Raw genomic sequence first — 57,671 nt, forward strand, 5'->3', positions numbered from 1 at the left:
CGCAGCCAGGGGCTATGCACATTGGACCCTTTGGGCCACACCCGCTTTATTTCGATAAGTATTCGTTATTCAGTTGTTGTAAATTTGCCTTTTATACCAAAAAGATCGAATCTTTTAATGGCAGGCAGGCGCCCGCCCATTCGGCCCGGGCAGCTTCCGGGGGCAAGAAACATTCAATTTTTACCCGATTACTCAGCTATTTTAACCTGTACTGCTATCGTCTTTGTTTTTTTATGAATTTTATGATTCAATAAAAAACCGGGTTATATGCAAGTCCGAATTGTTTCTTTTTGTTTGATGGCCGCTTGCCTTATGGCGTTTTCTTTTAAGATAGTTAACCGCTGGCAGTCTTCCTTTGTAGTACAAAACAGCAACGGCACGCTTACTTATAGGGCAGATGACAAAGGGAATACACTTCCGGATTTTAGTAAAGTAGGGTACCGCACAGGCAATGTGCCCATTCCGGATATACCGGTTGTACAAACCATCAGCCCCGGTCCGGATGCAGAGGGCGCCATTCAAAAAGCCATCGATGCGCTTGCTCAAAAAGCACCGGGCAGTGATGGTTTCCGCGGGGCCATCCTGCTGAAAAAGGGCACCTATAATATACAAAAAAATATCCGGATCAATGCCAGCGGAATTGTGCTGAGGGGCCAGGGAAGCAAAACCCTGCTGGTTGCGGAAGGCACGGAAAAGCGCGCGCTCATTGATGTATCCGGGGTCGGCGACCCTAAGGAAGTTAAAGGCACCCGCACCCCCATTGCTGCCAGTTATATACCCGTGGGCAGCACTGCCATCCGGGTGATCTCCGCCGCTGCTTTTAAACCGGGCGACCCCGTAATGCTTCACTGGGCGGCCAAACAGCAGTGGATTGATGATTTAAAAATGAACCAGATTGAGGAACGGTCCGGCACCAGGCAATGGCGGACCGGGGAGTATGACTTTAAATTTCAAAGGATCATCACCCGTATCGAAGGCAACACCCTCTTTATCGACAACCCGGTAGTGATGGCGATGGAGAACAAGTATAATACTGCAGAAGTTTATAAATACAGTTTCCCGGGCAGGATCTCCAATGTTGGAATAGAAAATCTTTCCTGCGCATCGGCATATACCTCAGATACAGCAGAGGACCATTCATGGGATGCCGTGGCGCTCAATCGTATTGAGAACGGATGGGTGCGCAATATCAGCGCCCGATATTTTGCCTACTCCTGTGTAAACCTGGGCGCTTTGTCGCGGAATATTTCCGTGCTCAACAGCTCCTGTTCCGATCATAAATCGATCATCACCGGGGGGCGGCGTTATTCCTTTAATAACACGGGTCAAATGAACCTGTTTGTGAATTGTACGGCCCGGGACGGCCGTCATGACTATGTTACCGGAGCCCGGGTTTGCGGCCCCAATGTTTTTTACAACTGCACCGCCTCCCGTACCCATGCAGACATTGGCCCGCACCACCGGTGGGCCATGGGTACTTTATACGACAATATTATCACCGATGGGGAAATAAATATCCAGGACCGGGGCAACTGGGGCAGTGGCCATGGCTGGTCAGGGGTCAACCAGGTGCTATGGAATTGCAGCGCCAAAAGCGCTACTGTGCAAAGCCCCTGGGTAGCCGGAAAAAACTATTGTATAGGACTGCAGGGGCAAAAAAAACAAGGCCGGTTACGGGGCCGGCCCGATGGTGAATGGGAGGGCCAAAACAAACCGGGGCTCGAACCGGCCTCCCTGTATATGGCACAGCTTAAAGCCCGCGGGCTCCGGCGCTAACGCAACAATGCTGTGGCGCACCAAAGCAGGGGCGCCTGCCCATGCAGATCGCCGGTATTCCTTTTGCGATCCAGGTAATACTGGTGATCATTTTTCTTATTGGTTCCTTCGCAAACATCCGTAATATCTCCATCGGCATTGATGTACCGAATCAGGGCCAGCCAGGCTTTCCGCGCTGCAGGTCCGTATATTTTTGAGGGCAGCCATCCTTCTTTTACACCAGTAATGAAGGCAAACGCAAACATGCCCGTACAGGAGGTTTCCTTCCAGGAGGCCGGATCATTGATCAGCTGCCGCCACATACCGTCCTCCGCCTGATATTTGAGCAAGGTAGCCATCATTTTCTTATACCCTTCCATGATACGGGGCCTGTTGGGATTGTTCTTTGGAAGCGACCGTAACAATTCGCTCATACCGGCAGCCATCCAGCCATCGCCCCTTCCCCAGAAATAGGGTACATCCGGTGCATGATAAAAAAGGCCGTTAGGCTGTTGCAGTGAATCCAGGTAAAAGACCATTTCGTTGGCGGCCTTATCAATATATTTACGATCGCCGGTGGCGCGATAGGCCTGCGATTGAACAGCAGTGATCATAAACATATCATCGATCCACAGTCGTGTTTGCCAGCTCAGGCCCTTGTTATAAAAACGGTGCGATTCCGCTGTGACCCTTTTTCCCTCCGGAGGGCCCCATTGTTTATCGGCAAAATGTTTGCCCAATACCAGATAGCGCTCATCTTTTGTTTGCATATACAATTCAAACGGCACCGATCCAAATACGGTATAATCCACATGATCCGGTACGGGCACCAGGGTATCGCGACTTCCCAGCAGCGGTTCAAAACGCTTCGCCAACTGTTTTGTTAGCTCCTTATTACCGGTCACTTTTGCAAAAGTGAGCGCACCATACCAGGTGCAGCTTTCCGGGTAAGTGATCACCCTGGGCGGGTTTGGCCGGTTAAAATTGGTATGGGGGGTGGCAATAAACCGGTTGGCAATGATATTGCCGATCTCCACAGGACTGCTGCCCCCGGGCCAGTCTTTAAGATCATTGCCTGCATTTTTTAAAGACTGGGCATGTACCACACCGGCAAAAGGCGCGGCAGTCATTAACAGTAAAAAAGCGCTCCGCTTCATTTGAATATCTTTTTAATGATTATTGATTGTTTCGCCCGGCCAGTCATCGGTACGGAACGGCGATGCCGGCAACCCTGCTTTATTAACCAATACCGCATGAGGAAAATTGCTCCAGCCAAACCGTACGGCAACCGGCGCTGCAACTGCATCGCTCATCACCACCACCGATTTTCCTTCAATCTCAGCGGTGGCCGGAACAAACTGCCGGTTGGCGCCTGCAATAGTAAACCCGGTTAATACCCCCTTTTTTGCTATTAGCCCGCCATCCGCAAAGGAAAATGCGATCCGCATTTTATTTCCCTCCCGTTGGACCGACTGGTAAAGCGGACCAGAGTAAACGATCTTCTTTTTACCATAGGCATTTGCCAGGGCCCACAGGGCAAGCCGGTGACCCACTACCGCTTTATTCCGCGGATGTATGTCTAATGAGTCGCCGGCATCTGTAATCACCGCCATGCCCGTACCCGGCACCGTTTTATAGGTGAGCAACTGCGCTTCCCTGATCTCCGGGTTTTGCTGGTAATGCGGTGCAATCTGAACAAAATAAAAAGGGAATGCGGCATCCCATTCTTTTCTCCAGCTGCGGATCATTGCCGGGAACAGCCGGCGATACTGATAAGCCCTGCCGGCATTGGACTCGCCCTGATACCAGATTGCTCCTTTTAAAGTAAACGGTATAAGCGGGTGAATCATGGCATTGTAGAGTACGGTTGGCGACTTGGAGTTTTTCTCCGGATCCGCCGGGCGTGCGGGTTTTTTGCCCATCGCAGCCGAATCTTTTAACCAGCGGGCTTCTACCTGCCGGTAGCGGGTAAGATCTTCGTGATATGCGTTTACCGATGTTTCATAACGGTCGAGTATCGGCCGGAGCTCCGGATCTTTCTCCAGTACTTCTTTGCGGGTCCAGGATTCTGCGGGAGTGCCACCCCAGGAGGAATGAATTAATCCTACGGGCACGCCGGTTACCTCCCGTATCTCTTTGCCAAAATAGTACGCCACGGCCGAAAAAGCAGCCACCGTTTCCGGTGTGCAGGGCGCCCAGCCGCCTTGTACATCCTGTTGCGGTGTGGCGGCTACTGCCTGCAGCACGGTAAAGAGTCGCAAGCGGGGGTCTGATGCTTCTGCTACTTCCCTTTCATAATCGACAACTCCGGTTCTCCAGGCTTTTTGTTTGGCCAACGGAAATTCCATGTTGGATTGCCCGGAGCAGAGCCATACTTCACCCAGCAGCACATCTTTTACTTCTATTGTATCAGAGCCTTTAAAACGGATGGTATAGGGCCCGCCTGCCGCCACGGTCTTTACATGTGTAAGCCAGCGTCCTCCGGGGCCCGTAGTAACCGTTACCGGTTGCCGGCTCCAGCTGCATTGAATGGTGATGCGTTCTCCTGCATCGGCCCACCCCCAGAGGGCTACTGTTGTTTTTTGTTGTAGTACCATGTGATCAGCAATGACTGCAGGCAGCTTTACAGCAGCGTTTATGCTGTTGCCGGCAAATAAAAACGACAGACAAAAAATATACTTCCATTTCATGTATTATATCATTTAACATTTCGCTCCCAGGGAGCTTATAATATGCTTTTATATAACGATGTTGTTTAAACTTTCCGGACTATGGGCAAACAGGTTGCTCCGTCTTTTATAATATCGTTTATGCACAATCCTCAGTAGCTATCTCAGCGGCTCCGCAATTATCCCCTTCAATTTAAACAATTCTTTTCCCTGCCGGCCCGGGCTTACTGCGATGGTATACACACCAGTCTTCTTTGCGGAGAAAATTGTAACAGGATGCCGGATAAACATCAATGGGGCTGAATGATCAAATTCCGAAGTTCTTAAAGTCCGGAACATGTAGGTTTTTCCAGCCACTTCAAGCCGCCCTTCCTGTTTGGCGCTTTCCTGCGGGCACGCGTATTCCAGCATCAGTTTATAATCGCCCGGTTCGGTAACCCGCACGGTAAACAAAGCCGCATCAGCAGGCGATTGCTGGCCGGTAACACAGGTAGTATGCTTCCAGTCGCCAAAGTAATGGCTAAAGGTGAGTGATTCTATTTTAGCAGCGCCGCGTGTTTTTGCAAACACCGCATCTACAGGATTGGCTGCATACTGCGCCGAAACGGTAACAGGTGCCTCCGCATTATAAGCCGGTGGTGCGCCCTGGTACTCTACCACCAGCACTTCATCGGGTGTATGCGTGTCCGGCAGGGGAGCCATATTAACCACCAGGTCTCCCGCTTCCTGCCGAAAGGAAACGGCCTTTTTATTTGTCAGCGCATATACCCTGCTAACCTTATTGGGCAGCCCGGGCACCAGCAGCCGCCCGTTGGCAGGGCGCTGCCACACATGCAGGAAGATCCTGCCGCGTTTAGATGTGGTAACACCCCAGGGCTGCGCGGGTATCAGCCCATAGGTAGTGGCATAGATACTTTCTCCATTCTTTTGCAACCAGGCTCCTGTTTCTTTCAGGTATTTTACGGAGTAATACGGGATATTACCTTTACCATCCGGGCCTACATTCAGCATCAGGTTACCTCCTTTGGACGCCACATTGGAAAGCAGCCGGATAATTTCCTGCGATGATTTAAAATTCATATCATGTTCGATATATCCCCATGAATCATTATGCGTGTAGATGGATTCCCAGGCACCTTTAATGGGCGCCGGCGGCACTTCCGAATCGCCAAAATCCTTGTAATCGCCCAAGCCCTGCCCCACCCTGCTGCTGAACAGGCTTTGCGGCTGCAATACCCGCAGCTCATCAATAAAAGCCTGCGTTTGCTCTTTAGTCATTCCACCCGGGGTATCGAACCAAACAATACCCAGCGGGCCATAATTGGTCAGCAATTCTTTCAATTGAGGAATAGCCTTCTTCCGGTAATATTGCTGATAATCTTTTTTTGATTCATCAAAATCCCAGGTATTCCTTCCGCCATCCGGCTCGTTCCAATCCTGAAACTGTGAATAATAAAAACCAAACCGGATGCCGTTTTTCCGGGTCGCCGCAGCCAAGGCCTTCATGGGATCCTTTTTATAGGGAGTAGCGTCCACTATATCAAAGTCCGTTACTTTTGAATCAAACATCGAAAAGCCTTCATGGTGCTTTGCGGTAATCACCATGTACTTGATCCCCGCGTCCTTTGCCAGCTGTGCCCACTCGCCGGCATTAAAATTTACGGGGTTAAAGGAATGGGCTACGGCGCGGTATTCGTTAACAGGTATCCGGGCCTGGTGCATGATCCACTCACCGCTGCCATAGTAATTTTTACCCTTCCAGGTGCCGGCCAGCTGCGAGTACAGTCCCCAGTGGATAAACAAACCGAACTTTGCATCTTTAAACCATTGAATATTGGGGTGCTCTCCGGCAGCAGACGACTTGTCCCACATGTTCTCCATCCCCTGTTGTGCCACAGAGCCAAGAGCTACCCACCAGCTCAATATCATTAAAACAATCTTCATTTTTTTTATTATGACTTATTAAATACAGCTGCTTCTCCTACTCATTGGTCAAAAAGTATACGATCCTGACAGCATCGCCTTTGGACGCCGGGTTGTGCTGATCTGCGATCGAAATTTTTAGCTGGTGCTTCCCTTTTTTCAGACCATCGCCCAGCAGCAGGTACCAGGGCAAATGTAATCCGCTGCTCCATTGTGTATACAAATCCAGCCGCTGCTCCGGCCCGTTATCAATAGAATACCGGATCATACCGGCATCCGGACCGGAAACCACCGCAATACCTACTGCCGTACCCCGGAACGAAAGCGTTGCAGCAGCTCCCGGAGTTACCCCTTCCAGCACCGGAACGTTTACAAAGCCCGGCCTTGTACCCGCTTTGTCGGCCGGCACCCAGGAATCGGACCATACAAATCCTTTTTCAACAGCAGCGTCTTTTACGGGAATATATCGCCCCCCGGCATAGTTGAGCGGATCTAAAGGCGGGGGTATTTTTTTTGCCGTCAGCGCCCGGGGCTCTTTGCCCTTCAGCTGCATTTGCAGCAGTGTCTTTATCGTGTTAAAATACAGCTCCTGGCCAAAAGGCGAAGGATGCAGATTCTTGAAATCGCCGGCCCAGGTAAACTCCTGATGCTGTATTCGTTCAAACACTTCTTTTGCAAGGTTTATGAACGGTAAACCATAATAGCGGGCCAATGCATCGTGAAGCTTAATTTCAGCAGGCACTTTCCCCGCTTCATAGTCTGCAAGTTTAAACTCATCGGCAAAGCCCATCAGTACAATGTTCATATTGCGATTAGCCGTCAGCGCATGACGAATGATCCCTTCTAATGCGCGCTGCTGCTGTATTGCGGGCGTTCCGTTTACATAATCGTTTACTGCGGCTTCAATAAACAGCAGGTCGATGCGCCCTTTACTCAATACATCGTGCTGCAACCGGAACGCATGCGGCAAACTTCCCAGCGATGGAATGCCGGCATTCAAAAAACGAAAACGGGTGGCGGGATACTGTCCGGCAAGATACTGCTCCACCTTATTACGCCAGCCCGTCATATTGGTAATAGACCCGCCCAGGAAGGCTACCGTTACCTCCTCTTTATGATGGATGCGAAACCATAGGTTTTCTAGTTTCCCGTATGCATGAATAAAGGAATCTGCCGGCAGCGGCCGCAATGCAGGCAGTGCATTTTCATGAACACAACGCTGCCCGGGTTCCGGAACCCGGGCAGCGAGCAACAGCCCCGCCGTCAGCGCTAAAAACAGCAATCCCGTAACCATGCTTCCTTTAATCATCACACTCATGTTTTGCATTTTAACAAACTTCCTGCTAAAATACAAATTCCATGGCACCGGCGATCCTCAGATTTGGCTAACTATTCAACGCTATATTCCCCGGCGGTTTCGTTATTGGATCACCAATGGTCGTTTATGCGCGGTGGAGAAGGTATCTACCACATACTGGCTGGTACTATCGCCCATAAGATTGATCACTGCGCGCCTTGTGCCCGGTATGCTGTTATTAAGCATCCGGATATAGATCGTATCCTTTGTTTGTTTTGCCTGCGGAAACAGGATTGAAAATTTTCCGTCTACCGGTTGCAGCACATTACCCTGCTTGTCTACCACATTAAAATCCTGTCCCAGTACCGCCGGATTGGCAATACCGGATGTTTCTACCCGGTAATAGGCTCTTGCATCATAGCCCCGGGTAAAGCCGGAATAAAACTGTATAGGTAATTTGAGCAAGGCGGCCTGTGACCGGTTTACCCGCACAGTGTCATTCGTATTGGGGTAATACACCACGTAATAGTGATGCTCCAGTTCTGCGACTCCTTTGGGGTAGTCTTTTTTTTCGCAGGAGGCTCCTGCAATCATGAGCAGGAGTAATGCGTATATATAATTTACAGGTTTCATGGCTTATTTCCAATTGGGGTTTTGTATTACATTGTTCTTGCTCAGCGCAATTTCATTCAGCGGCACCGGATATAAATAATCCCGATCGGGCCGGAAGGTCCTGGAAGAAGCGGGTTCAACCACAAGAATCTTATCTGCATTCAGGTCTAAGGTATTGGGATTGGTGCCCGCCCATTCTGCCGCAAAAAATTTACCGCCCAGGAGCTCTTTGGGAAGCACGGTTTCTGCGGTTTTCCAGCGGATGAGGTCATCATAGCGAAACCCTTCCAAAGCCAGTTCTACCGCCCGCTCCCGGCGAATTTCTTCGCGCATGCTGAGGTTATTGGCCGCCACAAAAGCATTACTGAGCTTTACCGGCATTCCGGCCCTTGTTCTTAAAAGGTTGATGGTGTTGTTTAAGTCTTCGTCGCTGATAGCCCCGGCCAGTTCGTACTTTGCCTCCGCATAAATGAGCAATACTTCTGCGTAACGAATCAGCAGGCGATCAACCGTGGCTCTTTGCGAAAGGTCATCGGCATTGGTATAGCCCTTTTTTACGCCATAAGATGTTCTGCCGCCGATGCTGATAGAGGGAATCCAGGGACGGCCGTAGGAATTTTCGCCCATGGCAAACACCGTGGCCGTAAGGCGGGGGTCCCTGTTTTGCAAAACGGTATTATAAGAGGTTTCATTGCCTTCGGGCACAAAATAAGCCGACCGGTTAGCAGCCGGTGCATCATCGGTATTAAACGCCGGAAGCCCATCCGTATACAGGTACATACGGATCATGTTGCGGGTAATGGCATTGGCGCCATTGGCCAGGGCCCTTGAGTTGCTATGGGTAAGAATGGGGTTGGCTGCGCTTTCACCATAAACTTTTACAAAAATATTTTCCTTATTAGCGGGGCCGTCTGCCACTTCTTTAAACAGGTTTTCATAGCTGGCATACAGTCCGTGCCCCTGTCCCATTACTTTGGCAGCCGCATCTACAGCAGCCTGCAGGTGGTCCTGCCAGCCTTCCTGCCCGCGAAATTTCAAGCGGGTACCTTCATACAATGCGGCTCTTGCCTTTAATGCCCAGGCAGCGCTCTTTGTTACCCTTCCATATTCAGCGGAAGGAAGCGTTGCTGCTGCCGGCAGCCATGTAGCAGCAAAATCCAGATCTTCATATATTTGTTTAATAACCCCGGCCCGCGGTGTGCGGGGCATAAATAATTCCGGAGAATTATAACCAAGGGTTTTCAGCAGCAGGGGCACATCGCCATATTTTTGCAAAAGACTCAGGTAGGCGTATGCTCTGAAAAACCGGGCTTCTCCAAAATAGCGATTGCGGATCTCGTCTGATACATTGGCCCGCTGTCCTTTTTGAAGAATATTGTTGGCGGTAAATATTTCTTTATAGCGGTCGCTCCAATCGGTGCTGGTTGCCGGCACTTCCCGGGTTCCATTGCTGATGGTATTAATATTGATGGCTACGCTCTCATCCGACCGGGTATCGTTCCAATTGGGAGCCAGCTGCTGGTAAAGGCGGTTGGCCGCGTTCATCAGGTCCGTTTGTGTGTTCCAGAAACTTTCGTCTGTAAGGATGGACTCCGGTTTACGATCGATGGAACAGCCTGCCAGCGTAAGGCCGAGGAGCAGGGCCAGCAGGTAATTTCTTGTATCTTTTTTCATAAAATTTCATCAGATGTTTAGAATAATAAGTTGGTACCGAAGGACAGGGTGCGGTAAAACGGATAGGTAACGGCGCCCACCCCGTTCTTTACTTCGGGATCAAATACGCTCAATACCTTTGTTGTCTCCCAGAGGTCCTGCCCCGAAACATAGATGCGCATATCTTTTATGAAATGCTTTTTTACCGGCACCTTGTACCCGATCTGCAGGTTTTTCAGCCGCAGGTAATTCCCGTTCTGGGCCCATTTATCTGATGGCAGGTAATTGAAGAAAGCCGTTTGATACATTCTTGGGAAGGTAGCATCGGGATTGTCGGGTGTCCACCGGTCCATGTGAATGGTCCAGGGCATATTGGAGGTAGCCACAAACGGCGCCATGGTGTTGATGTCGATCAGGAATTTCCGTTTTAACACGCCCTGGAAGAATACGGAAAAGTCGAAGCTCTTCCAGTTTAATCCCAGATTAAATCCATAGGCATACCGGGCATCTGCCGTTCCCAGGTATACCAGGTCGCCATGATTTTCGGGCGTGGCACTTCCCACATTAATTTCGTTATCGCCGTTTACATCAACATAACGTACATCTCCTGCTCCCGATTTTACGGGAAAACCTCCGGGATGCTTGATTTTGGCCCTATAGGCGTCCGCTTCTTCCTGGCTCTGAAAATAGCCATTAGTCCGGTAGCCCCAAACGGTATTGAGCGGGTAGCCTTCCAGCAGGGGCGTAATACCGCCCTGTTCCGATGCGTTCGTGTTGATCACGTTCCGGCCCTCGTATTTCAGCAGCTTATTCTGATTATCGGAGAAATTCATCCCGATGTTATAATCCACGGCGCCAATACGGCTTCTCCATTTCAGCTCCAGTTCATATCCCCAGCTTTTCAGCTCGCCTACGTTAAAAGAAGGCAGATCAATGCCAATGAGACTGGGTAGGTTAAGGGAAGCCAGCATGTTTTTATTTTTCTTCACATAATAGTCGGCCGTGAGGGAGAGCTTGTTCCTGAACAATCCCATTTCCAGCCCGATATCGGATTGCTGTACGGTTTCCCAGGTTACGGAAGGCGACTCCAATACCGACTGGTAGATGTACTGGGTACGGGTATTGTTCATTACCAGGTTACTATTGGTGCCCAGGCCGTTTGTAAGCAAGGCCATATACGGGTACAATCCCAGCGGAGAGCCATTGCCCAGCTGCCCCCAGGAACCCCTTAGTTTTAATTCGCTTACAAAATCCAGGTTGTTCTTTACAAATTCTTCCTCCCCTATACGCCAGGCTCCGGAAAAGGAGGGAAACACTTGCCACCGGTTGGCTGGTGCCAGTCTTGAACTTCCGTCATAACGATAAGACGCTTCCAGCAGGTACCTGTTTTTAAAGCTGTAGTTAAGGCGTCCAAAGGCCGAAGCCATGGCCCAGGTGTCAATGGTTTGAAATGATTTAATAGTTAATGGGTCGCCATAATTCAGGCTAAACTCATCATTATTGATCATGTTTTGCGCGGAGGCATCTACCTGGTCGTTCCGGTACTCTTCATAGGAGGCGCCCTGCATCAGCGTGAGGTGGTGGCCTTCACCAAAATTGGTATTATAGGTAAGATAACTTTGCAGGTTGTTCTGATAGCCTCTTGATTTGGCTATTGCGATGGAATTGGGTACATTCAGGCTGAACCGTACCGTTTTCCGGCTTCTGCCATACCAGAGGATACTGCGGTTATGCGCTTCCGATGTATACGTACTCTGATTGCGCCAGCCGATCACATCCAGCGTTAATCCTTTTATTACATTCTTTACCTGGAAATTGAGCCGGCCTGTAAGATTTTCCAGGTTGGTTCTTCGCATGCCGGCATTCTTCTCAATATCGATTGGATTTACCTGAAGGTCGCCGTTGTACCGCTGCCCGGTAGTATCTTCATCGGGCGTATAAAGCCCCTGGCGGGTGCGGCTCCGGTAAATACGATCGATGATATTATCGGTACCATTGGAGTTTTCCTCCACTACATTGCTCACGTATCCCAGGTTAATCTTCATGCTCAGGTAGTGGCTGAGCTCCGCATTGATATTTGTTTTCAGATTGTAGCGGTAGTTATTATCCGGACCGTAACGCAGCACACCATCACGGGTATAAAAGCTTCCCATTACGATATAGTTCAGCTTTTCGGTACCTCCTCCAACAGAAAGCGCATGGTTCTGCATGTGGTTGATCTTATCCATCCCTTCTTTTATCCAATCGGTATTTCCAAAATACTCCCACCGGTCCGTTGCAGGGTTGGGCCGGTACCAGAAGTTGGGGTTGCGCAGCCACTCCCGTTGTTCATCATTAAATTCCGCCGAACCCGTGGCATTGCGGCGCGATTCATCGATGAGGGTTTGCTCATCCCAGGATGTCAGCCGCTCGGGCATGCGGGAACTAATATTGAGCCCATAATAACTATTGAGTGTGATCCTTGTTTTTCCGGCAGCCGCTTTTTTTGTGGTAATCAGGATAACGCCAGCAGCGGCCCTGGCCCCGTAAATGGCCGATGCGGAAGCATCTTTTAAAACTGATATCGATTCTACCTCATTGGGGTCTACCAGGTTAATATCCTGTTCCAACCCGTCTACCAGCACCAATGCATCCGCATTATTGGCAGATGTGGCTCCCCGTACCCTTATACCCAGTCCTTCGGCTCCGGGCTTACCGCTCGATCGCAAAACGGTAAGGCCCGGAACCACACCCTGCAGGGCTCCGGTAACATTTGGGGTGGGACGGTTTACCAGGTCTTTGCCTCCCACCTGGGCTACAGCGCCGCTTAAATTAACTTTCTTTTGCGTGCCATATCCTACCACTACCACTTCCGTAAGTTTTGATTCGTTTTTTTCCAGCGCAATGATCGCTGGCAGGCCGGCTGCGGGCAGCTCTCTGGTAGTGTAGCCTACACTGGAAAGTATCAAAACCGACCGGGCGTCTTTTACCTTAATGGCAAAACTGCCATCATCCAGCGTAACGGTACCATTGGTAGTTCCTTTTTCCACAATGTTTACTCCAGCCAGGGGTATTCCCGTTTCATCGGTTACCGTTCCTTTTAATTCGAGGTCGGCCTGCTCAGACTCGTTACCGATGATCACAATAAGCCCCTGGTTCATTCTTTTATAAGCGAAGGAAGTATGCCGCAATAGCTGCTGCATCAACTCATCGATGGTGGCGTTACGCGCCCAAATATCAACCCGCTGACTGCTCAGCGCCACGCTGTCGCTGTACACAAAGCGATAGTCATATTCCTGTTCGATCCCTTTTAAAACAGCGGTAATAGCCGTGTTGGTCTGCTTTAAGTTGATCCGATCCTGGGAAAAAGTATTGATAGCGATCGCCTGACTGGAAGTCAGCAGGACGATAAAGACGACAAGCTTCATTATCAACAGGTATTTGATAATTAATTGCACCCGATCGCACATGACAGGGCAATCTTTAATTTTCATATTTTTGTAATGATTAAAGTGATGGAATATTGCTGTCCAGGCAATGATTACTGTCCTTTTTCCGGCGGGAAATGTTGCAAGCATTTTCCGCCTTCTTTTTTTGATGTTACGTTTCTTTTCTCATACGGAATCGTTTTGAAGGATTATTTATAAAGCAATACGTTGTTTTTGTCAATTTCATATTTTACGCCGGCAGCGAGCTTAAATGTTTCCAGTATTTCGGGAAGGCTTTCATCCTGGAAAATACCGCTGAGCCTCCGGTGCAGAAGCACGGTATCGCGCACCCGTATCGTACACCCGTAATACCGCTCCAGCGATTTGACGATGGTCTCCAGCCGTTCCTGGCTAAAAACCAGCCGGTTCCTGAGCCAGCGGGTTTCGGGCGCCGCCGCTTCTATCGTGTCATAGTTCACTTTTACCACCGCAATTTCAGGAAGGTCTTTTTCCCGGGCAGCGGCCGGCACTTCATTGCGTACAATGACTTTCTCCATGGGTTTGAGCAGGATCTTGCCGGTTCCTTTTCGCCGGAAGGCGACCTCCACCACCCCTTCCATCAATGTTGCCTGTGCATTGGTTTCGTCCTTGTAAGACCGCACATTAAAAGCAGTACCTACTGCTCTTACATCCATCAGCTGCGTATGCACAATAAATGGATGTGCCTTATCCTTTGCCACTTCAAAATAAGCTTCCCCCGATAGGTATACCGACCTGGTTTTTGCTCCAAACTCATGATCGTATGTAAGGCGGCTATCCGCATTTACCCAAACCTTGCTGCCATCCGGCAGAATGAGATTGGTACGGGATCCTTTATTGGTTGCAATCACATTTGCCGCTTCCCGCGATTGCCGCGGCGGGCTCATTAAAACATAAAACAAACCACCCGCTATGAGTATAAAAAACACAGCTGCAGCCGCCATCCACCGTCCCGGGATCCGGGCAATAAGGCTCCGGCTCTGTTTTTCCGACTGACGGATCCGTTTCCTTAAACGTTCCAAACCGGCAGCTTCTTCTCCCCGCTCCCTGTTAAACAGCGGATCTGCGCCGGAAAGCAGCTTCAGCGATTGCAGGATCTGCGCATACGACTCGTCTGCAGCCAGAGCCTCATTGAGCTCCTTTTGCTCCAGCAGCGTTATTTCGCCGCTCTCTTTTTTTCTTATTAGTTCAACAAACCGTATCCGCTCCATAAAACTGCACTTATCTATAAAGAGTAAGTGGGAGCAAAAAACCCTTAGTGTTTTTTAAAAAAAATCTGAAAAATTTAATACAGGAGGCAGACCGCTGTTAAAATCAGGAGGTTTTTGAAATGCTCCCCGGTCCTTCGGAGGCTTCCAGGCATTCCACAATCCGGCTATAAGCCAGCCGCATGTGGGCTTCTACGGTTTTCACCGAAATTTCCAGCAGGCCCGCTACGTCCTTATACCGGAGACCATCTTCCTTGATCAGCCGGAAAACCAGGCGGCATTTATAGGGCAGCGCATTGATGGCCGTTTCCAGCAGCAGACGGGTTTCCTTGGTAAGCATATCCGTTTCGGGGCCTTCATGGGTTAGCCCAATAAGTTCTCCCTCCTCAGGCGAAAGCGGTGTTATCCGTTTCCGGGATTTGAGATAATGAACGGCATTATTTTTCAAGGCGTGGTAGAGATAATTAGCCGGATGACCAATCCCCGCCAGGTTTTTCCGGTTAGCCCAGATGCTCGCAAAAAGGTCCTGCACCAGGTCCAGCGCCACCTCCCTGTCTCCCACCAGCGCAGCGACATAAGCACGCATCCCCGGTAAAAAATGAAGATATAATTGTTCAAAAGATGCATAGTGATCCTGTTCTGCAACATCCGCAAGCCATCCTTTTATTTTATCATGCATCCAGGCAAACTTTTCCGGTAAAGGTCGATTTAATATTTTACCTGAACAAGAGCAAATTACGGGCTCTAATACCCTATATTTTTCAGTGTTTTTTGCCCCATGCGCTCCTGCAACTGGGCCAGGTATAGGCTCTCCGGGGCAACGGCAATCCCCTGCGAATCAAATACGCCTTCGCGGAGCAATGGCGCTTTATTAAAGGGCATCGCCCGCTGCTGCTTTGCCCCTGTTGATCCAATCACCCAATTATAGGCACCCGGAGGCTGCTGGTTCAGATAAGATTTTGCCCTGCAGTTCCATGCCACAGCCCAGCCGATGGCCCAGCCATGCCCCGATCCCATTTCACCGCGATTCATAAAATCAATGCCGCCCTCCGGCGCCTCGCAGGCATCCACCAGCAGGCCGGTAGCCCAACGCTGGTGCGGTTGTATCCAGCCATTTCCGGTAAACCGGCAATGCAATAGTACGATCGGCCCGCTTACTCTGGCCCCTGTTGCCAGGAAGAATACATTATCTCCCTGGATGGTGCACCGATTAAATAATAGCTGTGCACCATCGGCAGACAGATCCGCCGGTTTGGCCGCCCCAATAGTAGGCACCGTATGCCGGATATCAAGGCCTGTAACCGTAATCCGCTTGCCGCCAATGCCGATACTGTTTACCGTATTCCGGATCTCTACGTTGCGGATCCAGCCGTCTGTTAAGCCGCGTGTCCGGATAGCCGAATGATGTCCCTGGCTGATGGCAACCGATTGCTCCGGTGCATCAATCTCCAGGTACTCCAGGCCTGCGTTTTGCACTCCGCCGGTTTTCATAATCTTTTGCACAGTGGCACCCGGTATTGTAAAAGCCGCATCATAGCTATCCGTAAGAGGAACATCAACGATTATGCGGTTTCCATTTATGGCTTTGATGGTTCGTTCAACGGGCAGCTCACCGGTGATCCAGGTTTGTTTTTTTCCATCGCGCACCAAGCTATCCATTCCCATAAACCGCACCCATTCCGGGGTTATCGGTTTTGTGATCATTACCAGGTCGCCCACTGAAAATGCCCCTGCATCAGCAACCGTAATCCGGTCTGAACCCGATGGTATATAGGCATCTGTGATCCCTACTTTACCGCCCGCCGTTTTTGTTTGAACCGGGGCCTCCAGGCGGATGGCCAGATGTGGTGCGCCGGTCATCCGGATTGTAGTAGCCGTACCGCTGCCGCGTAACACAATACCGCTGCTATGAATAATTATAGTTTGCGTACAGGGAAATACTCCGGGGGCCAGTACCACTGCTCCCCTGAAACCATCTGTCAGCGGCAGCTTCGCAACGGAATCAATAGCCCTTTGAATGTTGGGGGTATTGTCTCCGGCTACAGGGTTTACCCTTGCCACCTCTTTTACTTCCGGAAGTGGTACACCTCCTCCTTTATAACCGGCATAAGAAAAATCCATAATCCTGTCTCCCCTTGGAGTAGTAGCATACTCCAGCTTCCCCCGGGCATTCACGTGCACCCAATAGCTTTCATTTTCTTTGCCGGCCACCTGTTTTGACTTTTGCGCTACAGCCGTAGCAGCAACCAGTACCAGCGCCAGCAGTGTGCCGGCGCTTTTCAGATGAATATAATTTTGCATTATCCGAAAACCTGTTTTTGAAGTCTTAATTACTGATCGTTTTTGTATTGAATTCCGGCCTTGCTTGCCGCATCTGCGTCTACCAATACTTTTGCCCTGCCCATCGCCGCGGCAATACAAACCGCAAGAAGGGCATCTGCTGTTAAACACCTTAGCGAAGGTTGCGAAACCTTAGCGCTCCTTGCGGTTACACTTTTTACCGCAAGGAGCGCAAATGAGTGCAGGACTGTTATTCGCAGTTGCTTCATATCGCTGCTACTTCAAGCGAAGCTGACTGCGAAGCGCAAAGAGCGCAACGAAATGCATCTGCGCTTTATTAAAAAACGGCCGCGTTCGCCGCCCCTCCTAATCGCCGCCTGAAACGAGCTCCTTAATCCAGCTCCCCCGTTTTCATTTTCCTGCCGCCCTTTGTATTTACATTGGCCACCTTACCTTTTACCTGCAGCCGGATTACCGAAGCGATCGCATCGGGAGCCGCGGCCGGCAGGTCAATCACCACCGATCCATTCCGATTACGGGCCTTTACGGTTTTATTACCGGCCAGCTGTACGGCACTGATCACTTTATTGGAAAGGCCTGGTACTACCAGCTTTCCATCCTTTGGCCAGTCAAATACAAACAGGTTTAATATGGTATTGCCGCCGGATGGCTTCATGGTACATCTCCCCCATGTAAGATCCTGCAGCGGGCTGGCGTGCGTGGCGTAAACCGCACTGCTGTTCACTTTCATCCATTGGCCGATCTGGGCCAGGCGCTCAATGCTTTCTTCCGGTACAGTACCATCATCTTTGGGCCCGATGTTGAGCAGGTAGTTACCCCCTTTTGAGGCAATGTCCGCAAGGTTGCGGATCAGGGTCTCCGTTGATTTCCAGTTGTGATCCCAGCTCTTATATCCCCAGCTGCCGTTCATGGTCATACAGGTTTCCCAATCCTGCCCGTCCAGCTCCGCCTGTGTTGGAATTTTTTGCTCCGGTGTTTTGGTGTCACCCGGAAAGTTCGGACGCTTTAACCGGTCGTTGGTAATGATATTGGGCTGCAGCTTCAGTGCATCCTTTAATTTCTGTGCCGCTTCATCGGTCATATTCGTAGGCGTATCCCACCACAGCACGGCAATATCCCCGTAATTGGATAGGATCTCTTTTACCTGTGGTACAGATACATCATTAATGTACTGATCAAAAGTCTTTGTTTCCTGTGCAGGGTCCCAATGTCCTTTATGCGCCAGGGTGTAGGCATCAATCTTTGCAGAATCCGGGTTGGGCCAGCCCTCCTTCATTTCCTTGCGGGCAGCCGATCCTCCCGGGTTATTCCAGTCCTGCGCCTGGGAATAATAAAAGCCCAGCTTCATCCCGTATTTGCGACAGGCATCTGCCAGGGGCTTCAGCAGGTCCTTTCCATACACTGTGGCATCCGCTACATTCCATTTACTGGCATTGGATTTAAACAGGGCAAAGCCATCGTGGTGCTTGGACGTAATGATGATATATTTCATCCCCGCATCCTTTGCCATTTTTACCCAGGCATCCGGATCATATTTAACCGGGTTAAAGGATTTGGCACGTTCCTGGTATTCAGCTACCGGTATCTTGCTGCGGTTCATGATCCACTCTGCACCGCCCCGGGCCTGCTGGTGTCCATGATACACACCGCCCCATTGTGAATACACGCCCCAATGGATAAACATACCAAAACGGGCTTCACGCCACCATTTCATGCGGGTATCTTTATCAACCTCTTGTCCTTTTGCCATGCCTGCAAGCAGACATATAAACATTACAATTGCGACTTTTTTCATATCTGTTTTATCTATGTTTTTTTTAATATCGGCTTCACTACTCCTATCATCGCCTGTTGTGTCACTCCCTTCATCCTCCGGTAATGCTATTCTACTACAAATAGGATGCTCCTGACGGGGCATTCTATTTCGCCAACGCTCCTACTTCATTTGCTTTCAATGCATGGGCCTTCGTTACTGCGGTACTGTACTGGTCGGCACCAGCATCCCATCTTCCGTTGCGGGGCTGCCCATCCATATCTACAGCCGCAACAGGATACCCCTCGCCGCCCGCTCCAACCGCCGGGCTGTTTTTACCCAACCGCCAGATACCGTCTGCATCTTTTACCAGTTTAGGATCCAACACCTGGTATCCGGATTCCGGCATATCACCGGGCCCTTTTGTTTTAAAAATAAGGTTTCCTTTCCATTGTGACAACGTATAAGGTCCGGCAATGGATGCAGCCACATCCCCACCCTGGATAATATTGCCGGCAATCGTAATGGCCGTTGCGCCCAGTCCGTTCTTCCGCCCCGGCTGTTCTATATTCTTCTTATTGTTCACCAGTGTATTAAAAGCGATCCATACCCTGTCTGGCCGGTCATGCTCCGTAAGCGCGGCGCCGTCAGCTACCTCACCACCGCCATTGCCCACCGTGATGGCCGGGTTGCAGTCTTCAAAATAATTACTGAAAATATGATGATCATCTCCAAAAATGCGGATGCCGGGGGTATTGAAAAAATAGTTTCCGTATACCGTGCATTTGTTGCCATGCCTTAAAGTAAACTGCGCCGGGCAATTGCGGATGGTATTATAACGCAGCGTTACGCCGGACGCCTTTACCGAGATCAGTTCATTTTCACCATGACACTTTTCAAAAAGATTATACTCCACAATACTGTTGCTGGTAGACAAACTAAATCCGCTTAAGCCAAACTGGAACGTTTCCGCACCATTGGCGCCACCCTGGTCCGGGAAATTGTAAAAATAATTATGATGAATATGGAGCCGCTCCGCGATTTGTTTTCCTTCCCCGCGGATGGCCAGTATGCGCCCCATTTCGGTTTTGTTCTGAAACGTATTATAGTCTATCTCATGGTCATTACCCGCAACGGTGAGGTACTCCCCCTTGCCCGGCGTTTGAAAGATATTGTGCGTCCAGCGGCAAAAGCTGGTCCCCGCACCGGACCGTGCTCTTGAAGCTGCATGTGTAAATTTAAACCCTTCAATAACAATATAGGCCGCCGGTTTTACCAGGCTAATACCACCGGAACCACTGATCTCTGCACCACCGGTACGCTCGGCCCTGATGGTAATAGGCTGCTGCTTTGTTCCCTGCTGCGCAATCTTAATGTCACCGGTTGTTTGATACACACCATTCTTAAGAACAATGATATCGCCCGGAACTGCCTGGCTAATGGCTTTCTGCAGCTCATCGATTGATGCAACGGTAATGGTAGCGGCCCATATCCGCATCGAAAGCTGCAGCAACACAAGTACGAGTATATATTTTTTCATCTGTATTTATTTAAGAGCATTCATCATGCGGAATTGGGATTTGGGTTCTTCTCGTATACATTAAAATCCAATAACAATTTTCTATCGCTTACACGGGGTGATCCTGCAGGAATAATAGCCGTTGTGCGTATAATGGATATCTTCCTGTAACAAATAACCCATTTATTTCATAAAAAAAACTGCGAAGTATTTGCTTTCTGTTCAGCGATTTTAACCTGTTCTCCAGGTTGCCGTGATCGGGATGCCCTCATTCCACAATTTCACGGGCTGAGGGATTTAGAAAGTGCGCTATCAGAACAGCTTTTTCCCTTCCCGAAGTTTTTTCATCCGCTGCAGTGCTTCCAGGTAATAATAGTCTGCATAGCTCAATGGCTCATCCACCTCCGTATTGGAAGGTTTGGTACCCGTACTGTGCAGCAACAAAAAGCCGCTGGCGGCGCCGGCAGGCGCCCGGTAACTTTTTGTAAGACTACCAAGGATCCGGCCCGCCTCCGCTTTGTATTTTTTCCCATTGTTACTATAAGTGCTCAGCTCATACAGGGCCGATGCAATAACCGCAGCAGCCGATGCATCCCGGGGCTCATTGGGGATTGCCGGTGCATTAAAATCCCAATAAGGTACCCCATCTTTTGGCAGGTTGGGGTGGTTGAGTATAAAGCCGGCAATATGTTCGGCCATCTTCAGATATTTTACATCTTTTGTTTCGCGATAGCAGATGGTATAACCGTATAAACCCCAGGCCTGGCCCCGCGCCCAGGCCGATTCATTGGCATAACCCTGGTGGGTTGTCTTCTTATTGATCTTGCCGGTAACCGTATCATAATCCACCACATGGTAAGAGCTGTAGTCCGGGCGAAAATGATTTTTCATCGTTTGGTCCGCATGACTTACCGCCACCTTATACAGCGACTGGTCGCCGGAAATTTTCGAGGCCTCAAACAACAATTCAAGATTCATCATATTATCGATGATCACCGGAAAATCCCATTTGTTCTTGCTATGATCCCAGGACCGTAGCACGCCTGCAACCGGATTAAACCGCTTACTTAGGGTTTTAGCGGCCTGAATGACCACGTTTTTATAATGCGGATCTTTGGTAAGACGGTATCCGTTTCCAAAACTGCAATACACTTTAAACCCCATATCGTGCGTGGTGCCATTCGTCTTTTCCTGTTCAATATCCGCTGTAAAGGCGCGCGCCGTTGTTTCCCATTTCTTATTTCCTGAAAGTTCATACAGGTACCAGAGTTCGCCGGGAAAAAAACCGCTGGTCCAGTCGCGGGATGCTACCAGCTTTAATTTCCCATTTTCCAGTGTTCTTGGCGACACTCCTTTTTTGTCTGTTTCCTTTGCGGTGGCTATTTCCCGCAGCATTATAGTGGTTTGCTTTTCGGCGTCTTTTACCACCTCTGCGGTATTTATTTTTTGCGCTGCTCCCGTTAATGTGGCTGCAACAAAGGCAATAATGATTCCTGTTTTTCTCATACAAAAGGGTTGCCCAGCGGGGCATTTATTTCTGATTTCCTATTTGCTGTTTATTCTTCTATCATTTGTCTGCACCAGCTGAACTTCCAGCAACTTCATCAGCTCTGTACCGGAAATTATTTCGGGGCTCAATGTCAGGGTATTCACCCCCTGTTTCAGCTCCAGTTTACCAATTTTTTCCGTAATGACGCCGCTGTTGGCATGCTGCACTTTTCCTTCAATCGAAGTGGTATTATTCAGCATTAATTTATATTTACCATCACATTCTTTCCCGGTTACATACTTAATAACCACGTCATATTGCCCGGCCTCCATGGTACGTACCTTCCACATCAATTGCTGCTCCGGCAACTTCCAGCCCTCCACATAGTAACGGTTGGCCTTTCCATCTCCAAAACCAAATCCTTTGCCCTGCAACTGCGCATCAAAAGCCAGCAGCCGGGTAAGGGGTATATTGGGGGCAACGAAGAACACGGGGTTCGTCCTGGCCTGGTCTTTCAATTCCAGTACCACTACCGTATTGGCTGTATCCTTTGAAACGCCCGACAAGTCAACCAGCAGATCCTCCGGGCCAAGGCGTGTTGTATTTACGGCTTTGTTCCCCGCAAGTATGTATGCCTTGCTGATATCCGATTGCAGTCCGCCTACATATAGCTTCCTGTCTGCCGGAAAATCAAATATATGCAGGTAGATCTTATGGCCGCGCATTGTACTTACGCCCCAGTTTTGAAGCGGCAGGGGGCTTTTTGCAGCGCCGTAAATACTTTCTCCATTTTTCTTTGTCCAGCGGCCAATACCTTTTAAAATGGCAAGGTCTTTTATATCTATAGCACCATCCCCCTTAGGGCCGATATTCATCAACAGGTTACCGCCGCGCGAAGCCGCTTTGGCCAGCAATTGTATAAAAAAGGAAACGGATTTATGACTGTCGTCGTACCGGGAGTAGCCATAGCTTTCATTGGTGGTTGGGATGGCTTCCCAGCTATCCTCATCTTCAGCAGCAACCGGTGCAAACTCCGCCGGGCGATCAGCGGTATTCAGATAGTCGCCATAATTGCGTGCGGCGTTCCTTGCCAGCCGGCCGTTCACTACCACATTGGGGTCGGTTTCGCGTATCGCCTTCAACACGCGCAGGTTTTCGGAGAAGGGCAGTTTGTGCGGCGTATCAAACCAGATGATATCCGGGTGGTATTTTGTAAGCAACTCTTTTATCTGCGGAATCGCTTTTTCGTTTACATACTTTACAGCTTTGGGCAGCAACTCAGGGTGCTGATCAAACCAGTTGCGTCCGCCAAACAGATTCTTATCGCCACCAGGATTGTTATACTCCCAGTCGTTGCCCGGTGCATCCGGATGTTCCCAGTCAAAGGCATGCGAATAATAAAACCCGAATTTGATTCCCTGTTTTTTGCAGGCGGCGGAGAGCTCGGCCAGGGGATCCCGTTTAAAAGGCGTTTGATCATGAATATTAAAATCAGACACAGCCGAGGGATACATAGCAAATCCATCGTGATGTTTGGCGGTAATGATCATATAACGCATACCCGCATCCTTTGCAGCCTTTGCCCATTCATCGGCATTAAACAACACGGGGTTGAACCGGTGTGCAAGTTCCAGGTATTCTTTACGGGTGATCATTTCCTTACGCATTAAATGCTCCGCATACCCTCCCACTTTTTTCCCCTTCCATTCCCCACCCGGGAGGGAATAAATCCCCCAGTGGATGAACATCCCAAACTTCGCCTGGCGCCACCACGCAATCCGCTCCTCATGCGTTTTCATGGACTGTGTCCACCAACCGTTTACCGCTTCAGTAACGGCCTGCTGATCGCGCTGTTGCCCTTTGTTGTACATGTCTTTGTCTTCATCTCCTGCAACCTGTGCAAATGCGGAAAACAGTGAGGATGCACATAAAAAAAGGAACGTTATTTTTTTCATTTAACTTGTTTGTAGATTTTAAAAGAGACCTTAGACCAGGAACTATTGCCACGATGTCTAAGGTCTAATATCTAACGTCTAACGTCTATCCAGATCAATGGGTTTCTTACAGGCAGGTTCCGGATCACTTCTTCTGTTTCGGGTGCATGATCCAGTCTTTGCCAGGTTTTGAACCAATTACTGTTTTTAAATTCAATAGCCCCAAACACCAGCGCCGGCTGGGCCACGGGCCAGTTATCCCAATACATTACGTCCTGCTTGTAAGGCCACTTATCTTTGTTGGCGATAAAGGGGTAAAGAAATGCAATACCTTTTTTTATGGAACGTCCATCTGCAGTCTGATAGTTCCACAGGTTATCTGTTTTTGAAGACAGCACCTGGCAGATGGTTGTCATGGCATCCAGGTTAAACAGGGAATACCCATAGGGTTTGGTTCGCGCCAGTTCTTTGGGGAAGCTACCCTCCGCCGCCATCTGGTTGGGCAGCAGTACTGTTTTATACCGGTTGCGGCAAAACTGCATCAGTTCCTCGTTGCCGGTAAACTTTGCAAATACCGCCACCTGCATTACCCAACAGGTACCATGATTATTTGCAGCATTCATTTCATCCCTGCCATAGGGATGGGTGGTAAGCCATTGTAAGAAATCAGTAAACCATTTTTTGGTTGCAGCCAGTACCTGCTGGTCCATGGCCGCGTCCTGCTCCACTACGGATACACCCTGCACCACTTCCATTAGTTGTATGGCATCAATGATACCAATACCGCGCCCTGTGACCCTTCCTTTTATGGCCTGCGCATACAGCAAGCTGGGCTTCATTAGCGTAGCGGTGTCCGCAAACCACGCCCTGCAATGTGCCAATACCTGCTTTACATATTTCTTTTCCGGACTGATGCGATAGGCCGAAGCCAGCGCGCCTACGACCTGGCTAAAACGGATCATCGCCAGCCGGTGCGCCACAAAATTATCGGGGTTTGTTTGTCCGTCTTTTTGAATATAGGGACTGTCCGCACTTGCCGGGTTGGGCCACCAGTAATCGCCTTCACTATAAAAATCATGTATTCCCCCGGCGCTGCGCGATGCCCGGTGAGCAGTTACCGTTTCGGGTTGTTGCTGCATCGCCCAAGCCGCTTTTGCCAGTACCTGTTTTTTTAAAACGGTTTTTACCTGTGCCAGATCCTGCGAATGAAGCAGCAGTGGCTGTATCAACGCCACGAGTAAAACGATATATATTATTCTTAATTTCATCAATATGCTGGTTTTAACGGTCCGCTGTGGTTCCAGAATATTCCGGTTTTCGTGGTTTTCGCCACTAAGGCTCTAAGACACTAAGTAACACCAAGACGCTTCAGTGATCACCCCGCAATACAACGCTTCGTGTGTTTTTGTGTATTTCTGTCTTCGTGGTTACTGGGCGGTCATAAACTTCCAGGTGATCTTACCGAATGATTGGACCTCCTTTTTATGCGAGGGTTCAATGCTGCCCTTTAATTTCCCTTCAGCATCTTTTTCTATAAACACGGCTCTCCAATCATAGCTTCCTTTTTCATAATTGAAGGTTTCCCCATCATCATCATACAGCCGGTAACTGCCGATTTTTTTGCCATATACGCGGATCTCCAGGTCTACTTTTTCTCCGGCCTTTGGCGCATGCAGCAGTGGCGGCATCATGGGGATCACCCCTCCATCTTTTACATACACCGGTATTTTATCCAGACCCGGCGTAACAGTGATCACTTCTCCATCGCCGGCAAAGGCCCCGGTATAAAAATCATACCAGCGTCCTTTAGGCAATACCACTTTTCTTGAAGTTTGACCGGTAAACAATGGCGCTACCAGCAGGTATTCTCCCGCCATATACTGGTCCTTTACCTCTTTGCTTACTGCTTCTAAATAGGGATTATCCTCCAGGTTGTTTTTAACCGCACTATTGGCTGTTGCCTGGTAACCCGGTTCCAGGCTCATGCCCCGGAACACCGGTGTGCCCTCAAAATGATACTTCGCAAATTCGGAATACCAGTAAGGCATCATCCGCATGCGCAGCAACGATAGTTCTTTTACCTGCGCCGCCACCTCCGGGTAGGACCAGGGTTTGGTGCCGCTGGACCAGGCGTTGATCATGGCCATGGGCGAAAAGATTACAGTCTGGAAACGGCGCAGCCATTCTTCCGCCGTTTTTGAAGCACGTACTTCGGGCGTCCACAAAACACCGATATACCCGCTGTTAATAAGCGCGGTAATAAAATCTTCGTGGTTATAATAGTCGTTATAAATCACATACGGATAACTATTGGCACCCGCATTGGAAGCCCTTACCAGGCCATAAGTCCGTTCATTCCTGTTTTTAAAAAGATCAATACTGTTTTTCATCGCCAATACTCCATAGGTCTGACGCATCTGTTCTCCAGACAATCCTGAAGGGAACGTAGCCACATCCGGCCACAGGTAATAATCATACCCGTCTACCTCATCAATCTTATACCCGCTTACACCGATATCCACCTGGTCTTTTTTTAACTGACCAAAGAAAATATCGCGTGCCTTGGGAATGGTAAAGTCCGGCACTTCGCCCGTCCATACGGTATGCGAACCTGTATACGGGGTGATGGCTTTGTAAAAAGGAGCCGACTTTGATACATAAGGGTTGATCCAAAGATTCAAACGGATTCGCTTATCCAGCATTTCATTTACAAAGGCCGCAGGATCCGGGTACCGTGTTTTATCCCATTCAAAAGTTCCGGGATAAGAGCGGCTCTGCCATCCGGGTTCCAGTCCGATGAAATCAAGCGGATATCCCCTTACCGCAAAGGAATCGGCTTCCTGCTTTACTTCATCTGCCGTAAACAGCGATCGTACCCGTTGTGTAAAACCCAGCCCCCAGCGGGGTGGCAGCACGCCTCCTCCATTAAACAGGTTGTAACGGCGGACCGCATCCAATGCCGTTGGGCCGGCAAAAACATATACTTCCGTGCCCGGCGCCGGCACCAGCAATTCCACTGCATCCGAATAGGGTCGCGAACTCCAGCTCTTGTCGGTATTGCGATCTTTTTCTACCGGAGGATGTTTGCTATCCTTACGCACACCCGATCCCGCATATACGTTGATGTACCGCGCGGCATTCACAAATACCCCGTAACCTTTTGATGAAACATAAAAAGGCACCGGCGCATGGGTACGACCGTTGTCCTTGCCACCGTAATGATCTACATGCAACTGCAGTATTTTGCCACGCTGGTGCACGGTTTGAAAGTTCAACCCGAAACCAAACAATTGCTCTCCTTTATCAAGGGGAAACCGCAGGTAGGTTTTACCATCGGAAACCGCTCCGGAAATATCAGCTTTTGAAAACGGGAAATCCTGTTCGCTCATCTTCTTCAAACCGGCAGCCGGTGTGGCGCCGGCTGCCTTTAAAAGATCATAGGCTTCCGGTTTACCTACAACGCCTTTCCACACGCCCGGAGCCACGGCGCTCCAGCTGATGGGTTGTGCGACAATCCCGCTCCATAAAGCAACGAATAAACAAAATGAAATAATCCTGTAAAACATAATGCTCTTATAAGGGTATGATCGTATATTTTTTACCTTTTTCTGTTTTAAAATCGATGGTATAACCTTTTTCATACGGCAGGCTCACCAGCTTTGCCTCCTTATTCTTTTCATAAGCCGGCTTACCATAAGCCGTAAGTAAGAAATTGGGATTTGCTCCCGTTGCCGGTGCGACCTTTACCTCCGTTACCCTTACGGGTATTGAAGTATGTACCCGGCAATTGCCGCCGGAACCGGATAAAACGGTGGCCCTTTCCAACCGGCCGGCCGCCCATGCAATATCCCACTGAAAGTTGCCTCTTGCTTTGATTCCTTTTATAAATCCTTTTTTCCATACAGAAGGCAATGCGGGTAACAATGCCATATACCCGTTATGACTTTGCAACAGCATCTCCGTAATGCCCGCAGTGGCTCCAAAGTTCCCATCGATCTGGAAGGGCGGATGCGCATCAAACAGATTGGGATAGGTACCCCCACCGCCCATCTCTGCCTTTTTTTCACCTGGATCTATATAGTTAAAAGCATCGCTGAGTATCTTATAGGCATGGTCGCCATCCTGCAGCCGCGCCCACCAATTGATCTTCCAGGCCATGCTCCAGCCCGTGCTTACATCTCCCCGGAAGATGAGCGACTGCCTGGCCGCTGCAGCCAGCTCCGGTGTTTGTTTTACATTGATCTGGCTTCCGGGATATAGACCAAACAAGTGCGATAAATGCCGGTGCTTATCCTTTGGATCATCCCAGTCTTTAAACCACTCCTGCAACTGGCCGTACTGACCGATATGATAGGGATAAAGTTTGTTTTTTACAGCTGCCAGTTCACCGGCGAAGGCCGCATCGGTACCCAGTATCTTCGCCGATTTGATCACCGCAGTAAATAATTCCCGAATGATGGACATATCCATGGTACTGGCCATGGTGAGCTGGTATTCTTTTCCTTTTATTTTTATGGTATTCTCGGGCGAAGTGGAAGGGTTGGTAACCCAATAACCCGATGCAGGGTCTTTTACCAGCCAATGCAGGAAAAACTGCGCCGCACCTTTCATTAATGGATAGGCTTCTTTTTGCAGGAAATTTTTATCGCCGGTAAAAAGATAATGTTCCCACAAATGGGTAGAGAACCAGCCACCCGCCATGGGCCAGCAGCTCCAGCGCGGCATGCCCCGCGGATCGTTCCATCCCTGCCCCCCGGGCGGTGATGTTTTGGCCCAGAGGTCGGAATTGTGATGTACCACCCACCCTTCCGTAATACCATAATTTGTTTTTGCGGTAACCGCTCCATTTACCGCCAGCTCTTTCATAAAATCAAACAGCGGCTGATGGCATTCGGAGAGGTTGGTGTTCTCCGCCAGCCAATAGTTCATTTCCGTATTGATATTGGTGGTATAGTTGCTACCCCAGGGCGGCTGTACATGATCGTTCCAGATGCCCTGAAGATTGGTAGGCCGCCCACCCGGACGTGAAGCCGCAATCATGAGGTAACGCCCAAACTGGTAGTAAAGACTTTGCAATGCAAAATCATCCGGCGCTTTTGCAAAGCGCTTTAGCCGTTCGTCTGTAGGCAGTTTCAAACGGGTAGCATCAGCGCCCAGGTCGATCGTTACCCGGTTAAACAGGGACCGGTAATCGGTTATATGCGCCGACCGTATTTGTCCGTATTTTTTTTGCAATGCCTGATTCAATACCGCTGTAGCCTCAACAGCCGGATCCTTCCCCTCTTTACCCGGTGATTTATCAAACCCGTTAAAGCTGGTGGCTTCCGCCAGATAAATGGTTACGGCATTGGCGCCGGACACCACCAGGGCAGTGTCTTTGCGGTTTACCGATCCGCCCTCGGCGATGATCTTTGCATGCACTTCAAAATTCATTCCTTCCCCATTCCAATCATCGTACACCACTTGCTGCGGCTCATACTCCCGGTTGGCCACAAATTTTGGGGCCTTACCTTTCAGCACCAACAAATCCTTTCCATTGTTTTCTGTGCGATACTTCAATTTACTGGTAAGTCCGGCCGCAAAACTGATAGCATTTTTTTTATCAGCAGTGATGCGGATCATCATAATCTTATCGGGATGGTTGATAAAGACTTCTCTTGTATACTGTACGCCCCCGGCCTTATAGCGTACCGTGGCCGTGGCATTGGTCAGGTCCAGATCCCGGTAATATTCCGTAGCCTGTGTGTCCTTTAATGAAAAGTTCAGCCATAAATCTGCCAGCGGCAGGTAACGGGCTGAATAAGGTCCATGCATTTTTTTCCACACCACGGCCGCACTGTCATAGTTTCCGGCAAAAATCAATGCCCTTACTTTTTCCAGTATGGCCGGTCCTTCCGGCTGGTTACCGGGGTTGGGAGCGCCCGACCAAAGTGTGTTATCATTTAACTGGTAGCGCTCCTTTACAATACCGCCAAACACCATGGCGCCGGTTTTTGCATTCCCCAGCGGCAGGGCTTCCTCCCAGATGGCAGCCGGTTGCGCATACCAGAGTTTGAGTGCATTACCGGTATTCCCGGTTTGTGCCTGCAATACTCCACCTGAAATAGCTGCTAAACAGATGATCAATACTCTTTTCATTCCATCCAATATTGTATGTTGCTTTCTACAAAATTTATCACGTTATGTTTTAACCATTAAGATTAAGGCACATTAAGTATCAATCAGTACATCGCTGGAATGTCGCTTAATGCTTCTTCATTGATGGTTCCCAACCGTTTTTACAGATCCAGAAATGCCAGGGGCAATTTACCGGATTTTACACTTACCACCAGCCGGCCTTTTCCTTTCTTCACGCTGATGAGCGCGCGGCCGTTATAAACCTGTACGTACCTGGACCCCGATGATGTACCCAGGTCATCCAAGAGCCTTCCATCTCCTGTTGATCCAAAACGGACCCAATCGGTTGCATCCAGGCAGCGTACCCCTTTATCATCCAACAGCTGTGCCTGAAGGGTAACAATCCCCCCTTCATCTTTTATTTTTATTAACTCCAGCCGCGCGGGCTTTGTCCATTTTTCGGTCTGGTATTCAAAACGGATGGCATCTGTAACCGTTTCCTTTCCTTTTTTGGCCACCACCTTCACTTCATACATTCCTTTTTGCAGCGGCACATTCCAGCGCAGGCCGGCAGCAGGAAAATCCTGGCTGTTTCTTTTTTTAGCGCCAAAGGATTTCCCGTTTACAAACAACTCAGCCACATCGCAATTGGAATACACTTTGATCATTTTTTCTTCATCCTCATTGCCCCAGCGCACCGGCCAGCTATGCCCGTAAATACGCGCCATCGGCTTACTGGTCCAGTAAGACTGGAACACATAATATGCTTCTTTTTTGGTAAGATCCCGCTCCACTACGCCCTTCTGGTTCATATACGGAACGGGATTATCCGGACGTACCGGTGTCGAAAAATCTTTAAAGGGCCACTGTGCCGCACCTGTAAGCCAGGGCATGGTTTCCTGCTCTTTCAGATGCCAGTCTACCAGGTTGCAGATATAGGTTTCGCTCCAATCGCCATCTTTTGAGGCGCGGGCGGCCCCGCCATATAATGACGCATCCCCGGCACGTTCATCGGCATTGCCGGTTGCTTTGATGTTCTGCAATGATTTATCCGGATTTTCTGAATGCCGTCCGGCATGACTGTCGCCTCCCCATTCCACATGTAAAAAATGATCTACCTTATCAAATTCTGCTTTGGTTACTTCCTTGTACTCTGTATATATACCGCGATACCAGCCGGCCCAGATGGATGGAGAATATACATCCACAATATCGCTGCAAAAATCGCAACGGCGGATAGCCGTTTTACGCGATGGATCCAGGCGATGCGAAAGATCGTTGAGCTCTTTCATAAACTGCCGGATCTTTTCTTTGTCAAACTCCGGAAAATCACCGGGCCAGTCGTTCTCATTGCCCAGGCCCCAAATGATCACCGAAGGATGATTGTAATGCTGTTCAATCATATTGCGCAGCATTCGTCTTGCCTGCTCTTTGTACACATCGCCACCCAGTCCGCCCCGGCACCAGGGAATTTCTTCCCATACCAGGATACCCAGGCTGTCGCATAAATTCAAGATGATCCGCGATTGCTGGTAATGCCCCAACCTGATAAAATTCACCCCCATTTCCTTCATGGAGATCATCTCATCACGCATGAGTTCTTCCGTCATGGCGGCTGCCACACCGGCGTGATCTTCGTGCCGGTGGGTGCCTCTCAATAAAAGGCGTTTGCCGTTGAGCAGGAAAGGGCCGTGTTTAACAAATTCAAAGTTCCGGAATCCTATTTTCGTCCGCTCCTCATAAATGCCACCGGCAGTACGGATGGAAGTCACCAGGGTATACAATACCGGGGCCTCAGGCGACCATAATTGCGGCCGGTTTACTTTTAGTTGATCAAAGCGGTATTCAGTGCTCCATTCCTGGTTCTTCCTGCTGATCTTTTGTAATTCTTTTCCGTTGGGATCCAGCAACTGCAGGGTCATCGCCGCTTCGCCGGTAAGCATCGATGGGTTGTACAGCCGTGTGCGCACATTAATAGTGCCCGATTTACCTCCTTTGTCTACCGCCGCTTCCGCAAATACTTTATCCAGGGATACAGCGGGCACATACACCAGGTTGAGGTACCGGTACAGGCCGCCATAAAGGTTAAAATCGGAAAGATCCGAAGGGATCATTTCCAGGTCGCGCGAATTATCACAGCGAATGGACACCGGTACCTTTCCTTTGAATTGCTTTACCAGGCTATCCTGTTTCAGAAAAGCGTTTACCGCATCCGTGATGTCGGCCGTCCATTCATCATAGCCGCCCACATGTGTGGCCACCTTCGTTGTATATACGTATACTTCTGTTTTTTGTCCGGCCCCCTCAAAATGCAGGAGGGTACGTCCGATTGCATAGGGATTTTTAACAGCGAGCTGTGTACGGTACCAGGCCGGGCCCTGATAGTAATTTTCATCGGGGTCCACAGCATCCCTTGCGTTCACACAATGCGGCAATATAACATTGGTCCACAACGGAACGCTTTCCGGATTTCCGGCCTTCACCGGCCTTACGGCTTCCCATATACCACCCAGGTCCTGTTTCAGAAACTGCCAGTTATGGGTAAGACGGGTAGCCTGCTGCGCTGCAGCGCCCATACTCAACAACAGGGCCGCTAAAATACCCGCCGGAAAAAGTGCCGGCTTGTATAACTTTCGTTTTTGTTTTGAAATACTTGAGAAAAAACCTTTTCCGAATGATCCAAAAAACATAGTGTCAAAAATTTATTTCGAAGGATACAGCGCCGCACCATATACATGCACAACACCATTGGTAGCCACAAACCCGATGGACCGGCTGTTGGTGCGGTTATTAAACACAATGGGGGCAATATCGGCATTATTCTGTATACGTAAAGTAAATTTTCCCTGCGGATCAAACCCGCTTCCACCTGCTCCGTTGAAGCCCGGCAACGAGGGGTCCCAGTAACCCAGCATAGATTCCTTTGTAGCCGTGCTATTGGGGGGCAGCAGCGATTGTATTGATTGATCTTCTGCGTTCAGATCGTAATAATTGTGTATGCCCTCCCCAATAAGATATAGGAAAAACTTCTTCACGGTTTCTTTTGAATAATCTTCCCATTTGGTGGCCGGGTGTGTTTGCGGCAGACCGGTGGTGGGGTTGATGATGGGATTACCGCTCCCATCCAGGTTCACAATGGGGAAGGTAAAGAACAATCCCTTATCCATTACACCCGAAGTATTAAAGCCCCGCACGGCATCATTGTGCAGGAATATAAATGTTCTCCCGGTCTTTTCGTATTCGGAAAGATCAAACCCGCAATAATCCAGGCCCTTTTTCATCCACCGGAATACGGTATCATTGGGAGCTTCGGTGGTACCATCGGCCCTCTTCAGCAAAAACTCTTTGGCCGTCATTTTGATATTGGGGTCCAGCGTTTCCTTTTTATAATCATAGTTCTCCTGCCGGCTTAACCCCAGCAGCTTTTTACATCCCGGCAAAAAAATTGCAGCTACGCCAAGCGCCAGGACGCTGTTCATAATGCCTTTGAATATTTTCATCTGTTTATATTTTATTATTTTCAATACTCCGGCAGGACGCGCACACGCTGCCGGGTCTGTCTGTTTTTACCCACCGTAACCCGGATTTTGAACGAGTTTTTTGTTCGCATTCAATACGCTCCGGTTGACGGGCCATAAGATTCTTCGCTGATCGCTGAATCCAATGGCTTCCTCTGCAGGAGTTCCGGCCGCAATCTGCCTTCTTCTCAATATAGGGTCCATGATCTTTACCACATTACCGGTACGCACAAGATCAAACCATCTTTTGCCTTCCCCTACCAGCTCCATCTGGCGTTCCTTCAGGATGGCATCCGCCATTGAAGTCTGATCCGCAACCGGGGCCGTGTTCGCCACATAGGCCGGCAGCCCTGCCCGTACCCGAACAAAATTGAGGTATTTCAGCGCTTCTGCCAGTTCACCCGTTGCATTCAATGCTTCTGCATATAACAGGTAAATATCGGCTAACCGGTACATCGACAAATACACTGGCGCTTCCTTAAAATAATAGGTTGCCAGTTCCGCCGATGTGGAAGCCTTGGTTGGATTAACAGGAGAAGCGTACCATTTGATAAACCGGTCGCGGTTGGACCTGGTGGGGTCGTTGCCGGCCGAATAAGGATCAATCGTTTGCTTGGGGCGGATATCTACAGGTGCGGGTGCTGCTACGGTTTGTGGTATCACCCAGCTGTTATACAGGTCGACATCCATTGTAATGGGTTTGTTATTGGCGGTCCAGGACGTGGTCATGCAGGCGCAATCATTCTTCAGGAAATCCCAATGAATGCTCCAGATCGACTCGATGCTGGAATTGGGCACAACAAACAGGTTTTTCCAGGTGGCCTGGGGTTGAAGATTGGCCCCGCTTGCGCCGGCATATAAAGCACCGGTAGGGCCTTTGGCCTTAAACAGGTTCTTCATCCATACAATGGCATTGGCATAGTCATGCTTCCACATATACACATCTGCCAGGATAGCGCATATAGCGCCTTCACCAAGTGTCCATACCGAAGCGGTCTGATTTTTTGTAACCAGGGCATACGCGTTGGTGAGGTCCGGTATAATACGTTCATCAATCACCTTCGCTGCTGCTGTGCGGGGCCTTTCAAGCGAATCCGACAGGCTCTCCATCGGAAGGGTCCAGACAGGAGCATCGCCCCACACCCTTACAATATAAAAATAGCAGACAGCACGCATGGCATAGCTTTCGGCCAGGGCCTTATTCATAACGGCCTCGGTAACCCGGCTATCGGTAACAGCAGCGCCCGGAATGTATTTGATATTGGCGTTCGCTCTACCAATTACGGTGTATAAGCCCGACCAGTCGGAAAAGGCATTATCCGTTGTCAGTGCATTCATCGTTACCTCTGTAGTTGTAACTGAGGTATAGCTCAAAAAACGGTCAAAATTATCAGAGCGGTAATCGCCCCAGAACAATGCGCTTTCCTTGTAATTGCCATCGCTGCCCACCATCTGCTGCTGAAAACCGGAATACATACCCGCAACAGCGGCATTTACATCGTATAAAGTTTTATAGAATTTATTCTGGGCTACTTCTGCCTGTGGCGAAAGATTGAGAAATTTTTTGCAGCCCCCGCATATAGCAATAGCGCAAACGATAATGATATAACTCAGCTTTTTCATTTTGTCATTTTAAAAGTTAACATTGATTCCAAACCCATACTCCCGTCTTTTGGGATACTTTCCATTATCATAACCTGGCTGCAATACATTAGACGCACTGAATTCAGGATCGTATCCCCTGTAATTGGTCCAGGTAAGCAGGTTGGTGCCATACACATAAACCGTTGCACCCTTCAGGAGTATCTTCCGGGTTAAGGCGGGCTGGAACATATATGAAAGGCGCAGGCTGGAGAGCCTGATAAAAGAGGCGTCTTCAATGAAGATGCTGTTGGCATCCTTTTTCTCGTTTCCCCTGTTTTTAAAATCGGGGTAGTATGGATACCTGGCTATATCGCCCGGCTTTCTCCAAACATTATAAACCATTTCGGGGCTTCCGGCCCCGGTATTGGACGGGTAACTTTGCGCCGCCAGCAATGCATTGTATACATGAGCGCCGAAAGATGCATTGAACAGGAACGACAGGGAAAATTGCCCGTAATTGAGGTTATTCAGGATACCCAGATAAAACTTGGGTTGTGCATTAGCGAGGATCTGCCGGTCGCGGTCATCGATCAGGCTGTCTTTATTTTTATTTTCCCAGATCACATCGCCTCCACGCAGCTTACCGCCCGGATCATACATCTGGTGCACAGCCCCGGCATAAGGCTGTCCGTTAAACGTGTATACGGGTTTCCCGTTTTCATACAACGGCTTCCCATCCGTGCCCAGCACCACCGTAAGCCGGTCCCAGTTATCGGTATATGCGTTGGATTCATTCCAGGCATATACTCCAAGATTTTTCCAACCAAAGAAATTACCGATCCTTCCGCCTTCTTCAATATACCATTTATTGGCTACGATGAACGGCATTCCATCGCCCAGCTTTTTAATGCTGCTTCTTTCAAAAGAAATATTTCCACCTACTTCCCAGGTCAGCCCCTTACTACCCTTTGCAAACACCGGCGTTCCCTTGGCGGAGAACTCCAGCCCCCGGTTCTCCAATGTGCCAATATTTACTTTCAAATTATCAAAGCCGGTTTCGCCCGGAAGCGCCTTTTCATACAGGAGGTCCTTTGTTGTTTTGATATAATAATCAGCAGTAAAGGTCAGCCTTCCGCGGAAGAAGGTCAGATCCAGGCCGGCATTTTGCTGCTGGGTGGTTTCCCAATGCACACGCTCGTTTCCGAAAGTAGCGGTAGTATAAGCGCCGCCCACTCCTGCATAGCTTCCGTTGAAGGTGATCTTATTCAGATAATCGTTAGAACCGATACGGTCGTTACCCACCTGGCCAAAACCGATCCGGAACCGGCCGTCCGTCAATACATCTTTGGCCCAATACATGAATTTTTCATCCGAGAACCGCCATCCTGCGGATGCGGAATAAAAGTTACCATAGCGGGACTCGGTGCCAAAACGGGAAGAACCATCACGACGGAAAATACCAGCCAGCGTGTATCTTCCTTTATAGCTGTAGTTTGCTCTGGCAAACAGGTTTGCCCCCGCGGTAAGGTCGGCATCCGAATAGGTTTTGGAAGCCGTCAGGTAAGAAGGCTGTGTGATAAATATTTCCTCACTCACCACATTGGCATATTCGGAGTGTTCCCTGTCGTATCGCCGCTTATCTGCGCTCACACCCAGTGTGGCCTGCAGGTTATGATCGCTGTTAAACGTTTTATTATAGTTGAAAAACGACTGATATTCCCAGGAAAATACTTTTTGCATGTCATTTGCTCCATTGTTCTGATCCTTATTGGCTGAAACATACCGGGGCGAGAACTGCAAATTCTGGCGGTTATCCAGCATGGCGTTAAACGTGGTGGTGAACAACAGGTCTTTCGTGATCCGGTATTGCAGTGAGTTGGCAAACTGGATGGAGAATACGTCTGTTTTATTGGTCTCATATATCGCGTTTGCCACCGGGTTACGTTTGGACCCAACGTAGCTGGTCAGCGAGCCATCCGGGTAATAGATCAGCGAATACGAGGGGCGATCAAAGGCAACGGCCACCGTTCGGGAAATCGGCACTTCGTTACCGGTTTGCCACATCATGGAAATATTACCCACATACTTGAGCCTCGGCGAAGCCTGGTATTCGATATTGCTTCTTACCTGCACCCGTTTTATATAACTGTTCAGAATGATCGACTTATCGTTAAGATAGTTGACGCCGGTATAATAACTGAGCCCTTTTTGTCCGCCACTGATACCCAGGTTAACCTGCTGGCGGTCTCCAAGATTACCCAGCAGGATCTGCTGCAGGTCGTTATCGGAATTAAAGCCCGGGTTTAATGAATCCGTAGTGCCGGGATTCCGCTCCTGGATCCTTCTAAACTCGCGTACTTCGGCCGAATTGTTTTGCGGCAGTTTGTGTGCAAGTTTTCCAAAAATGCGGGAATAGTTCAGGTCGATCCGCGGCCGGCCTTCTTTACCTTTTTTGGTGGTAATGATGATGACACCATTGGCGGCCCGTGCACCATAGATAGCAGCTGAAGCGGCATCCTTCAGTACTTCGATCCGCTCAATATCCATGGGATTGATGCGGGCGCCATCGGGGTTAATAACACCATCAACCAGGTACAGGGGCCCGTTGCCCCCGTTGAGGGTAGAAGCGCCCCTGATCTGGATGGAGCCTTCGGCTCCGGGAGCACCGCCGCCATCGTTCACTACCAGCACCCCCGCAGCCTGTCCCTGCAACGCGTCAAACAAGTTAACGGGCTGCCGGTCTTCAATCTGCTTGGAACTGACGGAGGAAATGGCCCCGGTTACATCCCGCTTTCGCTGGGTTCCGTAACCCACCACTATAATCTCATCCAGATCGCTCAGCTCCTGTTTTAAAACCACATTTACAGGTCCCGCCTGGTTCAATGCCTGTTCAAAATTGGCAAAACCAACAGCGGTAAAGATGAGGGAGCCCTTTCCATCGGGCACCAAAATAGAAAACCGCCCGGAAGAATCGGTCATTGTTCCGCGATCTGAGCCTTTCAGCGAAACCGACACCTGTGAAACAGGGTTGCCCTTTTCATCCGCCACCGTTCCCTTTACTGCAACGTTCTTTTGCGCCTGCAAAAAAACCGGGAGTGAAAACAAGAGCGGAAACAGGACCAGCAGTTGCATAAGCCTGCGCTTTTTTTTCATACAGCAATACGTCATATAGTTTTAATTTAAGGAGGTTTGTTCAATCGTTTGCACAGACTGCAAGTACGTATGTTTTGAGAGCAAAAAAAGTAGTAACATTATCCAACTACTAAGCTATCTTGGCATCAGTGAATACACAAACCCGATTCCGGCGTATATTTCATTTACATTTTCGGGGGTCAACAGACATTTGTATGAAACCACATGCATTAAAAATAATGGCAACGCCTAGCGCTTCTTTTGAGGTCAGAAGAGACCGGGTACCCGTTAATAACCGCTGGCATTGTCATAAGGAAGCAGAGTTGATCTATATTGCCCGGGGAACGGGAACTTTGCTGATAGGCGACCATACCCGTTATTTTTCGGCAGGTACCCTGTGCTTGATCGGATCCGGCCTTCCCCATTACTGGAGGTTTGATGAACAGTATTTTGACAATGATACGCCGATCGATGTTATTGCCATTCATTTTCAGGAGGCCTTTTGGGGGGAAGCCTTCCTGGATCTGCCTGAAAACAATGGTATCCGGCTGCTGCTCCAAAGAGCCCGGAGGGGACTCCTGATCCAGGGGAACATTCAGTCCATGGTTCCATCCTTTCATTACCTCATCCATGCAGACGGGCCCTACCGGATCATCTCCCTGGTAACATTGCTTTCCAAGATTGCTGAATGGGGCCCTGTTACCAGCCTTTCTTCGGAAAATAGCAGCATCTGTACAGGAAGTTTTGAAGAAAAAAGGATCCATGAGGTTTATGAGTATACGCTGAAACACTTCAGAAAAAAGATCCCGCTTCAGGAAATTGCCGGGATAGCGCATGTAAGCCCCCATGCATTCAGCCGCTATTTTAAGCTACGCACCCGTAAAACCTATTCGCAATTTATTGCCGAGCTGCGGATAGGCTATGTATGCCGGCAACTGGTAACAACCGATCACCCCATAAAACGGTTGTGTTGCGAAGGCGGGTTTCAAAATTCCGCTTCATTTCACAAATATTTTAAGCAGATTACCGGCATGAGCCCGCTTTCATACCAGCGGGTATACAAGTGAGCTGCCGCTGCGAAAAGTGTTGTTTTCCCTATGCCCGGGCCATCTTCTCCGGTATCGTTCCCAGTTTTCCACATTTGCCGGTGCTGCAACAAAACCACCCCCAATTATGTTACATTTGTCAGACAATATCAGGAGTTTTTAATGGATAAATTTATTGTTTCAGCACGGAAATACAGGCCTCAGACGTTTGACACCGTTGTAGGTCAGGCGCATATCACCACCACGTTAAAAAATGCCATTAAACAGAACCAGTTGGCGCACGCCTTTTTGTTTTGCGGGCCCCGCGGCGTTGGAAAGACCACCTGCGCCCGGATCCTGGCCAAAACCATCAACTGTGAGCAGCCAACGGCAGATGGGGAGGCCTGTAATACCTGTAACTCCTGCGTTTCTTTTAACCAGGGCACTTCCCTGAATATTCATGAGCTGGATGCGGCGAGTAATAACTCGGTAGATGATATCCGCACCCTGGTAGATCAGGTGCGTTTTGCCCCGCAGGCCGGCCGTTACAAAGTGTATATTATTGATGAGGTACACATGCTGAGCTCTTCGGCATTTAATGCCTTCCTGAAAACGCTGGAGGAGCCACCGCCCTACGCCATTTTTATCCTGGCTACTACGGAAAAACATAAGATTCTTCCCACGATCCTCAGCCGCTGCCAGATCTTTGACTTCAAACGGATCACCACCAATGATACGGTAGAACACCTGGAAGCCATCTGTGAAAAAGAAGGGGTAAAAGCAGAGCCGGCGGCCCTGCAGACCATCGCCCAAAAAAGTGAGGGTTGCATGCGGGATGCACTTAGCATCATGGATAAGATTGTCAGTTTCACCAATGGAGCGCTGAACTATGCCAATACCCTGGAGCATCTGAACATTCTGGATGAAGACTACTATTTCAAATTACTGGAAAACATGCTGCAACAGGACCTTTCGGGAGCCATGCTGCTGTATAATGATATTAACCGGAAAGGATTTGAGGGCGACCTGGTATTAAACGGGTTTGCCGCCTTTGTACGGAACCTGCTGGTGAGCAAGGACGAAAAAGTAGTGGCCCTGCTGGATACCGTGGAAAGTTTTAAACAACGCTATCTGGAGGCAGCCAAAAACACGCCGGTTTCGTTCCTGATCAGCGCTCTCAATATTCTTAATGAATCGGAGATCAATTACCGCGCTGCCCGCAACAAACGCCTGCATGTAGAGCTTACGCTGATTAAACTTTGCTACCTGCAGCAAGCAATCGAACTAACAGCCGGCGATACCGGGCTGAATAAAAAAAAAATAGCGGATAACACCCTCTCCGTTCCTTTCAGGAGTTTGCAGCCCGTTTTATTAAAGCCGGCACCTGCCGTCAAAACAGAAACACCCAGGGCAAAACCGGAAGCGGTGGGCGCGCGGCTCATTATTGACGACCCGGCTCCCACATCCCCTATGCCACCACACCAGGAGGCCTCCCCTGCAAAAAAAATCAGTAACCTGGAGAAATTGCGGCAACAGTTTAAAGATACTCATGTAGAAGCGATTGACCACCCCCTTACGCAAGACACCCTGGAGGCAGCCTGGCAGGAGTTTATAGGACTGTTGAAGGAACAAAAAAATTCAGCGGCACAAAGCTTCGATCTGGCACAGTTAAAAGTGCTGGACGCCAATTCCTTTTATGTATATACCGCCAACGCGATCGAATACCGGTTTATAGAAACCTGCAAAACGCAGACTTCGGAATTCCTGCAAAAAAAGCTATCGAACTCCCAGCTGCAGTTTTATATTATTAAACGGGAAAACAGGGAGGTTCAGGAAAATGCCGAGCCCAAGCCCATGACCGCGGTACAGCAATACCAGAAAATGATTGAAAAATACCCGCTGGTAAAGGAGCTGAAGGAAAAACTGAAAATGGAACTGGACCGTTGAGGCAATTTGAAAATTTGAAAATGTGGGGATTTGAAAATGAAGCTGTCGTTCCGGTTCGGCGATCTTTACTTCGGTCGATGCACCATAGACGTTTGACGTTTGATGTTAAACGCGAAAAAGTTCTTCCGCCATAAAAGCGGTCTTCAGTTATCCCGATGGAATCCTGGGATCTGAAAACAGAACCCGGCTTAAAACGGTGAATGAGCAATAGTCTGTGGATCATTGTGTGTAACCGGCCCAACGTCAAACTTGAAATATTAAACCTGGAACATGCATTCAGCGTTCAGCCATCAAGCCCGAAGCGGATCTGAAAATCTGTTTAAATTTTCATTATTAAAATTCCGTATAACAGACATTAAGGCCCTCAAAAACCCCGCCGGCTGACGCCAGTCGGACGGGCATTAAGAAGTTAAGATTCATTAAGAACTGCGGCTACTAAACTATTCTTAATGCCTTAATGGTTTTTAATCATTCTGTTTTTAAACAACTTCTGAGAATTGAGATGTACATTGAGTGTAAAAACAGATTTCAACCTGAAACTTTAAACCGGAACGTTCAACCATCCCTTATAAATGTTAATAGTCAACGATCCTCAGACCATTGACTATTAACTATTCACTATTGACTATTCACTATTTCTTCTTCCGCTGATCCTGCATTTGCTTTTGCTGCTCCTGCATTTGCTGCAACCGCTCCTGCCATTTGGATTGGGTTTTGGGCTTTTTACGGTTCTCCTGGATTTTTGCCAGAATCTTATCATGATCGATAATATAGGTCTGTATCACAAATTGTAATGCAAGGGTGATCAGATTCGATACCGTATAGTACCAGGTAAGCGCCGATGGAAGCCGGTTAAAGATAAACAACAGGAACACCGGGAAGATGTACGGCATGTACTTCATCATCGGGTTACTTTGATCCGGTGACATGCTCATGCTGTAAATCGAGATCAGCAAACTGGTAAGGGTAGCCGTAATCGTAAACAGGCTCAGATGACTTCCCAGCAGGGGGATGTGAATACCAAATTTAATCGGATCGTCAAAGGCCGAAAGATCGCCGGCCCAAAGAAAGTCGGCGCCCCTCAGATCTACACTGGCGTTAAAAAAACTATACAGCGCAAAGAAGATGGGGATCTGGAACAGGGCCGGTATACAGCCCCCCAGCGGGTTTACGCCGGCTTCGCGGAAGAGTTTCATCTGCTCCATACTCATTGCCTGCTGATCGCCGCCAAACTTTTCTTTAAGCGTGGCAATCTCGGGACGCAATGCTTTCATCTTTGCACCGCTCAAATAACTCTTATAGGTAAGCGGAGATATCAACAGGCGGATCACCAACGTTAACAAGGCAATCACCAAACCAAAATTGCTCACGATACTTTTGAAAAAATCAAATACCGGAACAATCACATATTGGTTGAGCGGGCGTACAAATGCATACATGCCCTGCCCCAGGTTCACCAGCTTGCTGAAGCCGTTGTCATATTTCTTTAAGATATTATAATCGGAAGGACCATAAAAAATACTCATGGGCACCGTGGCCGTATTGCCCGCAGGCACTTTCAGCTGCATGTTGGCGGTGCTCTTTACCACCTCTTTGCTGGCATCCGGCGGAATCGTCCAGGAGATCTTACCCCCTGTAAAATTATCCTTTGCAACCAGGAAGGTATTAAAGAACCGCTGACGCACACCAATCCAGTTTACGCTTTTTTCAAAGTTTACATGGTCCTTCCGGGATATCGTATGATAATCGAAATTACCATCCTCCATATAACCGATCTGCGTATTCTGTTTTTCAAATTCGATATCAGATTCCTGCTGGGCCGCATCATACTGCCAAACCATATTCATGGTTCCCTGCGACAATAAGCTACCTGGCTGCGACAGGTTAATATTGAGATCTACTTTATAATCCTTCGGATAAATAATAAACTGGTGCGTAATGGCATTTACACTATCCCCTCTTTTCAATTCAAATGTAACCAGCTGTGCTCCATCTGGACCCGGTGTTACCCGGCCATTACTAAAGTACAGATCGGCTGTTTGCGCGCTTTGATTCGCCGCAGTATTGATGGCATAGCTGATCTTATTAAAGTCGGTAGCCGCCAGCTTTACATGCTGACTGTCCAAAGCATTTTTAAACTTTTTAAGTTCTACATACTTCGGCTGTCCGCCTTTGTTGGTAAAAACAATTTTGAACACTTCGTTTTCAACCGTCACCAGTTGCTCGCTGCCCTGCGCAGCATTTAAAAACATACCGGCGCTGGTTACATGCCGCTGGGAGTCGGCCAGGAGGGAGTCGCGGCGCAAGGCAGCAGTATCCGGTTTGGGTTTCATAGCGTTGGCTATAGAATCCTGCCGCGCCTGCTGCTTTTGGTGTTCTCCCTGCTGCAGGTTATTGTAGTAGAAATAAAAGAAAAAAAGTACGGCTAAAAGTCCGAACCCAATGATTGTGTTCCGGTCAAAATTCATTACTTACGTATATTTTTGAGCCGGCAAAGATAGGATAAAGCGGGGGATTTGCCCCGCTGGATTTGATGTAAAAAAAAGTCGCCCGGGATTCAGGCGACTTCTGCTTATTTTATACATAATATTTTATCAATCAACATTTACCGTATCACTTTTCTTAGCTGGAACACGATTAACAGCAGCGTGCACCACCGCAGCTTCCACAAATTTTACAAAAATAGGATGCGGATTCTCTACCGTGCTTTTCAGCTCGGGGTGAAACTGAACGCCGACAAAAAACGGATGAGCCGGCAGTTCGATCACTTCTACAAGATCACTTTCGGGATTTTTCCCACTGGTTACCATGCCGGCCTGCTCAAAGGCCCCCAGGTACCGGTTATTAAACTCCCAGCGGTGGCGATGACGTTCTGTGATCTGCTGTGTTCCGTATATGACCGCGGCCAGGCTTCCCTCCTTTAGCTCACAGGCATAAGAGCCCAGGCGCATGGTACCTCCTTTTTCAGTTACGGTCTTCTGGCTTTCCATCAGGTCAATCACCGGGTCGGCAGCATTTTCGTCCATTTCGGTAGAGTTGGCGCCTTTCAGACCGATCACATTCCGTGCAAACTCAATGGCCGCCATCTGCATACCCAGGCAGATACCAAAGAATGGCAATCCATTTTCCCGGGCGTATTGCACCGCGGTGATTTTTCCCTCAACACCTCTTAATCCAAATCCCGGCGCCACCAGCAGTCCTTCCAGGCCGCCCAGCTTTTCGGATACATTCTCCGGTGTAATATATTCACTGTGCACATTTACGATCTGCACCTGGCATTCATTTACCGCTCCTGCGTGCACAAAGGCCTCCAGGATTGATTTATAGGCATCCTGCAGCTCCAGGTACTTGCCGATAAGACCGATCCGCACCACGGATTTAGGGTACTTTAACTTATCCAGGAAAGCACGCCAGCGCGATAGTTCGGGTTCCTTGTATTCCGCCAGTCCCATGATTTTTAAAACCGTAAGATCCAGTTTTTCGCGCAACATGGCCATGGGCACTTCATAGATGGTCGACTGATCGGCCGATTCGATCACAGCATCCTGGCGCACATTGCAGAACTGGGCTATTTTGCGGCGCAGTTCCGGCGTTAAGGGCTTTTCGGTGCGGCATACAATAATATCCGGGCGTACCCCTTCCTGGCTTAGCATCCGCACACTGTGCTGGGTGGGCTTGGTCTTTAGTTCTTTTGCTGCCTTAAGGTAAGGGATCAGTGTGAGGTGAATAACTACGGTATCCTCATCCGGCAGCTCCCATTGCAACTGGCGGATGGCTTCTACAAAAGGCAGGCTTTCAATATCACCAATAGTGCCCCCGATCTCGGTGATCACAATATCATATTCGCCCGTGGTACCCAGTTCCATCATCCGGCGCTTGATTTCGTTGGTGATATGCGGCACCACCTGTACTGTTTTTCCCAGGTAGGCCCCTTCCCGTTCTTTGTTGATCACCGTTTGGTAGATCCGCCCGGTGGTTACATTATTCGCCTGTGAAGTAAAAATGTTCAGAAAACGTTCGTAATGCCCCAGATCCAGGTCGGTTTCCGCCCCATCTTCGGTTACATAACACTCCCCATGTTCATAGGGGTTCAGCGTACCGGGGTCTATATTGATATAGGGGTCAAACTTTTGTATCGTAACCCGCAGCCCTCTTGCCTGTAACAATTTCGCCAGCGATGCGGCAATAATTCCTTTTCCCAACGAGGAGGACACCCCCCCGGTTACAAATACATACTTAGCCATAATGGTATATTAAAATCAATAAATTACTCCCTAACAAGAATCATTTCACGAAAAAAATCAACCTGTTTCAACAATATCCAGCCTGCATGATCTGCTGATACTTCGTCCGGAATAAAATCCATTGCTCAGTAGAATAACAAAATCAGCCCGCTATGACCCATAAAATCCTGTGGAAAATTTGAAAGGTCATGCAAAGATAAATAATCCTGTCAGAATTAAAATTTTGTTTTTTGAGGCTTTTTTGTTAGCAGGTTTATGGGCTGTTTTCCTCCGGAAATGATACAGTCCACCGGGCATGGCACCCCTTGCAGGCTTGCACCGTTTTCAGGTGCCGGATTTAAAACCCAAACATCCCAGCCTCAGATGACCTGAAATTTCCTATTTTTAGGTACCCGTTATTTACACCCTAAAACATGAACCCGCTGCACCCCAAAACAGTTGTCCTTGCCTGCTTGTTGCTTACAGCCTCCCTTATATATGGGCAAACCCGTTTACAGCCTGATCGTTTTTACCAGGCCGGTAAAACCGCGCTGGATCCCAAAAATAAAAGTGTTTATTATAACCGGGGCGGTATCTATTTCATTAAAAAAGATTACCCGCATGCGGTCGATGACTTTACAAAACTGATCGCTTTAGATACCGCTTATGCCGATGCCTATAAATTGCGCAGCAACGCTTATTTTGCCCAATCTGATTATACCCGCACACTCAGGGACCTGGATAAAGGGATTGAACTGGAGCCCAATAACAATGAAGCATATTTTATAAGAGGATCTGTTTACCAGCGGCTGGGCAAGCAGGAACAGGCCGATGCCGATCTCAAAAAAGCGGAGGCCTTGAAGGTAAAAAATTAAAGCCTGTTCAAAATTTTAATAAAAGAATGGCCTTATAGTAAACATTACAGGATTAAAATAACCATTAAGTTAAGATACATTAAGCAATATGTTGACTTAACTATTCTTAATGCCTCAATGGTTTTTAATCATTCTATTTTTAAATAGCTTCTTAATCCTTTGCTATTTTATTATAACTGGCAATAACGCCCCGGATCAATGAAGAGCTAAACCCGCGGTGCTCCATTTCGTTCAATCCCACAATAGTACAACCCTTGGGAGTGGTTACCTTATCAATTTCCTGCTCCGGGTGGCTGCCATTTTTCAGCAGCAGCTCCGCAGCGCCCTTTGCGGTTTGGGCGGCGATCAGGTTGGCCGTTCTCGCATCAAATCCGATTTCGATACCGGCCTGAATGTTGGCACGGATATAACGCAGCGCAAAAGCCGTTCCGCAGGCGCCCAATACCGTGGCGGCATCCATCAGTTTTTCATCAATTACGGCTACCTTTCCCAGTGTATTGAACATATCCACCACATAAGCGGCCTGGGCCTCATCAGCATTGGCGTAGCTGATGCAGGTAATACTCTCCTGAATGGCGATAGCCGTATTGGGCATGGCCCTGAAAACAGGCAGTTGTTTTTTGATCATTTCCTGCAGATCGGTCAGTGAAACACCCGTAATCACCGAAACCACCGTGTGCTTTGCCGTCAGCTGCTTTTTAAATCCCTCAATCACCGCGGCCACCTGAAAGGGCTTTACCGCCAGAATCACCAGCTCACTCTGCTTTACAGCAGCTGCATTATCCGCACTTATATTAATACCTTTTTTTCCCAACTCTTTTAAGGTAGCAGGATTTCTTTTCGTAATCGTTATGGCTCCAGGCTTGCAGAACTTACTTTTGATGAGCCCTTCTGCTATGGCAGTACCCAGGTTGCCCCCACCGATGATTGCAATGTTCATTTATATCAGGTTTAAAGTTCAAGGTTTAAGGTTCAACGTTGAACTTTAAACCTTGAACTAAATTACAGTCCTCCCATAGCTTCCCCGGCGGTTTCCTTTGCCAGGTAGCCTTCTATGGCGGTATCATATTTATCTTTCCAGTAACCGATCGCACCCCAATCTTCCCCATTAACGATCACTGCGCCGGAACTTACGGTTCCTATTTTTTCAAAAGGCACCCCACACTCCTGCTCCAGCGCTGCTGCCTTATCTGCCGCAACGCTTACTACAACACGGCTTTGTGCTTCGCCAAACAAAGCTGCGTCTTTACGAATGGAGGCATTGGTTTGAACGTTGAAGCCCAGCTCCCGGTTAAACCCGCTTTCCAGCAGGGTGATAAAGAGCCCGCCTTCACTTATATCATGTGCGGCTGCAATGGTTTTATTACTGATCAGTTTTGCCACGGCTTGTTGCAAGGCAAATTCCTCCTCCAGCTCAAAATAAGGAGCCGGCGAGTGAGTAACGCCGTGAACATGGTACAGGTATTCGGAACTCCCGAGATCATCCGGTTGTTTCCCCAGCAGGTAGATCACATCTCCCTCGTTTTTGAAGTCAAGAGTCATTTTATTGCCGATGTCGTCCAGCAGCCCCACCATACCAATGGTTGGCGTAGGATTTACAGGTCCATCCGGGTTCTGGTTGTAAAAGCTTACGTTACCGCCGGTAACCGGTGTATCAAATTTGCGACAGGCATCACCCATGCCTTTAATAGCGTTTACAAACTGGTAGTACACTTCAGGATCGTAAGGATTACCAAAATTCAGACAGTTGGTAACTCCCAGCGGCAATGCCCCGCTGCAAACCAGGTTGCGTGCAGCCTCGCTTACCGCTATCATGGCGCCTTTGTACGGATCTGCATATACATAGCGGCTGTTGCAGTCGGTAGTAACACCCAATCCTTTTTTTGTGCCTTTAATAGTGACCACGGCTGCGTCTGAAGGCGCATTAGTAGAAGTATTTACCGTACCCACCATACTATCATACTGGTTATAAATCCAGCGTTTTGACGCGATCGAGGGCAGGGCCACGATCTGTTCGGCCACTGCCTTCAGATCTGCAGGCTGCTCAACAGCGGAACTGTCAAATGTATTCAATGTTTGCAGGTAAGCCGGCTCTTTATATTCCCGGTCGTACTGCGGCGCACCGCCCCCCAGCACCAGTTCCTCAGCGGGTACAGATGCTTCCAGCTGGCCATGCATATAAAAATTCAGCAAACCATCATCGGTTACTTCCCCGATAACGGAGGCCGGCAGATCCCATTTTTCAAATACGGCTTTTACTTCCTCTTCGCGGCCTTTCTGCGCCACCAGCAGCATCCGCTCCTGGCTTTCGCTCAGCAGCAGCTCCCAGGCCTTCATATCTTTTTGGCGGGTAGGCACTTTATCCAGGTCAATGCGCATGCCCACACCACCTTTGGCGCTCATTTCAGCAGTAGAGCAAATGATCCCCGCGGCACCCATATCCTGCATCCCTACTACGGCCCCGGTCTGGATCACTTCCAGGCAGGCTTCCAGTAATTTCTTTTCCTGGAAGGGGTCGCCTACCTGCACAGCAGGCAGTTCCTGTACACTGTCGGAGGTAATATCGGCCGATGCAAAAGAAGCGCCGCCAATACCATCCTTACCGGTGGCACTGCCCACAAATATTACCGGGTTACCGGTACCTTCTGCAGTGGCTGATACCGTTTCGCCCACCTTTACGATACCCACGCTCATGGCGTTTACTAATGGGTTGGTATGATAGCAGGGGTCAAAATAGATCTCTCCGCCCACGGTAGGTACTCCAAAACAGTTGCCATAATGGCCGATGCCATGTACCACCCCTGCAAGCAGGTGCTGGGTTTTAGCTTCATTCAGCTTCCCAAAACGCAGCGAATTCAGCGCCGCAATGGGGCGGGCTCCCATCGTAAAAATATCGCGGTGAATGCCTCCGACCCCTGTAGCAGCCCCCTGGAAGGGTTCCAGCGCAGAGGGGTGGTTGTGTGATTCAATCTTAAACACCACACCCAGTCCACCGCCAATATCCATCAGCCCCGCATTCTCCTCTCCGGCCGCCACCAGCATGCGGCCCCCATCACGCGGGAGCGTTTTCAGCCATTTAATGGAATTTTTATAACTGCAATGCTCACTCCACATGGCGGAAAAAGCACACAGCTCATTAAAATTGGGCACACGCCCCAGTTTTTTGATGATCAGTTCAAATTCTTCTTTCGTTAAACGCAGCTGTTCTGCGGTTTTTACCGTTATTTCCATTATATAATTATAGCTGATTTAAATAGTAGCATTTCAAAATCGCAGCGAATTTACAAAACTACGGTCATTTAGCAATCTACCGCAAACACAGCACCCCAAAAAAGCCATACCAGGGTTGCCACTGAAACACTGAAGTACTGAAAATCCCCCTACCTGCCATCGAAGTGCCGGGGATTCCGGATTGCCGGATCTGTCCGGTAGCAGAGGCTTTTGCGAGGGTGTATTAAAAATCTGTGTTTCCGAGCTTCAGTGGCATCGCTTTGACCATCTTTGCAATTATTGATTTATCATTGTACCTGCTAAAATACCCGGTTGTGGAAATTTTTCTTTTTATCGTTTACCTTATCCTGTTTTCCTGGTGCATTACGCAAACCCGGTTTTTCAAAAACAGTGGGTTAACGCGGTTGCAGCTGGTACTCCTTTTTATCTTAAAAGTGGGTGCAGGCCTGGTTTATGGATGGATCAACTGGTACTCCGGCCCGGGCCCGGGACAAACCGATACCTGGGCGCTACACGCCGAAAGCCTTAAAGAAACACAAATCCTGCTTACCAGCCCCGTGCGGTATATCACCAGTTTTTTTTACAATCCTTACACCAGCAGCTTCGGCAGCCTGTTTGCGTCCGATGCTTCTTACTGGAACAACCTTAAGGACAACAGCTTTATCCGGCTGGAGTCAATCTTCAACTGTTTTAGCTTTGGCAGCTATTTTATCAATATCATTTTCTATAATTTCCTGGTTTATTTTGGGGCAGTGGCCCTTTACCGGACAATGCGGCGACACCTGGGGGAGGGCGGCCTGTTATTGATTGCCGGATGCCTCATGGTCCCTTCCTTTTTATACTGGAGCAGTGGACTGCACAAGGATGGGCTTACCTTTCTGGCCCTAAGTACGGTTATTTATATCACCTATTTCCGCACCACCCTGCGCTCCCCCGTCAAAAGTTACCTGCTGCTGTTGGTAGCGTTGCTGCTGCTGTTTGTACTCCGGAACCATGTGCTGCTGGTATTTTTACCCGCCCTGGCAGCCTGGATGCTGGCACGGCGTTTTCCGGCGCATCAAGCGGGGCTCTTTGCCGGCCTCTACTGCCTGGCCATTCTATTCTTCTTTACCGCCAAATACCTGCACCCTGCGCTGGATTTCCCTGCGATCGTGGTCAGTAAACAGAACGCTTTTCTCCACCTTACCGGCGGCAGCACCTCCATTCCTGTGCGCCCGCTGCGCCCGGATATAGGCGGTTTTGCAAGGCAGCTGCCACAGGCCGCCGGCATCGTGCTTTTTCGCCCTTTCCTGTCCGATGTCAAAAAAATCATCCTGCTCCCCGCATTTCTCGAAGTAGCGCTTACCTGGATCTGCGTACTGCTGTTATTGATCTTCCCTAAACAAAAAACAGTACGGTGCCCATTCAGCCTGTTCCTGGCGGCCTTTATCATCAGTATGGTTCTGATGATCGGTTTCTCGGTCAACAACCTCGGCGCCATTGTGCGCTACCGGTCCATTCTTTTCCCTTTGTTTATCCCCCCACTTATCATGAATATTCATTGGGAGCGAATTTTTGAAAAAATGAATATTAAAATAAAATAATATATAGTTTTCACAACAAAAGATCCGTTCAAACAGAGACATTCGACAAAAAAAATTGTAAAAAATGGACTATTTTGTCACATAGAATCTGTTTTCATATTATTTTTGCAGAAATTATTTTTCAATGTCATTAAGATTCAACGCAATTTCCGAACTGCATACCTACAATACGGATGTAGGCAAGATCACTCCAAAGATCACCGAGGTTTTTGGATCGCATGTGTTCAACTTAGCCACTGCAAGAAAGTTTTTAAGTGATGAGGCTTATAAAAGTCTGAAAGCTTCTATCAACGCCGGTCAGAAAATTGACCGCAATGTAGCCAACCAGATCGCAACAGGTATGAGAGCCTGGGCCGAAACCAAGGGAGTTACCCACTATACCCACTGGTTTCAACCCCTTACCGGAACAACTGCGGAAAAGCACGATTCCTTTTTTACACTGAAGGGCGATGGTACGCCCATTGAAGAATTTGACAGCGGCGCCCTGATACAGCAGGAGCCGGATGCCTCCTCTTTTCCCAATGGCGGACTGAGAGCTACTTTTGAGGCAAGAGGCTATACGGCCTGGGACCCCTCCTCTCCTCCCTTTATTGTGGAGATCGGTTATGGCAGAACCCTTTGCATTCCTACAATATTTATTGCTTATACCGGCGAATCGCTGGATTATAAAGCGCCGCTGCTAAAATCGATCGATGTATTAAACAAAGCCGCGGTGGATGTATGTAACTACTTTGACCGCAACGTACAAAAAGTAACCGCTACCCTGGGATGGGAGCAGGAATACTTTGTGGTAGATGAAGGTATGTTTAATGCCCGCCCGGACCTGGTAATGACCGGCCGCACCGTTTATGGTCATAACTCTGCCAAGAACCAACAGCTGGACGACCACTATTTTGGCGCCATCCCCGAGCGTGTATATGCTTTTATGCGTGATTTTGAAAATGAGTGTTACAAGCTGGGCATCCCCCTTCGTACCCGTCATAACGAGGTAGCACCTGCACAGTTTGAGTGCGCACCCATTTATGAGGAGATCAACCTGGCGGTAGACCACAATACCTTATTGATGGATACCATGAACCGTATCGCCCCCCGTCATGGATTGCGGGTATTGTTTCATGAAAAGCCGTTTGCCGGTCTTAACGGAAGCGGCAAGCACAATAACTGGAGCCTTGCTACCGATACCGGCATCAACCTGCTGGCACCGGGCAAGACCCCCAAGACCAACTTAATGTTCCTTACTTTCTTTGTAAATACCATTAAGGCGGTACACGATTATGCAGATATTTTAAGAGCCTCCATCGCATCAGCTCCCAACGATCACCGGCTGGGCGCCAACGAAGCGCCTCCCGCGATCATTTCCGTTTTTATCGGTAAATACCTTTCGCAGGTTCTGGAAGAAGTAAAAGAGCGTGTTTCCAAAAAGATGGATGAGCAGGACGAAAGCATGCTGAAGCTGGACATTCACAAAACCATCCCGGAATTGTTTATGGACAATACCGACCGGAACAGGACTTCTCCATTTGCTTTTACAGGAAATAAATTTGAGTTCCGCGCCGTAGGTTCTACTGCCAACTGTGCCAACCCCATGACAGTATTAAATACCATCATGGCGCAAACCCTGAAACAGTTTAAAAAAGAAGTAGATTCCCTGATTGAGAAAGGAGAGAAAAAAGAGATTGCCATCATGCAGGTGATCCGGGAATACATTGTTGCCAGCGAAAAAGTACACTTTGAAGGCGATGGTTACAGTGAAGCATGGGAAAAAGAAGCGGAAAAAAGAGGGTTACCCAACCTGAAAACAACGCCGCTGGCCCTGGATGCCATGGTTACCGATAAAAATAAAAAACTGTTTATTGATAACGGCATCTACTCCCTTTCTGAACTGGAAGCAAGGCACGAAATCGAACTGGAAAAATACATCAAGAAAGTGCAGATTGAAGGCCGCATTATGGGTGAGATGGCTACCAGCCTCATTTTGCCCCCGGCCATCCGCTACCAAACGCTCCTGAGCCAGAACATCCGGGGGTTGAAGGAAGCAGGGCTGTCGGAAGAAGCTTATGCGAATCAAAAACAGATCCTGGATAAGATTTCTGAGCACATCAATAAAGCCAGCGACCTGGTAGAACAGATGATTGAGGCACGTAAAATATGCAATGCGATTGAAGATACCCGTACCAAGGCCATTGCATACGAGAGCCAGGTAAAAGCACAGTTCTTCGACCAGATCCGCTATCATGTGGATAAATTGGAATTGCTGGTAGATGACCGGGAATGGTACCTGCCCAAATACCGGGAGTTGCTGTTTATGCGATAGATGAACCCTTATATAAAAGAAGGCCGGCAAATGCCGGCTTTTTTTTATCGTATCTGCCTGTTGGCGTATAGAGCCAACGGTATCCTTAGGATACCCGGGTTTTGGTATTGTACTTACAATTTATATATATTGGATTTTGGTTATCGCTGGCTGTTTGAAATAGCAGGGCGCATTTTTCAATGTACAAAGTAACGGAAACTCTCACCCTCAATAAATACCCTAAATTGGGTATTTATTTTATCTATATCTGGGCTAACGAATATTGCCTGCCTATTCTTTAAAAACAGCGTACTGCCCCCCATCAGACAGAAAGTTAACAGTATTTTTCCCTTTGATAACGGTATGCAGAACAACCTTCTTATTTTTTTGTTTTGAACCTTCCAGCTGCCCGCTGATTCAACACACATATTTTCTTTTAGCAGCTGTTCTCGTTAAGGGAGAACAGTTTACCCCTATTAAAGTGCTTGGACTAATTACAGGAGCAACGGGAATCGTACTATTGGCCAAGCCCTTCGGCTTTACCGTTATCAACCAAACATTAGAAAGGCTTTTATATTAACGATATAGTGCCAATGCTACAGGGTACCATTTATTGTAAAGTTCTTGTACCGTCCGCACCTCATTCCCAGAAGGCCTGGCCTGTGTAATAATTCCCGGATGAGTAACCCAATCAGATTCCCATTGCGAGATCATCTTGTAAAAATCATTTGCATTGTTACGAGGCCGGCGGTACCGGTTAAGAACATTAACTTCCCTATATCGCTGCTCCGGTTGTTTTCTAAATTCAGTATTGAGCATCTTAATGAATTTTTCCCAGCGCGGCTTATAAAAAGTACGAACAAGCCCATTCCATTGACGCGCAGAATAGTCGTATTGCATTGCACTGGAATCATAAGGCCCCCAGATTGTAATGAGGCCGCGTGCATTTTTTTCATAAAGATCCTTTTCGGCTGTAGTAACTCCGATGGACCTGGCATCAGAAAGCCATTTCCCCAGCAAAAATTCTTTCCGGGTGCCGAGTAACCGATCAAAATCATCCATCAAATCCAAAAACTGCCGGCTGTAAAAATCAAAACTATCCCGTTTATTGTTGCGGTAGGCATTACCCATATTTGCCTGTAAGGGTATTGCCAGATCGGCCAGGCACTGCCTTGTTACATCCACCATGTCGTATTTATAGGTATCAGTACGCTTTGTCGCCTCACCAGCGGCCGTCATCAACTTTAACGCACTCCACAAGGTTGCAAAATGATAGTTTTTTTGACTATTAAGCGAACCGTTGGGCGATGCGCCATATACCGTCAGGGCCGGGCGGGCACATATTGCCGACTCCCGGAACGTTTCCACCCTTGCTTGCTGGCTATATACAGTTTGCAGCAACAAATCCCAGGCATTCTGCACTGTATTTTCCAGGCGGCCATACCGGGCCCGCAGATAACCGTACAACCATTCTTTGGTATCCGGCGACCGCGAGTACCAGGCCATTTCACTTGCAGCCTCATAAATAACCGGGTTGTGCTCGATTGCTTCAGGGAACATACCAATACCTGATAAATCCCGGGTTTCGCTTTTATCATTCAGAAGCCGCGGAAAACGCTGCAGCACTTCATTCAAATCTCCCCCCATCGCCGTATTACCTCCAAAATTATGGATGATACCAGCCAGCCAGGGACGTCCCCAAAAAGCCTGGCTTCCTTTCCATTTCTGGCTGTTTAAATCCAGCATGATGATGCGGTCAGCCGGGATGGCCTCTACAATCGGCTTGCGCATGCTCCAGGTTTGCATAGCAATAATAGCTTCCGGATCAGCGGCGGTTGTAGCTTCATAGATCTTTTTTCCAACGGCGGTTAAATAGTCATCGCCATTCACCGGCGGTTGCCCTTCATGAAAAGGATCTGCCGCATAAATGTGATTAGTTCCAAACAACTTGGTTTGCTCTTCGATAAAAGCTGTTGTCATTTTGCTAAACAACGGGTCCATCGGATTTAACTGTGCTGTTGGACCTCCAACATAGAACCATATAGGTTTTTCTATAATATCTGCCTGTGGTTGGCGCTTTTTTAAGGCCACAGGCACATACCCGGTGAAGCCTTGCAAAATGGGGGTCATACCCAGCTCCCGCTCTCTTTCTAAAATCTTTCTTCCCAACATAATACTGCGGTTAATCCATTGCTGCGGTAGTGGTCCGTAAATGCTTTCTATATTGGTCATCCACTGCCAGGCCTGGTAAGCCGGCCCTACCAGGAAGGCCCGTATTTCAGCATCACTCATTCCAAACCGGCGCAAGGTATTCTGCCATACAGCCTCCTGTCCGGTAACAGCAAGCGGCATATTAATACCGTGCATGGCCATCCAGTCGATCTCTTGTTCCCAGCGTTCCCAGTTCCACCAGCTCATCGAATAATTAAACGTGCAGTAGTTCAGATAAGATCTTTTTGCGTAAGGAGTTACCCGCCGCACTTTTGGTGAAACCACTGGCAATTTCGCAGGAAGATCCATTTGGTCGCCACACCAGCTACGCTGTACGTAACAATAGTACTTTAAATACCAGTTAAGGGCAGAAGCTATGGAAACAGCGCTATTCCCCCGCAACACAATCCGTCCGTTATCTGACTGAATTTCAAAAACATCTTTACCATCTTCTGCGGGTATGGCAGCCACTGTAAATTGTTGAGCACGGGTTGGCACTATCCGCCGGATCAAACGTTCTGCAGCCTGCTTGTCGAAATTCTGGGCCGCAGCAAAAGAAACGACGGTTATGCTTAAAACAATGAATGCAAGAATCTTAAACTTAGATGACATAATTTTTTTATTTAATAATTCAGTCATAGCATAGCATGACTATTTTAGTTTAGAAAGAGCTTCAAAATATCGTTTACCTAAAAGGATGTAAGAAGCTCTGTCAAAATGTACATTGTGCTGATCTATTGAGCTGCACCCGGTAGTTTCCACAAAAGCAACATTGGTTATTTTTTGGGGCAGGGTACGCAGAGCCTCCCGTACTTGATTGATCCTTGCCACCCTTTCTGGTTTGTTGTGCTCTTTGGAAGTACCATAAAATTCCGCCAGGTTGCCCACTACCACCGGCAAAGCCGGATCGCCGACGTCTTTTCTTACATCCTGTATCAGTTGAAATAATTTAAACGCGTAGCTACCGGCTTTTTCTTCATCTACCGTATCCGATTCGCCCTGATGCCAGAGCAATCCTTTGATGGTACCCGTTTTTTTGGCCAATGACAGTTTTTTCAGAAAATCATCATACACCGGGGTTCCCTTTTTCAGCTGATCAATTCCGGCTCCGCCAAATGCAAGCGGTACCAGGCCTACAACAACGTTTTTATGGTGCAACAGGTAGTCTTTTGCAAAAGGCAACCCCAGTCCAAAGCGGTCTGATGGTAACCGGTTATGCAATGGATGGCCAGCTGGCTCCCATCGCAACGCGCCGGAATAGACGGTGGGTAACTTAAATACCCTCGGCACCGGGATGCTGTCGCCCGCTTGTAAATAAGCATACCCTGACATATTGGATTGTCCCATTAATATAAAAATGTGAAAATCTCCTTTATGTCTTGGGATGCTATTCTGCAACGTTTTTTGCGATCCGCAGCCTAACAATAACAGAAATGCTATTAAAAAAGCCCCCGGATAACATTGTTTCATTTAACTATTTTTTTGTTCTATACAAATCCGCCAGTTTGCACAGCTCAATACAATTGCAGGGTTTGCCGTCTCCGGTTTTGCTGTATGGGCAACAGGTGCCCGGCATTTGCCGGCTTATCTTTTACTTCCTGCTCGGCGGCTATATATACGTGAAATTTTCCTGCCGCATTCCTGAATTCAAGTTCAACTTCTTTTCCTGCATAGGGCAATAAGCCATACCCGGCCATTTTCCACGGCGCTGCCTTTTTGCTCTTCATGCCTGCAACGGCATAGCTAGCAAAATGATTGAGCTGGGAAACAGCGCTGCGCTGCGGTTCCAAATGCTGACCGTTGATGGAGAGCGGCGGAAGATCCGGATAACCGGTTACCTGTAATTCGCTGCCGGCTCTTATATCCCCGGGCACTTCCAGTTTTATCTTCACAATACCATCGCCCTGGTGCTCCTGTACCCGGAAGCGGATTGCTGCCGGTTCCGTCCTGCTGCTTTTAACCGGTCGTCCTTTTTCAATTTCAAATTCCATCGTTGCATAACCGGGTAGTTCCACTTCAATGGTTTTCCCCGCCGTAAACGCAACCGGGTAGTCTTCCACATAAGGATAGGTAACGCGGGCCCTGTAAGATGCCCCGGCAGCTCCGTAAAAGCCGGTCTCACTATTAAAGGGAATCAGCAGCTTTTGCGTTACCGGCGCGGTATTACGGGCTGTTAATACGGCTTTATCTTTATACCAGCCAATATAGCCATAAGCGTTGCCCTCATCAGGCCGCCCCCCGACAAACACCGCATTATTCAATTGCGGTTCATGCTGCCGGGCCCACTTTAAGATACCGGCCAGGGATGCCCATAGTTCCGGGCGCATGGCATCCAGGGAAATATACCATTCTTTAAGCAGTGTGCCCCGGCCA

Annotated in this window: 36 protein-coding genes (1 of these 36 running past the window's edge); 7 read left to right on the forward strand and 29 right to left on the reverse strand. The window is 48.7% G+C overall.

What is annotated here, in order from left to right; translation table 11 throughout:
- Together GGU45_RS12860 and GGU45_RS12865 are read left to right on the forward strand one after the other, a co-directional pair.
- Positions 1-237: hypothetical protein (locus GGU45_RS12860; RefSeq protein ID WP_435225311.1), on the forward strand; the 237-nt coding region annotated here is incomplete at its 5' end.
- Positions 238-267: 30 nt separating this feature from the next.
- A complete protein-coding gene (locus GGU45_RS12865; RefSeq protein WP_435225313.1) occupies positions 268-1,776 on the forward strand; it encodes a hypothetical protein in 1,509 nt (502 codons plus the stop codon).
- Here the strand turns inward: GGU45_RS12865 and GGU45_RS12870 are convergent.
- From GGU45_RS12870 to GGU45_RS12975, 22 genes are all read right to left on the reverse strand, one after another.
- The gene (locus GGU45_RS12870) at positions 1,773-2,912 is read right to left on the reverse strand and encodes a glycoside hydrolase family 88/105 protein (protein ID WP_435225315.1); all 1,140 of its coding nucleotides are present in this window, start codon (positions 2,910-2,912) and stop codon (positions 1,773-1,775) included. The genes GGU45_RS12865 and GGU45_RS12870 overlap by 4 nt on opposite strands.
- A 12-nt stretch (positions 2,913-2,924) precedes the next feature.
- A complete protein-coding gene (locus GGU45_RS12875) occupies positions 2,925-4,445 on the reverse strand; it encodes a sialate O-acetylesterase (RefSeq protein ID WP_435225316.1) in 1,521 nt (506 codons plus the stop codon).
- A 138-nt stretch (positions 4,446-4,583) separates the two neighbouring features.
- Complete coding sequence (locus GGU45_RS12880) at positions 4,584-6,368, reverse strand: alpha-L-fucosidase (RefSeq protein WP_435225318.1); 1,785 nt, start codon at positions 6,366-6,368, stop codon at positions 4,584-4,586.
- Between the two features lie 37 nt (positions 6,369-6,405).
- On the reverse strand, positions 6,406-7,665 hold the full coding sequence (locus GGU45_RS12885) for an SGNH/GDSL hydrolase family protein (RefSeq protein WP_435225320.1): 1,260 nt from the start codon (positions 7,663-7,665) through the stop codon (positions 6,406-6,408).
- Positions 7,666-7,767: 102 nt separating this feature from the next.
- Positions 7,768-8,277, reverse strand: coding sequence for a hypothetical protein (locus GGU45_RS12890; RefSeq protein WP_435225321.1), 510 nt, complete (start codon positions 8,275-8,277; stop codon positions 7,768-7,770).
- Between the two features lie 3 nt (positions 8,278-8,280).
- Positions 8,281-9,930: a RagB/SusD family nutrient uptake outer membrane protein gene (locus tag GGU45_RS12895; RefSeq protein ID WP_435225323.1), complete on the reverse strand. Its 1,650-nt coding sequence runs from the start codon at positions 9,928-9,930 to the stop codon at positions 8,281-8,283.
- 17 nt (positions 9,931-9,947) lie between these two features.
- The gene (locus tag GGU45_RS12900) at positions 9,948-13,316 is read right to left on the reverse strand and encodes a SusC/RagA family TonB-linked outer membrane protein (protein WP_435225325.1); all 3,369 of its coding nucleotides are present in this window, start codon (positions 13,314-13,316) and stop codon (positions 9,948-9,950) included.
- A gap of 209 nt (positions 13,317-13,525) precedes the next feature.
- Positions 13,526-14,566 (reverse strand): FecR family protein, encoded by a 1,041-nt coding sequence (locus GGU45_RS12905; protein WP_435225327.1) that lies wholly within the window; start codon positions 14,564-14,566, stop codon positions 13,526-13,528.
- Between the two features lie 103 nt (positions 14,567-14,669).
- Entirely contained in the window at positions 14,670-15,242 is a 573-nt protein-coding gene (locus tag GGU45_RS12910) for an RNA polymerase sigma factor (protein WP_435225329.1), read from the reverse strand.
- A 65-nt stretch (positions 15,243-15,307) separates the two neighbouring features.
- Positions 15,308-16,864 (reverse strand): hypothetical protein, encoded by a 1,557-nt coding sequence (locus GGU45_RS12915; protein ID WP_435225330.1) that lies wholly within the window; start codon positions 16,862-16,864, stop codon positions 15,308-15,310.
- A 29-nt stretch (positions 16,865-16,893) separates the two neighbouring features.
- Complete coding sequence (locus tag GGU45_RS12920) at positions 16,894-17,112, reverse strand: hypothetical protein (protein ID WP_435225331.1); 219 nt, start codon at positions 17,110-17,112, stop codon at positions 16,894-16,896.
- Between the two features lie 122 nt (positions 17,113-17,234).
- The gene (locus GGU45_RS12925; protein ID WP_435225332.1) at positions 17,235-18,659 is read right to left on the reverse strand and encodes an alpha-L-fucosidase; all 1,425 of its coding nucleotides are present in this window, start codon (positions 18,657-18,659) and stop codon (positions 17,235-17,237) included.
- Between the two features lie 124 nt (positions 18,660-18,783).
- Complete coding sequence (locus GGU45_RS12930) at positions 18,784-20,157, reverse strand: polysaccharide lyase 6 family protein (protein ID WP_435225334.1); 1,374 nt, start codon at positions 20,155-20,157, stop codon at positions 18,784-18,786.
- A gap of 291 nt (positions 20,158-20,448) precedes the next feature.
- On the reverse strand, positions 20,449-21,642 hold the full coding sequence (locus GGU45_RS12935) for a glycoside hydrolase family 88 protein (RefSeq protein WP_435225335.1): 1,194 nt from the start codon (positions 21,640-21,642) through the stop codon (positions 20,449-20,451).
- Between the two features lie 39 nt (positions 21,643-21,681).
- Complete coding sequence (locus tag GGU45_RS12940) at positions 21,682-23,580, reverse strand: alpha-L-fucosidase (protein WP_435225336.1); 1,899 nt, start codon at positions 23,578-23,580, stop codon at positions 21,682-21,684.
- A gap of 71 nt (positions 23,581-23,651) precedes the next feature.
- Positions 23,652-24,827 (reverse strand): alginate lyase family protein, encoded by a 1,176-nt coding sequence (locus GGU45_RS12945; RefSeq protein WP_435225338.1) that lies wholly within the window; start codon positions 24,825-24,827, stop codon positions 23,652-23,654.
- A gap of 159 nt (positions 24,828-24,986) precedes the next feature.
- The gene (locus tag GGU45_RS12950) at positions 24,987-27,125 is read right to left on the reverse strand and encodes a glycoside hydrolase family 31 protein (RefSeq protein WP_435225340.1); all 2,139 of its coding nucleotides are present in this window, start codon (positions 27,123-27,125) and stop codon (positions 24,987-24,989) included.
- 7 nt (positions 27,126-27,132) lie between these two features.
- Positions 27,133-29,697 carry a glycoside hydrolase family 95 protein gene (locus GGU45_RS12955; protein WP_435225342.1) on the reverse strand — a complete coding sequence of 855 codons (2,565 nt, stop codon included), beginning with the start codon at positions 29,695-29,697 and terminating at the stop codon, positions 27,133-27,135.
- Between the two features lie 140 nt (positions 29,698-29,837).
- Positions 29,838-32,366 carry a glycoside hydrolase family 2 TIM barrel-domain containing protein gene (locus GGU45_RS12960; protein WP_435225344.1) on the reverse strand — a complete coding sequence of 843 codons (2,529 nt, stop codon included), beginning with the start codon at positions 32,364-32,366 and terminating at the stop codon, positions 29,838-29,840.
- A gap of 12 nt (positions 32,367-32,378) precedes the next feature.
- A complete protein-coding gene (locus GGU45_RS12965; protein ID WP_435225346.1) occupies positions 32,379-33,176 on the reverse strand; it encodes a hypothetical protein in 798 nt (265 codons plus the stop codon).
- 66 nt (positions 33,177-33,242) lie between these two features.
- Entirely contained in the window at positions 33,243-34,817 is a 1,575-nt protein-coding gene (locus GGU45_RS12970; RefSeq protein ID WP_435225348.1) for a RagB/SusD family nutrient uptake outer membrane protein, read from the reverse strand.
- A gap of 9 nt (positions 34,818-34,826) precedes the next feature.
- Positions 34,827-37,910, reverse strand: coding sequence for a SusC/RagA family TonB-linked outer membrane protein (locus GGU45_RS12975; protein WP_435225350.1), 3,084 nt, complete (start codon positions 37,908-37,910; stop codon positions 34,827-34,829).
- Between the two features lie 215 nt (positions 37,911-38,125).
- On the opposite strand from GGU45_RS12975, the gene GGU45_RS12980 reads away from it, so the two are divergent.
- A complete protein-coding gene (locus tag GGU45_RS12980; protein WP_435225352.1) occupies positions 38,126-38,977 on the forward strand; it encodes an AraC family transcriptional regulator in 852 nt (283 codons plus the stop codon).
- A 141-nt stretch (positions 38,978-39,118) separates the two neighbouring features.
- Positions 39,119-40,882 carry a DNA polymerase III subunit gamma/tau gene (dnaX, locus tag GGU45_RS12985; protein ID WP_435225354.1) on the forward strand — a complete coding sequence of 588 codons (1,764 nt, stop codon included), beginning with the start codon at positions 39,119-39,121 and terminating at the stop codon, positions 40,880-40,882.
- 632 nt (positions 40,883-41,514) lie between these two features.
- Here the strand turns inward: dnaX and yidC are convergent.
- Positions 41,515-43,350 carry a membrane protein insertase YidC gene (gene yidC, locus GGU45_RS12990; RefSeq protein WP_435225355.1) on the reverse strand — a complete coding sequence of 612 codons (1,836 nt, stop codon included), beginning with the start codon at positions 43,348-43,350 and terminating at the stop codon, positions 41,515-41,517.
- A gap of 126 nt (positions 43,351-43,476) precedes the next feature.
- A complete protein-coding gene (gene pyrG, locus GGU45_RS12995) occupies positions 43,477-45,126 on the reverse strand; it encodes a CTP synthase (RefSeq protein WP_435225357.1) in 1,650 nt (549 codons plus the stop codon).
- A gap of 413 nt (positions 45,127-45,539) precedes the next feature.
- On the opposite strand from pyrG, the gene GGU45_RS13000 reads away from it, so the two are divergent.
- Entirely contained in the window at positions 45,540-45,980 is a 441-nt protein-coding gene (locus tag GGU45_RS13000; RefSeq protein WP_435225358.1) for a tetratricopeptide repeat protein, read from the forward strand.
- 151 nt (positions 45,981-46,131) lie between these two features.
- Here the strand turns inward: GGU45_RS13000 and proC are convergent, their stop codons facing one another.
- Complete coding sequence (gene proC, locus GGU45_RS13005; protein ID WP_435225360.1) at positions 46,132-46,920, reverse strand: pyrroline-5-carboxylate reductase; 789 nt, start codon at positions 46,918-46,920, stop codon at positions 46,132-46,134.
- A 62-nt stretch (positions 46,921-46,982) separates the two neighbouring features.
- Positions 46,983-49,211, reverse strand: a complete 2,229-nt coding sequence (gene purL, locus GGU45_RS13010) for a phosphoribosylformylglycinamidine synthase subunit PurL (RefSeq protein WP_435225362.1) — start codon at positions 49,209-49,211, stop codon at positions 46,983-46,985.
- Between the two features lie 314 nt (positions 49,212-49,525).
- Between purL and GGU45_RS13015 the strand changes: the two genes are divergently transcribed.
- Positions 49,526-50,794, forward strand: coding sequence for a hypothetical protein (locus GGU45_RS13015; protein WP_435225363.1), 1,269 nt, complete (start codon positions 49,526-49,528; stop codon positions 50,792-50,794).
- A gap of 124 nt (positions 50,795-50,918) precedes the next feature.
- On the forward strand, positions 50,919-53,108 hold the full coding sequence (locus tag GGU45_RS13020; protein WP_435225365.1) for a glutamine synthetase III family protein: 2,190 nt from the start codon (positions 50,919-50,921) through the stop codon (positions 53,106-53,108).
- A 555-nt stretch (positions 53,109-53,663) separates the two neighbouring features.
- Here GGU45_RS13020 and GGU45_RS13025 read toward each other — a convergent pair.
- The 3 genes in view from GGU45_RS13025 to GGU45_RS13035 are tightly spaced (at most 44 nt apart) and all read right to left on the reverse strand, a layout consistent with a single transcriptional unit that may run on beyond the window.
- On the reverse strand, positions 53,664-55,910 hold the full coding sequence (locus tag GGU45_RS13025; protein WP_435225367.1) for an alpha-N-acetylglucosaminidase: 2,247 nt from the start codon (positions 55,908-55,910) through the stop codon (positions 53,664-53,666).
- Between the two features lie 39 nt (positions 55,911-55,949).
- Positions 55,950-56,768, reverse strand: coding sequence for a sialate O-acetylesterase (locus GGU45_RS13030; protein WP_435225369.1), 819 nt, complete (start codon positions 56,766-56,768; stop codon positions 55,950-55,952).
- 44 nt (positions 56,769-56,812) lie between these two features.
- Positions 56,813-57,671 carry the 3' portion of a hypothetical protein gene (locus GGU45_RS13035; RefSeq protein ID WP_435225371.1) on the reverse strand. Its footprint extends 1,691 nt past the window's final position, so 859 of the gene's 2,550 nt are visible here — the last part of the coding sequence; its start codon lies beyond the right edge, outside the window; the stop codon is at positions 56,813-56,815.

Source organism: Niabella hirudinis, from assembly GCF_051201075.1.
Lineage (GTDB): Bacteria > Bacteroidota > Bacteroidia > Chitinophagales > Chitinophagaceae > Niabella > Niabella hirudinis.

Coding starts and splice junctions, on each gene's coding strand:
- GGU45_RS12865 (WP_435225313.1), top strand. CDS start 268: ATGCAAGTCCGAATTGTTTCTTTTTGTTTGATGGCCGCTTGCCTTATG.
- GGU45_RS12870 (WP_435225315.1), bottom strand. CDS start 2,912: ATGAAGCGGAGCGCTTTTTTACTGTTAATGACTGCCGCGCCTTTTGCC.
- GGU45_RS12875 (WP_435225316.1), bottom strand. CDS start 4,445: ATGAAATGGAAGTATATTTTTTGTCTGTCGTTTTTATTTGCCGGCAAC.
- GGU45_RS12880 (WP_435225318.1), bottom strand. CDS start 6,368: ATGAAGATTGTTTTAATGATATTGAGCTGGTGGGTAGCTCTTGGCTCT.
- GGU45_RS12885 (WP_435225320.1), bottom strand. CDS start 7,665: ATGAGTGTGATGATTAAAGGAAGCATGGTTACGGGATTGCTGTTTTTA.
- GGU45_RS12890 (WP_435225321.1), bottom strand. CDS start 8,277: ATGAAACCTGTAAATTATATATACGCATTACTCCTGCTCATGATTGCA.
- GGU45_RS12895 (WP_435225323.1), bottom strand. CDS start 9,930: ATGAAAAAAGATACAAGAAATTACCTGCTGGCCCTGCTCCTCGGCCTT.
- GGU45_RS12900 (WP_435225325.1), bottom strand. CDS start 13,316: ATGAAGCTTGTCGTCTTTATCGTCCTGCTGACTTCCAGTCAGGCGATC.
- GGU45_RS12905 (WP_435225327.1), bottom strand. CDS start 14,566: ATGGAGCGGATACGGTTTGTTGAACTAATAAGAAAAAAAGAGAGCGGC.
- GGU45_RS12910 (WP_435225329.1), bottom strand. CDS start 15,242: ATGCATGATAAAATAAAAGGATGGCTTGCGGATGTTGCAGAACAGGAT.
- GGU45_RS12915 (WP_435225330.1), bottom strand. CDS start 16,864: ATGCAAAATTATATTCATCTGAAAAGCGCCGGCACACTGCTGGCGCTG.
- GGU45_RS12920 (WP_435225331.1), bottom strand. CDS start 17,112: ATGAAGCAACTGCGAATAACAGTCCTGCACTCATTTGCGCTCCTTGCG.
- GGU45_RS12925 (WP_435225332.1), bottom strand. CDS start 18,659: ATGAAAAAAGTCGCAATTGTAATGTTTATATGTCTGCTTGCAGGCATG.
- GGU45_RS12930 (WP_435225334.1), bottom strand. CDS start 20,157: ATGAAAAAATATATACTCGTACTTGTGTTGCTGCAGCTTTCGATGCGG.
- GGU45_RS12935 (WP_435225335.1), bottom strand. CDS start 21,642: ATGAGAAAAACAGGAATCATTATTGCCTTTGTTGCAGCCACATTAACG.
- GGU45_RS12940 (WP_435225336.1), bottom strand. CDS start 23,580: ATGAAAAAAATAACGTTCCTTTTTTTATGTGCATCCTCACTGTTTTCC.
- GGU45_RS12945 (WP_435225338.1), bottom strand. CDS start 24,827: ATGAAATTAAGAATAATATATATCGTTTTACTCGTGGCGTTGATACAG.
- GGU45_RS12950 (WP_435225340.1), bottom strand. CDS start 27,125: ATGTTTTACAGGATTATTTCATTTTGTTTATTCGTTGCTTTATGGAGC.
- GGU45_RS12955 (WP_435225342.1), bottom strand. CDS start 29,697: ATGAAAAGAGTATTGATCATCTGTTTAGCAGCTATTTCAGGTGGAGTA.
- GGU45_RS12960 (WP_435225344.1), bottom strand. CDS start 32,366: ATGTTTTTTGGATCATTCGGAAAAGGTTTTTTCTCAAGTATTTCAAAA.
- GGU45_RS12965 (WP_435225346.1), bottom strand. CDS start 33,176: ATGAAAATATTCAAAGGCATTATGAACAGCGTCCTGGCGCTTGGCGTA.
- GGU45_RS12970 (WP_435225348.1), bottom strand. CDS start 34,817: ATGAAAAAGCTGAGTTATATCATTATCGTTTGCGCTATTGCTATATGC.
- GGU45_RS12975 (WP_435225350.1), bottom strand. CDS start 37,910: ATGCAACTGCTGGTCCTGTTTCCGCTCTTGTTTTCACTCCCGGTTTTT.
- GGU45_RS12980 (WP_435225352.1), top strand. CDS start 38,126: ATGAAACCACATGCATTAAAAATAATGGCAACGCCTAGCGCTTCTTTT.
- dnaX (WP_435225354.1), top strand. CDS start 39,119: ATGGATAAATTTATTGTTTCAGCACGGAAATACAGGCCTCAGACGTTT.
- yidC (WP_435225355.1), bottom strand. CDS start 43,350: ATGAATTTTGACCGGAACACAATCATTGGGTTCGGACTTTTAGCCGTA.
- pyrG (WP_435225357.1), bottom strand. CDS start 45,126: ATGGCTAAGTATGTATTTGTAACCGGGGGGGTGTCCTCCTCGTTGGGA.
- GGU45_RS13000 (WP_435225358.1), top strand. CDS start 45,540: ATGAACCCGCTGCACCCCAAAACAGTTGTCCTTGCCTGCTTGTTGCTT.
- proC (WP_435225360.1), bottom strand. CDS start 46,920: ATGAACATTGCAATCATCGGTGGGGGCAACCTGGGTACTGCCATAGCA.
- purL (WP_435225362.1), bottom strand. CDS start 49,211: ATGGAAATAACGGTAAAAACCGCAGAACAGCTGCGTTTAACGAAAGAA.
- GGU45_RS13020 (WP_435225365.1), top strand. CDS start 50,919: ATGTCATTAAGATTCAACGCAATTTCCGAACTGCATACCTACAATACG.
- GGU45_RS13025 (WP_435225367.1), bottom strand. CDS start 55,910: ATGTCATCTAAGTTTAAGATTCTTGCATTCATTGTTTTAAGCATAACC.
- GGU45_RS13030 (WP_435225369.1), bottom strand. CDS start 56,768: ATGAAACAATGTTATCCGGGGGCTTTTTTAATAGCATTTCTGTTATTG.